A 56,005-nucleotide genomic window follows, 5' to 3' on the forward strand; every position below is an offset into this window, starting at 1 on the left:
GGTGATGGCGAAGCGGCCGATCACGTCCTTGGCCAGGTCCACCTTCAGGTTGACGCTGGGCAGCACGTCCTTGTGGGTGTTCTCCACGTTCTTGCGGTAGAACGAACCGAAGGCCGAGGTGGTGATGGCACCGGGCACGGCGCAGGGTGCCAGCGGGGCGCAGACCGAGCCGGCGATGGCGACGTTGGTCAGCACGTTGACCTTGGTCTCCACCAGGCGCAGGCCGGCGTTGCCGCTCCAGCCGCTGCCGGTCAGGTTGGCCATGGCGTAGGCGGCCGTGGTCTTCTCGTCCATCTCGAACTCGCCCGGGAAGTACTGGCGCTGCAGCGGGTCGCGGTTCGAGAACTTGTCGCCCCAGGCCTTCAAAACGGCCGGGTCGATCTGCCAGGGGTTCTTGATGAAGTTGCCGCCCAGGCCGCCCCCGAAGTCGCTCGGGTAGGTCTGGCCGTTCCAGGCCGGCAGGTTGGCGGCGTTGAAGGGGTCGGCCGACCACTTCGGACCTTGGGCCACGAAGCGGCTGTCGCGGCTGTGCTTGGCGCTGCGGGCGCCGAACTTGATGGAGCTGACCACGCCGCCGTCGAGCTGGTACTCGCCGTCGAGCTGGGCCCAGTCTTCCTTGTCCTTGGTGCTGGCGGGGCTGGCGCCGAAGATCCAGTCCAGGGTCGTGCCGGTGAACACGGCGGCGTTGCCGGCGCGCAGGGCCGAGTCGGGCGCGTTGCCGATGCCGTTCAGGCGGTAGCTGGCGCCGGTGTTGAGCACGTCGCCTTCGAACACGGCTTGCGTGGGCGTGTCGCCCTTGCCGGTGCTGGAGCCGGCCTTGCCGCTGATCGTCAGGTCGCCGCTCTTCCACTCGCCTTGCAGGTTCAGGAAACCGGTTTCCGAACGGGCGTCCGGACGCAGGATCTGGTCGACGATGACGTACTGGCGCCCGGCGATGGGCGTGAAATTGGCCTGCACCAGGGTGCCGTTGCGCACCACGTAGCCGGCGTCGGGGGCCTGGCCGGCGCCGCCGTTCAGGATGCGGCTGGTCCACACCAGGTAGTTGCGGTTGTAGTTGCTGGCTTCCATCTCCGACTTGAAGCCGGTCAGGTCGAAGCTCAGCGCGTTGGTGGGCTTGAACTGGATGGTGATCAGGCCGCCGGTGCGCTTGCGCTCTTGCTCGAACAGGGCCGAGCCGATGGCGTTGGGGTAGGCCACGCCGGCGAGGTCGGGGTTGCTCAGGGCGATGGCGCTGCCCGGGGCGATCTTGCTGTAGCCCAGGGTTTCGATGCCGTCGCGGCGCAGGTGGCGCTCTTGCGAGAAGAACTGCGCCATCACGCCGAAGGTCTTGCTGGCGTCGCGCCAGTTCACCAGGGCGCTCAGCTGCGGGTCGGTCTTCTTGGGCAGGTCGGAGTACACCGCGCCCAGCGAGGCCTCCAGCGTCAGGGCCTTGGTGAACTCCAGCGGCTTGCGGGTGATGATGTCCACGGTGCCGGCCACGCCGCCTTCGACCAAGTCGGCCTGCGAGCTCTTGCGCACCACGACCTTGCTGACCAGTTCAGAAGGCAGCAAGGAGTAGCTGACCGAGCGGCCCACGGTGCCGACCTGGTTCAGCACGAACCAGTCGCCGCTGCCGATCATGTGGCCGTTGATCATGGTCTGCGTCAGGCTGGGGTTGGTGCCCCGCAGGCTCACGCGGTCGTTCTCGTCGAAGCCGCCTTCGCCGGCACCGGCCGAGCTGATGGTGACGCCCGGCACGCGCTGCAGGCTGTCGGCCACGTTCTTGTCGGGCATCTTGCCGATGTCTTCGGCCGTGATCACTTCGACCAGGGCGTCGCTGCGCTTCTTCTGGTTGATCGACTGTTCGAGCGAGGCGCGGATGCCGGTGACGACCACCGTTTCGAGCTTCTGCGCGTCGGCCGGCTTGGCCGGCGCTTGTTGGGCCTGGGCGCTCAGGGCCATGCCGAACAGCAGGGCACCAATGGCGCTGGAAACGGGGGTCAGGTGGGTCTTCATGGAGCGTCCTCGGTGGGCAAGGCGGGGGTCGGCAGAGAACCGGTTGCATGGACGCGGCCATGCACCGTCGGGAGGTCGGAGGCGCTGGCACCAAGTGGTATCAATACCCCAACCAATGAGAGGCCACTGTAGCCGTGTCGCGGCCCACTTGCATACCACTTGAAACATGGTGTTTTCCCTTGGCTTGCACCATCTCTCCCTATGAAAGCCCACCGATCTAGGGGTTTGCCTGTGAACACCACGCCACATCCTCTGTCATTTGGTATTGCATTGGTATTGTCGTATCGGGGCTTGCCCGGGGAGGGCCCCGGCGCGGGAGGCCGGGGTCTATGCTGCCCGCCGCCTTCACGTCCCCAGGAGCTTTGCCCATGATCCGATACCGCCTGCCCGGCAGCCCGGAAACCCAAGCGGCCCTGTACCCCGACCCCGCCCGTTTGGACCCCGCCACGCGCGAGCAAGCCGGCTTGCACACGACGGAGGCGGTGATCGCGCACTTCACCGCCAGCTCGCTGCGCCAAGACGGCATCGGCATCGTGGCCGGCTCGCTGCACGTCGAGCGCGACGCCCAGGGCTACACGGTGAGCTTTTCGCCGCTGGAGGACTCGCGCGAGGCCGGCGCGCAGTTCGCCCAGATGCACGTGGCCCTGCTCGACGAGCAGCACGGCGCCTTGGCCCTGCGCGGCTGCGCCGCCGCGCAAAAGACCCCCGCCTGGAACCCCATGGCCGGCTACCCGGTGAACCGCTCGGACGGCCCCTCGGAATGGCTGCCCTGCCTGCCGCTGGGCATGCCCATCGTGAACCACGCGGCCGTGACGCTGCTGCACTACCCGCCCATCGTGGCCTACCGCCACTGCGACTACCTGAACAACGCCACGCTGCGGCGGTGGGCGCAGTTGCTGACCTGCGCCGGCGTGCCCCAGCCCGAGCGCTACCACGCCATCGTGGACGTGAACCCCATCGCCGCCCCGGGCTCGGGCGAGAGCGAGTACCCGAACGACTTCTTCCCCATCAACCTGACCTCGCTGTTCTTCGACAACGAGGCCGAGGGCCTGAACTACCTGCGCAACGTGCTGGCGCTGATGCTGGACCCGCCGGCCAACGCCGCCAACCCCTACACGCTGCCGCTGCTGGTGGGCGGCTCGCCGCTGTACGACCCGCAAGCCCCGGGCTGGTTCCGCACGCGCTTCAAGGACCAGCTGCCGCGCGACAAGAACGGCTCGCCGCGGGCCGACGTCTTGCAGTCGGGCTTGGTGCGCCTGCACCCCGACAGCCCCAAGATGACGCCCTACTTGGTCGTGAACCACATGATCGCGGCGGGCGTCACCGGCAAGTGCGGCGGCGACCCGCGGTTCATCCCCAACATCAGCAAGTACGAAGCCCAAGACCTGGTAGCCGCCACCTTCTTGGCGCTGATGGACGCGGCCCGCCAGAAGGGCCAGCACCTGGACCCCCAAGAGGCGACCCGCCAGGCTTGCCAGCGCTGGTTCGGGGCCGACGATGGCAGCGGCGCCCCGGTGCCGCCCGCCGCCGACGACCGGCTGACCCTGTGCGCGCTGGCGCAGATGGACATCTGCTTCGACCCGAAGGTGGTGGGGCCGAAGTGGACGTTTGCGCAGGCGCAGGAGCGGTGTCGGAAGGCCGGAGGGACGGACTTGTCGCCTTGCTTTGGGTGTGATGAGTTGAAGGCTTGAGCGCTTGGTGAGAGCCCGCAGGGGCTTCACCCCTGCACCCGACCCCATTTGGTCTTGGCCAAATGGGGGAAAGCCGCCTGCCCCGGCTCCAGCGCCCCAGCCTGCGGCTGGGGTTCCCTGCGCTGCTCAGGCCGCCAGGCCCGAACGGGGCAACAGCCAAGCAGCCAACAGCCGAATGCCGAACAGCCCGGACTTCAACCCTCTGCGCCGTTTCCCGGCTGTTGCCCCGTTCGGAAGCGCCGAGCAGCGCAGTAAAGGGGGGCGCGCGCGTCAGCGCGCTTCAAGCACTGACCCGGGATTGCTGTTTGACCGGAGCGAACGCAGTGAGCGCAGGGAGTTCAATCCCGCGGCCCCCCGGAACGAGCAGCACAGGGTACCCCTGGCGCAGCCAGGGGCGCTGGAGCCGGGGCAGGCGCTTTTGGTTCCTTTTGGCAAGACAAAAGGAACCCGGGGTGCAGGGGCGGAGCGCCCTGCGGGCTCTCACGCCCAAAGGCTCACCGCTTCTTGGCAACGCCCTTGGAAGCAACTGGCGCTGGCGCGGGAACCTTCCCCGCCTTCCGCGCCATCTCCACCTTCTGCGCCGCCAAATGCTCGGCAATCAACTGCGCCTGGAAGCGGTGGATCGTGTCCGGGTCGGTGAACACCGACTGCGTGTTGTTCTGCGCCTTGTAGCCCGCGCCGCCGGCCTGGCCCTTGACCACGAAGGTGCCTTCGCCCGAGGCCGACCAGTTGGTGGAGCCTTCGGCGCCCACCAGCCCGTCGGCCACGAAACCCTTGGTGTGGCTGATCTGGTGCGTGGCCGAGGAGCCGATGACGAAGTGGGTGTTGAAGTCTTCCAGGCTCTTGGCGCGGTCGACGTCGAGCAAGGCCTTCTCGTGCTTGCCGCCGGCCTGGCTCTTGTCCAGCGTGATGAGCACCGTGATGTGCGGGTCCATGACCTTCTCCATCACGATGTCGTTCAACTCGTCGTCGTCGTAGCCGAACATGTTCAGGTACAGCGACACCGACACCCGCGACAGGATGTGCTTGAGGATGTCGTGCACGTCGTCCCGCCCCACGTAGAAGAGGTGGAAGTCCTTGCTCGCGTTCTTGCTGTAGCTGCCCTCGCGGGTGTAGACCTGCAGGTCCAGCAGGTCGAAGGTTTGCAGGGTGGGGGCGCGGGGTTGCGAGGCGCTGCGGGGCGTGGGGGCCATGGTCGGTCGACTCCGGTTGAAGGGACGGGGTTCACTTGCGGGTCAGGCGCTCCACGCCGCACCACTCGGGCGGCGGGGGCTCGCGGCGCAGGCGCTCGCAGCGTTCGATGAAGAGGCGCGGCACGAGGTCGTCGGGGTCTTCGCTGGCGGCCGACAGGAAGGCCTGCAGCGCGCCGTCGAAGTCGCGCGCCGCGTAGCGCACCATGCCGGCCTCCAGCGTGCCGCGCGTGGCCAGCTTGGCGGCGCGGACGGCCGGTGGGTCGGCATCGAGCAACTCGTACAGGCCCAGCGGTTCCACGCGGCCCTTGACGGCCACGCGGTCCACGAGGCGGAAGGCGTGGGCCTCGCGGTTCTGCAGCGCCGCCCAGGCGGCCTGGCCCACCAGCACGCGGGCGCCGTAGACCTTGGTCAGCTGCTCGATGCGCGAGGCCAGGTTCACCGTGTCGCCGATGACCGAGCACTGCAGGCGCCCTTGCCCGCCCACGGTGCCCAGCACCACCGGGCCGGTGTTCACGCCGATGCCCATGTTGAGCTGCGGCTGGCCCAGGCCCACGGCGCGTTCGTTGAAGTGCTCCAGCGCGCGCCACATCAGCACCGCGCCGCGCACCGCGTGGTCGGCGGAGCCGCCGCTGCCGGCGTCGAACAGGGCCTTGATCTCGTCGCCCGCGAACGAGTCGATGAAGCCCCCGGCCTCGCCGATGGCCGCGCCCATGCCGGCGAAGTAGGCGTTGAGGATGCCGATGACCTCGCGCGGCTGCAGGGTCTCGGCCAAGGGCGTGAAGCCGCGCAGGTCGGAGAACAGCACGCTCATGGTCTTCGCCACGGTCTCGCCGATGTCGACGCGCGCGATGTCCTGGTGGTTCAGGCTGTCAAGGAACTGCGCCGGCACGAACTGGCGCTGCGCGGCGATGAGCCGGGCTTGCTGGTCCACGAGGCGCGCGTTCTCGATGGAGATGGCCACCTGCGCGGCCAGCATGCGCACCACGTCCAGGCGCTCGACGGTGAACACGCCGGGCACGAGGCGGTTCTCCAAGTACACGACGCCTTCGCACTGGCCCTGGCGCATCAGCGGCAAGGCCATGACCGAGCGCGGGCGCTGGGCGGCGACGTAGGGCTCGCGCACGAAGGCGCCCTCTTCGGCGGCGTTGCGCAGCAGCACGGGCGCTTGCGTGCGCAGCACCTCGTCCACCAGGGCGGCGGGCACGCAGCGCGCCCCTTCGGCGCTGCCCAGGCGCAGGGGCTGCGTGGGCGAGGGCGCCTCGCCGTCTTCGCCGCCCACCTGCACCAGCCCCAGCACCACCAGCTGCCCGTCGCGCGGCACGACGAAGGCGCCGCGCTGGCCGCCGGCGCTCTCCAACATGATGCGCATGGTGGTGGCCCAGAGCTGGTCGAGCACGATCTCGCCCGAGATGGTCTGGGCCGCTTTCATGACCGTGGCCATGTCGAGCTGGCTGGCGTCGATGAGCTTGCCGGCGGAGGTGGCGCGCACGCGCGTGTCGCCCAGCATGCCGACGAACTCTTCGTGCAGGTGCTGCACCTTGCGCACGGCGCCCCAGCGCTCGTACAGCTGCTCGGCGGCGCGCAGGTAGCCCTCGGCGGCCTTGCGCCGGCCTTGGGCCATCAGGTGCCGGGCCAGGCGTTCGTGGGCCATGGCCTCGTCGCGGCGCCAGCCGTGCTCGCGGGCGCGGTCGATGGCCGCCTCGTACCGGTGCCAGGCGGCCTCGGGGTGCCCGTCCAGGCGCGCCAGCTCGGCCTCCATCAGGGCCTGCAAGTGCGCGAAGTTCTCGGGGCAGTGCTTGGCCCAACGCGCCATGCGGCGCAGGTCGCTGCGCAGGCGCTCGCGGGTGGCGCTCGCCTCGGCCTCGCCCAGCTGGGGCAGCATGGCCACGCGCACCAGGAAGGACACGATCACGTAACGCACCAACTGCGGCAGCGACATGGCCGAGGCCATCAGCCGGTCTTGCTCGCGCACGTGCACCCAGGCCTGCTCCACCGCGCCGTAGAACCAGCAGATCTCGGTCTTGTAGATGTGGAAGTTGGCCACGCCGGTCATGAAGCGGCGTTCCAGCATGCCGGCCAGGCACTGGGCTTCGTCGAAGCCGGCGTCGTTCATCGACAGCAGCGACTCGGTGCGGCCGAGGAAGTTGCGCTGCATCTGCCGGAACAGGGTGCCCGAGTCGTACGAGTCTTGGTAGCCGGTCTGGCGCACGATCTTGAGCAGCTCGGCGTGCTCGCGCTCGGCCTCGTCCAGGTCCAGGGTCGGGTCCCAGATCAGGCAGTCCTGCGCGCTGTAGGCCAGGTAGAGCATGTCGCCCGAGGCGTAGCCCGACTCGATGCCGCGGCGGAACCAGGGCGTCATCGTGCGCCAGTGGCGGCTCCAGTGGTGCACGAACATCGTGTAGACGTAGCGCACCCGGGTCTTGAGCGCGATGTCGTCGAGCCGGTCGTTCATGGCCACGGCCAGCTCGCCGTACTCGAAGCCCAGGGCCGGGTCGTCCAGCGCGCCGCACAGCAGCATGCCGTAGGCCGCGTAGGCGAAGGCCGACTCGGGGCCCGTGCCGTGCCGCAGCGACAGGTTCACCGCCTTGAGCACGAGGTAAGGGAAGAGGTTGCCGCTGCCTGACAAAAACGCCGCCGGGAAGATCTCCATCAGCAGGCGCAGCGCCACCTTCTGGCGGGCGTCTTGCATCAGGGGCGCGTCGATCAGCTCGGCCACGCGACGGCCGGCCAGGTGCTTGCGCACGGCGGCCGCCTCGCGGCGGATGGCGTCGGGCGAGGGGTCGGCCTGGAAGCGCACGCCCAGCAGCGCCAAACCGGCGATGGCGGCGCGGATGGACTGGGGCATCTTGCCCGTGGTGGCGTACTGGCGCGTGCGCAGCGACAGCAGCTCGGCCTTGGCCAGGGCGTCGGGGGCGCGGGGCAGCAGGGCCTCGATGGCGGCCTCGGCCTCGTCCAGGCGACCGGTGAGGTAGGCGCACTGCTGCGCCTCCACGCCCAGGGCCATGGCCAGCGCGTGGTGCTCGTCCCAGGCGTCGGCCGGCAGCAGCTCTTGGCCCACGGCCAGGTAGCCGCGCGCGGTCTCGTAGGCGGCCGCGCGCTGCGCCTGCTGGGCGGCCTCGAGGTTGAGCTGCGCCAGCTGCAAGCGCTCGGCCTCGTCGCCGATCAGGCGGCGGCCGGCGTTGAGGTGGTTGACGATGTCGATCAGTTGCTCGCGCCGCTCGGTGGCCGTGGCATGGCGCAGCACCAGGCGGCCCACCGACAGGTGCACGGCCTGGCGGCGGTCGTCGTCGATCAGGGCGTAGGCCGCTTGCTGCACGCGGTCGTGCTGGAAGCGGTAGCTCGGGTTCAGCGTCTCGTCGACGTCGGCCGTCTCGCCATGACCGACGAAGCGGTAGTCCTGGTGCAGGGGCATCACCAGCTGCCGCGCCAGCGCCGGCTGCAGCGCGGCGGCCGTGGCCTGGGCCGATTGCTGGTGGATGACGGCCAGGGTGCGCAGGTCGAAGCGGCTGCCGATGCAGGCGGCCAGCTCGAGCACGCGCTGCGTGCCGGGCGTCAGGCGGCGCAGGCTGGCCAGCAGGAAGTCGACCACGTTGCCGCCCACGCCGGCCAGGCGCACGGCGTCGAGGTTCCAGCGCCAACGGCCCGATTCGCCGTCGAAGCTCAGGGCCCCGGCGCGCTCGGCGCCCTTGAGCATCTCGATCAAGAAGAAGGGGTTGCCCTCGGCCCGCTGGTGCAGGAGGCGGGCCAGCGGCCGCACGAGCTCTGGCGTGCTGTGCAGCGCCCCGGCCACGAGGCGCTCCACCGGCTCGGCGGCGAGGGGCCGCAGCACCAGCTCGTGCAAGGGCCGGCTGGCGCGGATTTCGTCCAGCGCCAGGCGCACCGGGTGGCCCACGTCCACCTCGTCGCTGCGGTAGGCGCCCACCAGCATCAGGTGCGGCAGTTCGTGGCTGGCGCCCAGCCAACGGATGAACTTGAGCGTGGCCGCGTCGCCGAACTGCAGGTCGTCGAGGAACAGCACCAGGGGCTGGTCGCGGGTGAGCGCGCGCAGCGCGTCCACCAGGGTGTTGTGCAGGCGGTTGCGGGCCTCGGTGGCCGGCAGTTCGGGCACGCCGGGCTGGGGCCCGATGAGGGCCTCGAAGTCGGGCGCCAGTTCCAGCAGCACGGCCCCGTTGGCGCCCAGGGCCGGGGCCAGGGCCTGGGCCACGGCGTCGCGGCGCGCGGCCGGCTCGGCCAGCAGCTGGCGGGTCAGCGCGCGCAGGGCCATGGCCAGGGCGGCGTAAGGCTGGCCGCGCTGGAACTGGTCGAACTTGCCGTGGGCCATCCAGCCCTGCAGGCCCACGAGCGGGCGCTCCAGCTCGTTCACCAGGGCCGACTTGCCCACGCCCGAGACGCCGGCGACGGTGCACAGCACCATGGCGCCTTCGGCCGCCTGCTGCAGCAGGGCCAGCAGCTCGGCGCGCTCGGTCTCGCGGCCCACCAGGCTTTGGCTGATCTGCAGGTGGCGGGAGACGTCGCGCCGGCCGATGGCGAAGCCCGACACCGTGCCCGTTTGCACCAGCTCGCGCTTGCAGCGGCCCAGGTCTTCGACGAGCCCGAAGCCGCTTTGGTAGCGCTCGTCGGCGTTCTTGGCCAGCAGCCGGGCCACGATGGCGCACACGGTGGCCGGCAAGGTCGGCACGAACTCGGCGGGCGAGGGCGGCACGCGGCTGAGGTGGCAGTGCACCCACTCCAGCGGCGTTTGCGCCTGGAAGGGCAGGCGGCCCGTGAGCAGCTGGAACAGGGTGACGCCCAGCGCGTAGAAGTCGGCGCGGTAGTCCAGCGCGCGGTTCATGCGCCCGGTCTGCTCGGGCGACAGGAAGGGCAAGGAGCCCTCCAAGCGGTTGGGCGCCAGGCCCTCGGCGCGCTCCTGCGACAGCTCGGACGCGATGCCGAAGTCGATCAGGCGGATGGCGCCGGCGTCGTCCAGCAGGATGTTGTGCGGCTCGATGCCTTTGTGCACCAAGTCCATCTCGTGCAACTGGGACAGCGTGCGGGTCACCGCGATGGCCACGTCGAGCACCTGCGCCAGCGGCAAGGGCGCCAGCCCCGGCGCCTCCCCGGGGCGCGCGCGGCCGGGCAGGGCCGCGCGGTCGTGCATGCGGTGCGCCAGCGAGCGGCCGAAGCGCTCGGTCACCAGCGCCAGGTTGCCCTGCCCGTGCGGCTCCAGGCCGAGCACGCGGATCACGCCCTCCACCGGCTGCAGGCGCTGCAAGATGGCGTGCTCGCGCCGCAGCTCGGCCAGCTGCTGGCGCGTGGGGTACTCGGCGTCGACGGTCTTGAGCACCACCTCTGCGCCGTCGGACAGGCGCTGCGCCGCCAGCACCACGCGCCAGCGCGAGCGGTGCATGACGCCGTCGATCCGGTAGCCCGGGATGCGCGGGCCGTCGCTGGCGGGGGGGAGGGCCGCGGCGGGGAGGCTCACGGCGGACTCTGGCGGGGCCTGCTCAGGCGAACACGCGCTGGAACCGCTCGCTGAAATCGCGGTGCGCCGTGTCGCGCAAGGGCGACCCGTGCCCGCACAGCGCATGCTGGAAGCCCAAGCCCTGCAGGCGCTGGAAATCGGCGGCCTTGGGCTCGTTCACCTGGTGCCACACGGGGCCGATGTTGGCCGGCTGGAAGAAGCCCATGCCGGTCATGCGCTCGCGCGAGGCCTCGTCGAAGAAGCGGTCGGGCGCCACCCAGTGCTGCAGCGCGTCGCAGGCGACGACGATGCCACCCTCGCGGTCGAGGTGCAGGATGCCTTCGGGCAGCTTGGTGTGCTCGAAGGCGAACAGGGTGGCCCCGGCCACCGGCATCGGGCCACCGGGCACCAGCTCGCGGTCGGCCACCAGGCCATGCTCGTGCTGCATGCCGGGCAGGGCCCAGAAGGTGGCGCCGTAGCGCTGCTTGTAGAAGGCGTCGTCCCGGCCGTGCAAGGAGCCGATCTTGACCACGTGCTTGACCGTGCCCAAGGCCTCGAGCTGGGCCAGGCCCTCGTCGCTGAGGCGGATGGCGTTGATGAGCGTGAGTTCGCCGCCCTCGCGCACGACCGTCATGTTCCGGCTGAAGTGCCAGTGCGCGCCCATCAGCTGGGTGAGCATGGTGCCGGTGACGAAGAAGACGTCGGGAAAAACCTCTTCGAGGTCGCCGTGCGGCAGGGCTTCAGGGAGGGCGCTCATGGTGTTGTTGGTGACTTCGGAAAGGCGCGCAGCGTACTGCGCCGGCCGGGGCGCGGCAATGCGATCAAACGCCTAGCCGCGCCCTCGGGCTCAGCCCGGAACGATCACCGCCACCGGCTCCGGCGCCCACAGGGTGCCGGCGCGGGCGGCCCGCACCGTGGCCAGCACCAGGCCAAACACCACAACCGAGGCCAAGGCCAGCAGGGCCACCGCCCCCGTGCCGGGCTGCAGGCGCAAGCTCAGCGCCGCGAAGGCCGCCAAAGGAAAGGACATCGCCCAAAACGGCAAGGCGAAGCCCGTGCGCTTCAAGCGCGGCAGCAGGGTCAGGGCCAGCAACAGGAAGCCCAGCGCCACGCCCCAGGCCATCCAGGCCAGCAGGGGCGGTGCCCCGAACTGCAGCGCCCCCAAGCCCACCACGGCAGGCGGGGCGACGGTGACGAAGCCGGTGGCCAGCAGGCGCTCGGGCCACAGGCCGTGGTTCACCAAGCGCTGAAACAGCAGGGCCAGCACCATCGGCCACAGGAACAGGCCCAGGCCGAACTGCGCGGCCGACCAGGCCTCAAAGCCCAGGCCCACGCCCGCCAGGGGCGCCAGCACGTTGCCCACCACCGGGAGGATCAGCACGGGCGTCAGGCCCGCGTGGCCCACGGCCGGGCCCCGCCACCAGCGGGACAGCACCCACAGGGTGACCGCGGCCTGCGCCGCGCAGCCCAGGCCCCAGGCCGCCGCCACCCAGGGGCTGGCGCCCCACAGGCCGAAGGCCAGGGTGGCCAGCAGGATGAGCGAGATGGGGAGGGCGGCCACAAAGGCGTGGCGCACCGGGTGCTTCAGGTCCTCGGCCCAGGCGTCCGGGTGGCGCAGGGCCCGCAGCAGGCTGGCCCCCCCCAGCGCCAGGAACAGCAGCGCGGCCAGCGCCGCCAAGGCGGTGCTCACGCTGGCGGCCACCGGCCCCATCAGGAGCTCGGCCCGGTGCCAGGCCAGGGCCAGGCCGGCCAAGCCCATCACCATGGCGAAGTGGCCGGGGCCGAGATGGCGCAGGGACTGCCCGGTGGCGCCGCTCATGCCGCCCTCCCGGCCAGCGAGGCCTGCAGCCAGCGCAGCAACTCGGCCTCGGGCAGGGCGCCGCTGCGGCGGGCGATCTCTTCACCGCGGTGGAACAGCACCACGGTGGGGATGGAGCGGATGCGGCTGCCCACCGAGGCCTTGGGGTTGGCATCGGTTTCGACCTTGGCAAAGCGCACGCCCGGCGCGCGCGCGGCCGCGGCCTTGAAGTGCGGGGCCATGGCCTGGCAAGGGCCGCACCATTCGGCCCAGAAGTCCACCAGCACCGGGGCGTCGCTCTTGGCGATGTAGTCGGCAAACACCGCGTCGCTCAGGTCGACCGGGTGCGGCGGGGCAAGTTCGGTTTGGCAGCGCCCGCACACGGGTGCGTCGCCCAGGCGCTCGTCGGGCACGCGGTTGGTGGCGCCGCATTTCGGGCAGACGAGGTGCATCAGCACCCTCCCTTCACGCCGAAGCGGCGCAGGATCGACTCCATCAGGCACCACTTCGTCAGGCCGCTTTGCAGCAGGTTGGCGCCCACGAAGGCGGTGAAGGCGAGAAACCAAGGGCTGACGAACACCGGGCTGCCGGGGATGCCCAAGGCCAGGGACAGCAGGATGAAGGTGCCGGCGACGACGCGGACGATTTGCCAAGAGCTCATGGGTTACTCCTTCAGAAACGAGAGGCGGTTGCGGTAGGCGACGTAGTACAGGATGGGGATGACCACCAGCGTGAGCACCGTGCTCACGGCGATGCCGAAGATCAGCGAGATGGCCAGGCCGTTGAAGATGGGGTCGTCCAGGATGAAGAAGGCCCCGGCCATGGCGGCCAAGCCGGTCAGCAAGATGGGCTGCGCGCGGGTGATGGCGCTGGTGACGATGGCGCGCTCGAAGGCCATGCCTTCGCGCACCTGCAGGTTGATGAAGTCCACCAGCAGGATGGAGTTGCGCACGATGATGCCGGCCAGGGCGATCATCCCGATCATGCTGGTGGCCGTGAATGGCGCGCCCAGCAAGGCGTGGCCCGGCATGACGCCAATGACCGTCAGCGGGATGGGCGCCATGATGACCAGCGGCGTCAGGTACGAGCCGAACTGCGCCACCACCAGCAGGTAGATCAGCACCAGGCCCACGGCGTAGGCCAGGCCCATGTCACGGAAGGTCTCGTAGGTGATCTGCCACTCGCCGTCCCACTTCAGGCTCACGCCGCGGTAGGGGTCGGCCGGCTGGCGGATGAAGTGCTCTTGCAGGCGGCCGCCGTCGGGCAGGGTCAGCTCGCCCAGGGCCGAGCGAACGCCGAACAGGCCGTACAGCGGGCTGTCCACCACGCCGGCCACGTCGGCCACCACGAAGTGCACGCCCAGGCCGTCTTTGCGGTAGCGGGGCGGTTCGCGCAGGGTGTCGGTCACGGTGACCAACTCGCGCAGCGGCACCAAACGCGCATCCGGCCCGCCGGCGGCACGCACCTTCAGGCCCAGCAGGCTGTCCATCGACCCCTGCTCGGCCACGGGCAGTTGCAGGCGCAGCGGCAGGGCCTGGCTGCTTTGACCGTCCATGATCGACAGCACCTCGTCGCCGGCTTGCGCGGCGCGCAGCGTGGCCACGATGCTGGGCACGGCCACGCCCAGCTGGGCGGCCTTGCGGCGGTCCACCAGCAGCAGCTGGCGCGGCGCATCGGCGATGCCGCTGTCGTCCACGTCCACGATGCCGCGGCCCTTTTCCAGCACGGCGCGCACCTGCAGCGCGGCGGCGCGGCGGATTTCGGGGTCGGGGCCGTAGACCTCGGCCACCAGCGGGGCCAGCACCGGCGGGCCGGGCGGCACTTCCACCACCTTCACGTTGGCGCCGTAGCGGCGGCCGATGGCCTGCAACGCGGGGCGCAGCTTGGTGGCCGTGACGTGGCTCTTTTCGTGGCGCTGGCCTTTGGGCACGAGGTTGACCTGCAAGTCGCCCTGGTGCGGGTCGGCGCGCAAGAAGTACTGGCGCACCAGGCCGTTGAAGTTGATGGGGGCGGCGGTGCCGGCATAAGCCTGCACATGGGCCACTTCGGGCACGGTGGCCAGGTGCTGCGCCATCTCGCCCAGCACGGCGGCGGTCTTTTCCAGCGGCGTGCCGGCGGGCAGGTCGACCACCACCTGGAACTCCGACTTGTTGTCGAAGGGCAGCATCTTCAGCACCACCAGGCCCACGGCCGGCAGCAGCAGCGACAGGGCGATGAGCCCGGCCACGCCCAAGCCCAGCAGCTTGCGCGAACGGGCGCCGCGCCGGGCGTCGAGCAGCGGCGCGAACACGCGCTCGGCCAGGGGCGCGAGCTTCTTCGACAGGCCATGCAGGGCATTGGGGTCGTGGGCCTCGCCCTCGGGGATGGCCTTCAACCAAAGGCGGGCCAACCACGGCGTGACAACGAAGGCGATGGCCAGCGACAAGACCATGCCCATGCTGGCGTTGATGGGGATGGGCGCCATGTAGGGGCCCATCAGGCCCGACACGAAGGCCATGGGCAGCAGCGCGGCGATGACGGTGAGCGTGGCCAGGATGGTGGGGCCCCCCACCTCGTCCACCGCGCCGGGGATCAGCTCGCGCAGGCTCTTGCCCGGGTGCAGCTGCTGGTGGCGGTGGATGTTCTCGACGACGACGATGGCGTCGTCCACCAGGATGCCGATGGAGAAGATCAGCGCGAACAGCGACACGCGGTTGAGCGTGAAGCCCCAGGCCCAAGAGGCGAACAGGGTGACGGTCAGCGTGAGCATCACCGCCGTGCCCACGATGGCGGCCTCGCGCTTGCCCAGGGCGATGAACACCAAGGCCACGACGGAGGCGGTGGCGAACAGCAGCTTGGTCATCAGCTGCTGGGCCTTGTCGTTGGCGGTGGCGCCGTAGTTGCGGGTCAGCGTCACGACCACGTCGTCGGGCACCACGGTGTTCTTGAGCGCGTCCATGCGCGCGGTCAGGGCGTTGGCCACGTCGATGGCGTTCTCGCCCGCCTTTTTGGTGATGGCCAGCGTGAGCGCCGGGTGCGTGGCGCCACCGGCCTCGGTGTGCCACACGCTGCGCGTGGGCGGCAGCGGACCGTCGGTGACGGTGGCCACCTCGCTCAGGGCGATGGGCTTGCCCTTGCTCACGCCCACGATCAAGGCCTCGACCTCGCGGGCGCTGCTCAGCCAGGGGCCGGCTTCCATGGAGATGGCCTGGTTGCCCTGCACGCGATCGCCCAAGGGCGCGCTGGCGTGCGCGCCTTGCAGGGCCTGGCGCAGCGACAGGGCGTCCAAGCCCGCGCTGGCCAAACGGGCGGGGTCCAAGGCCACGGTGATGCCGCGGCCAGGGGCGCCCAGGGTTTGCACGTCGCGCACGCCGGGCACGCGGGCCAGTTCGGCCTCGATGCTGCGGGCCACGCGCTCCAACGCGGCGGGGCCCTCACGGCCATCGCGGCTGTGAAGGCTGAAGGCCACGATGGGCACGTCGTCGATGCCCTTGGGCTGCACCAGCGGCGCCATCGCGCCCGGCGGCAGTTGCCCGGCGTGGCTGCTCACGGCATCTTGCAGGCGCACCAAGGCTTCGGTGCGCGGCACGCCCACCTTGAACTGCACGGTAAGCACGGCCAGGCCCGGGCGGCTGACGGCCATCACGTGCTCCACGCCCTGCATCCCCGAGAGCCAGCGTTCCACGGGGATGGCCACGCGCTGCTCCACGTCGGGCACGCCCGCGCCGGGGTAGGCCACCAGCACGTTGGCCATGGTGACGTTGATCTGCGGCTCTTCCTCACGCGGCGTGACCATCACCGCAAAAACGCCCAGCAGCAGGGCCACCAAGGCCAGCAGCGGCGTGATCTGCGCCGCCTGGAAGAAGGCGGCGATGCGGCCCGAGACGCCAATCGGGGTGGGGGGGCTCATTTCGTGGCTCCCACGGTGGCCGGCGCGGTCAGCACGCGGTCGCCCGCGCTCACACCGGCCAGGATCTCGACGTCAGCGCCCAGCACCGGCCCGAGCCGCACTTGGCGCAGCAGGGGCTTGCCTTGCGCGCTCAGCACGTAGACGGCGTCGAGCTCGCCGCGGCGGATCACGGCGCTGCGCGGCACACGCAGGGCATTGCTGCCCGCGGTTTGCGTCCCGGTTTTGGGCATCACGACGCGGGCGAACTGGCCGGGCGCGGCGGCGGTGCCGGCGGGCAGGTCCAGCCGCAGGGTGACGGTGTGCGAGGCGGCGTCCACCAAGGGCAGGCGCTCGATGCGCGTGGGGGCGAGGCCGGCGCCGCTGCCACTCAGTTCGACCTGCACGGCAGTGCGCTCGCGCAGCGCGGCCTCGGCCAGGGCCACGGGCACGGCGGCCGTGACGCGCAGCTGGCGCGGGTCCACCACCGTGGCCAGGGGGCGGCCGGGCTGGGCCAGGTCGCCCAGGGTCACGGGCAGCTCGGCCAGCACGCCGTCGAAGGGGGCACGCAGCTCGTGCAGGCCGGTTTGGGTTTGCGCGGCGCCCGCGGCGGCCAGCTGGGCCTTGGCCTGCGCCTGGGTGGCCTGGCTCTGGGCCTCGGCCTGGTCCAGCGCCGCGCGGCTGATGAAGCCTTGCTGGAAGAGCTGCTGCTGGCGCGCCAACTCGCGCTGCGCCAGGTTCAGCGTGGCGCGGGCGGCCTCGGCCTGGGCGCCAGCGGCCTGGGCCCCTTGCGCAGCGGCGCGGGCGTCGACCCGCAGGATGAGCTGCCCGGCCTTGACCGGGTCGCCCGCGCGGAGCTTGAGCTCGATGACGGCCCCTTGCACCGGCACCGACAGCACGGCCTGGCGCTCGGCCTCGACCACGCCTTCCACGCGCTGCACGCCCCCGGCGGCCTGGGCCTGCACGGTGTGGGTCGGGGGCGCGGCGGCCGGCGCCGCCTGGCCGGTGCCGAGGGCGGCGGCCAACAGGACGGAAAGCAGCGAGAGGGAAGCGGTGCGGTGCGTCATGGGGTGGACATCCGAGGTTGTTGCTTCTATTATTTGAGCAATCACGCAAATATGCAAGTGAGCCGACAATGCCCGCCATGAGTTCGCGCAAAAAGTCCCCCGCCCCCAGCATGGAGCACCTGCCCGAGGCGGTGCTGTCCGACGTGGCGGCCTTCTTCCAGGCCTTGTCCGAGCCGACGCGCCTGCGCGTGCTGAACCAGCTGCGGGAGGGCGAGCGCAAGGTGGGCGAGCTGGCCGAGCTGGCCTGCACGACCACGGCCAACGTCTCGCGCCACTTGAGCTTGCTGCAGCAGCGCGGCATCGTGCTGCGCGAGGGCCGGGGCACCAGCGTGTACTACCGCATCGCCGACCCGGCCATTTACGACCTGTGCGACCTGGTGTGCGGCGCCGTGGCCCGCCAGCACGTGGAACAGGCGCAAGCCCGGGGATTGGTCTGACCCTCAGCGCCCTCGGCGCGCTGCCGTGACAATCGCCGGCTTCCGCCTGACCCTGCTCCGGAGCCGCCCGATGAAGCCGACCTTCCCCCTGTCCGTGTTGCGCGCCAGCGCGCTGGCCTTGGCCCTGGCAGCTGCCCTGCCGGCGGCCCACGCCGCCATCGACATGCCCGCCGGCGTCGCCTGGCAAGCGGCCTCGGCCGACAGCGACATCGAGGCCGCCTTCGCCCGCGCCAAGGGCGAGAAGAAGCCGGTGCTGCTGTACTGGGGCGCCAAGTGGTGCCCGCCCTGCAACCAGCTCAAGGCCACGCTGTTCAACCGCACGGACTTCATCGCGCAGAGCCAGAACTTCGTGCCGGTGATGATCGACGGCGACCTGCCCGGGGCGCAGAAGCTGGGCGCCCGCTTCAAGGTGCGTGGCTACCCGACCCTGATCCTCTTCAGCGCCGACGGCCAGGAGATCACCCGCCTGCCCGGCGAGGCCGACGCGCCGCGCGTGCTCAAGCTGATGCAGCTCGGCCTGTCCGGCGGCCGCCCGATCAAGGCCGTGCTGAACGACGCCCGCGACGGCAAGGCCCTGAAGGCCGGCGAGTGGCAGCTGCTGGGCTACTACAGCTGGGACACCGACGAGCAGCAGCTGGTCAGCGAGCCCCTGCGCGCCGAGCTGCTGCGCCGCCTGGCCACGCGCAAGGGCGTGCCGGCCGAAACCCGCACCCGCTTGGTGCTCAAGGGCCTGGCCGCCAGCGGCGGCACGGGCGAGGCCGCCTCCCAAGTGGAGCGGGCCACCGTGGCCGCCGTGTTGCGCGACCCGAAGCAGGCCCGCGTGCACATGGACGTGCTGACCAACCAGGCCGTGGACATCGTGCACGCGCTCTACCGCCAAACCGGCACCGAGCGTGACGCCACCGTGGCCCAGCTGCAGCGCACCTTGGCCGCGCTGCAGGCCGACAAGACCCTGTCGCGCGCCGACCGCACCAGCGCCTTGATCGCCCGGGTCAACCTGGCCCGCATCGACGAGCCCAAGGGCAGCCTCAACCCCAAGCTCGACCCGGCCCTGCTGGCCGAGGTGCGCGGCCTGAGCACGCGCATGGACCGCGAGATCACCGACGGCTACGAGCGCCAGGCCGTGATCACCGCCGTGGGCCACTTGCTGGGTCAAGCGGGCTTGTGGACCGAGAGCGACGCGCTGCTCAAGAGCAACCTGGCCAAGAGCCACTCGCCCTACTACCTGATGAGCCAGCTGGGCAGCAACGCCCGCAAAACCGGCCGCGTGGAAGAGTCGCTGAGCTGGTACGAGCAGGCCTTTGCCAAGAGCGAGGGCCCGGCCACGCGCCTGCAGTGGGGCGGCACCTACTTCAAGAACCTGATCGAGCTCACGCCCAACGACAGCGCGCGCATCGAAAAGCTGGTGTCACAGCTGATCACCGAGGCCGCGGCCGACAAGGGCGCGTTCTACGAGCGCAGCGCCCGCTCGCTGCAGCGCGTGAGCGACCAGCTCGTGCCCTGGGGCACGGGCGCCAACGCGCCGGTGCTGGCCCGCCTGCAAGCCCAGCTCGGCGGCGTGTGCGCCAAGCTGGACAGCGGCGAGCGCAGCACCTGCGACGGGCTGCTGAAGGCGAAGAAGGGCTGAGGTGCCCGAGCGGGCGCCTCAGCGCGCCCGCTGCGCCGCGTCGATCAACTTCCCGGTTTCGTTGCCGCTGGCCTGGCCCCGGGCATCAAGGCGCCAGTAGTCGAACACGTCCTTCTGCGAAATGGTCACCTCTTGGCCCGCCTGCAAGCGGGCCACTTGCCGAGGCTCGTTCTTGAGCAGGCCGCGCACGCGATCGCCCTCCCACGCCAGCACCTCGACCCACATCCATTCGGTGCCGCCGTCGTCGGTGGCGAAAGGCGCCTTGAGCTGGATGAACTCGCCGGGCGCCAGGCCCTTGCGGAAGGCTTCGCGCAGCGCCGGCAATTGCGCACGGGCCCGCTCGCTGGCGGCCTTCAGCGCCGCGTCGTGCCGCACGAGCCGGACCTCTTTCTCGCCGCTGCCATACATGCGCGCCAGGGCACTGTGCTGCCGGGCTGCGTGGTCCGCGCCGGGATGGCCATCGAAGCTCAGCTCGGCCAAGGCGTTGTCCGGATCGCCCTCGTCGCGCCGTCCGCCGACCAGCCGAAGTTCGGTGCGGCCGCTGCCCTCGGCAATCAGGCTCTGACGGGCTTCGGCCCGCATGCCGGCGTGCCGAACCTCGTTCACGTCCAAACGCCACCGCCCCCCCGGTCCAATGGCCTGCCCCTCGACCAAGCGCTGCGCGCTCAGTTGGAGGAGATTGCCCATGGCGCGCTGGTCGGACCAGGCGAAGGCGTCGACCACCACGTCCGGCATGCCGAACTTGTTCATGCCCAAGGTGATGGCGCGCACACCGCGGTCGGCCTTGTAGGCGTGGATGACGGTGTGGGCCCGGACCAGGGGCACGGCCCCCTCCCAGGCCTGCAAGCGGGACTCACGCCAAGCCGGCAGTGAGAAGGCCTCGCGGGTGTTGCCGTCCCACAGCGTGCCGCCAGTTTGGGCGGCGGTCTCGGCCAACAAAGCCATGGCCGGGCGGTAGCGCGCCATCGCCTCGGTCCCTGGATGGAAGAACACCACGAGCAGGGCCTGCTTCGAGGCTTGCAGGGCGGCGGCCTGCTGGGCGTCAAGACCGCGCCCGAAGTACGCGATGTGCTGGGGGCTGGGGATGGGCAGTTGCCGGGGCAGGTCCGTCACCAGCTGCACCAGCATCGTGGGTTTCGACGGGGCCGAGGTCGGCACCTTGTCGACCCACTGCGGGGCGGCCGGCAGGCGCGCGTGCAAGGCCCGCAGGGTGGCCACCGGCGAGGCCTTGGGTTGGCCGTCGAAGTAGACGGCGAAGTCCATGACGACCATCGCCTGCCGGGGCGAGCCCTCGGTCCAAGCTTGCCCAGCCTTGGGCGACTGCGCTTGGACCGGCGCCAGCACCCCCATGGCCGCGACCAGCACCGCGACGCACAGCACGCGGCCGCGCCGGCGCTGGCGGTCGATCCCGGTCACAGAGCGGCCACGCGATGCGCGTCGGCCAGGGTCGGTTGGGGCGCGGCGTTCATTTCTTCTTGGGTCGGTACAGCGCTTCGTAGAGCGCGATCCAGTCGGCCGCGCTCATGCGCTGGACCAGGCGGTCGATGAGCTCGTAGGGCAGGTGCTCGGGCTTTTTGTAGCGCACGCAGCTCTTGCCAACGTCCAGCTTGTGGGGGCTGGCCTTGGCGTGCTCGGCCTGGAACCAGGCCATGAATTCGGGCTGCGCGTACAGGCCCATGTGGTACAGGTTGATCGAGGCCTTTTGCGAGGCGAAGCTGAGGAAGGGCAGGGGCAGCTTGGGGTCGCAGTGGTAGCCCGCCGGGTAGCGGCTGTGAGGCACGACGTAGCCCACCATGCCGTAGCTCATGGCCTCTTCAAAGCCCAGCGGCGTGAGGCGGTCGCGCAGCAGCGCGCGCAGCTGGCGCAGCGCTGCTTGCCGATCGGCGGGGGCTTCGTCGAGGTAGGCGTCGACGCTCGCCGCGGCGGACTGCATGGCCTTACTTCAGCAGGCCTTCGGCCTTGAGCGCGGCTTGCACCGAAGGGCGCGCGCCGATGCGGGCGTGGTACGCCGCCAGGTTCGGCCAGTCGGCCAGGTTCAGGCCCACGTAGCCGCCCCAGCCCAGCACGGTGAACAGGTAGGCGTCGGCCACGCTGAAGCCGCCGTCCAGCAGGAACTCCCGGTCGGCCAGGCGGGCGTCGGTCCAGCTCAGGCGCTTCTTGAGCGTGTCGGTGGCCACGGCCTTGGCCGCGGCGTCGAAGCCGGGGTGGAACAGCGGGCCAAAGCCCTTGTGCAGCTCGGTGCCGATGAAGTTCAACCACTCCTGCAGGCGGGCGCGGGCCAGGGTGCCATTGGCCGGGGCGAGGTGCTTGTCGGGCACTTGGTCGGCGATCCACTGCACGATGGCCGGGCCTTCGGTCAGGCGCTCGCCGTTGTCGAACTCGAGCACCGGCACGTAGCCCTTGTCGTTGATGGCGTAGAAGTCGCCGCCGTCGGCCGTCTTGTGGCTCTTGGTGCTGACGCGCACCGCCTCGAAAGGCAGGCCGGATTCCAGCAGCACGATGTGCGGGGACAGGGAGCAAGCGGCGGGGGCGTAGTAGAGCTTCATGGCGGTCAAAAGATGGAGGGTTGCTCGGGGTGCTGCCGCAGCAGCTCGGTCAGCTCGTCGGCGCTGAGGGGCTTGGCGAACAGGTAGCCCTGGGCGCTGGCGCAGCCGCAGCCGATCAGCAAGTCTCGCTGGGCTTCGGTTTCCACGCCCTCGGCCAGGGTGCTCAGGCCCAGGGCGTCGGCCATTTGCACCACGGCGCGCACGATGCCGGCGGCCCCGGCGCTGTCGGTGGCGTCGCGCACGAAGCTCTGGTCGATTTTGAGCTTGTCCACGCGCAGGCGCTTGAGGTAGCTGAGGCTGGAGTAGCCGGTGCCGAAGTCGTCGATGGCCAGGCCCACGCCCAGGGCCTCCAGGCGGTCAAGCGTGGCGGCCACCTTGTCCTGCTCTTGCATCAGCACCGACTCGGTCAGCTCCAGCTCCAGGTACTGCGCGGGCAGGCCGGTCAGGGCCAGGGCCTCGTTCACTTGCTCGTCGAGGTGGCCACGGCGGAACTGCAGCACCGAGATGTTGACCGCCATCTTGATCGGCGGCAGGCCCATGCCGATCCAGGTGGACGCCTGGCGGCAGGCCTCGAACAGGGCCCAAGCCCCCATGTCGACGATCAGACCGCTGTCTTCGGCCACGGGAATGAACTGCGCGGGCGACACCGGTCCGAGCTCGGCCGAGGTCCAGCGCATCAGCGCCTCCACGCCCTCGATGTGCCCCGTGGCCAGGTTCACCTGCGGCTGGTAGCGCAGCGACAGCTCGCCGCGCTCCAGCGCCTTGGCCAAACGCGAGCGCAGCTGCATGCGGGCCAGGGCTTCGGCATTCATGGCCGCGTCGTAAAAGCGGTAGCCCTTGCGGCCGGCCGACTTGGCGCGGTACATGGCCGTGTCGGCGGCCTGCATCAGGCTGTCGAAGTCGGCCGCGTCGTCGGGGAAGAGGGCGATGCCGACCGACAGGTGCAAGGGCAGGTCGTGCCCGTCGACCATGACGCTGCGCCGCGACAAGGCCATCACCTTCTCGGCCACGGCGGTGACCTCGGCGCCGTCCTTCACCCCGGGCAGCACGATGCAGAACTCGTCGCCGCCTTGGCGGGCCACGGTGTCGGCCTGCCGCAGCTGGCCCTGCAGCTCCTGCGCCAGGTGCTTGAGCAGGGCGTCGCCGGCGGCGTGGCCCAAGGTGTCGTTGACCTCCTTGAACTGGTCGAGGTCGATGAACATCAGGGCCACCTTGTGACGCGCGCGCGCGGCCCCGGCCATGGCCAGTTCGGCGCGGTCGCGCAGCAGGCTGAGGTTGGGCAGGCCGGTCAGGGCGTCGTGGAGGGCCTGGTGCGCCAGCTGCGCGCGGCCCTCGGCCACGGCCCGCTCGGCCTCCAACAGGCGGTCGCGCTCGCTCAGCTGCTGGGTTTGGCGCAGCACGGCCAGCAGCAGCATCAGCAGGCCCAGGCCCGCCAAGAGCCCGCGCGGCGCCGCCGCCATGCGCTCGCTCAAGACCAGGAGGCCGAGCGCGCCGGAGGCCAGGGCCACCATGGTCAGGGGCAGCATGCGCAAGATGCCCTCGCACAGGCGGTCGAAGGCCGGGTCGCGGTTGATGTCGGTGCGCAGGCGGGCGGCGCCCCAGGCCATGAGCAGCGTGGGCAAGGAGTACAGCAGGCCCAGCACCGAGCCATTGGCCACCGGGCCTTTCAACAGCGCCACGTTCCAGCTCATCCAGGCCACGGCATGGCCCAAGAGCCCCAGCGTGATGGCCGCCCCCGCGGCCGTGGGGCGCTGCCGCTGGTGGAGCAGGGCGAACACGGAGGTGAAGGCCGCGCTGATCAACAGCACCGGGTAGGCGATGGACACGACGACGGCGCCCATGGCATTGCTGTCGGCCAGGGGCAAGTACAGGGTCAGCGCGAAGGCCAGGGATGCCGTGGCGGCGCCCAAGACGTCCAGGCCCACGCGCCGCCACACGGGCGCCTGCCCGGGCAGGTGCAGCAGGCTCATGAAGCCCAGGGCCACGCCCGGGCCGAGCGTCAGAAACAGCAGGTCGGCCGGGGCGGGGAAGGGGTTCCAGCCGCTGGCCAGTTGCACCATGTAGACGAGCTGGCCCAGCAGGGTGAGGGCCAGGGTGGCGGCAAAGATGCGGCGCGCCCGGTTGTCGATGGCCTGCTCGGCGTGGCCCACCGAAGAGGCCACCACCCCCACGCTAGCGGCATAGGCCAGGGTCCAGTGGGCGTTGTCGGCCCAATCGGCCCACCCCGCTTGGGGCCGCCACGCGGCCAGGCCCCACAAAAGCAAGGTCAGGCCCGTGCTGGTGACCAACACGGCGTTTTGCAGCGCCTTCGGCTCCCTCGTCGTCAACCCATCCCCCTGAAGTGTTGCGGCGGGCCCAGTGTAGGAAGGGAATGCGCCGCGGCCACCTCATCCCCCCACTTGGGCGTCCCGCCACTCGTCCACGGCCCACCGCCATTCGCCACGGTCCGCCCGCCATTCGCCCTGCCGGCCCCAAAGCGCGCCGGGTGGGTCCCAATAATCGCGCCCACTTCGACGCCCCAACCAGGATCCACCGTCATGACCCCTTCTCGACTTCGCCCCCCGCGCCGCATGGCTCCCATGCTGGCGGTGCTGGTCGCCGTGCTGGCCAGCCTGCAGTCGGCCGACGCCGCCTCGCCCAGCCTGGAACTCAAGGCCTGCCGCCTGCCCGGCCACCCGACCGAGCTGCAGTGCGGCACCCTGAAGCGCCCGCTGGACCCCGCCCAGCCCCAGGGCACCCAGATCGACCTGCGCGTGGTGGTGCTGCCGGCCTTGGCGCGCAACAAGCTGCCCGACCCGGTCGTCATCCTGGCCGGCGGCCCGGGCCAAAGCGCCGTGGACTTGCTGCCGGTGGTGGCCCCGCGCTTCAGCCGGCTGAGCCAGCGCCGCGACCTGGTGTTCGTGGACCAACGCGGCACGGGCAAGAGCGCCCCGCTGGAGTGCGCCGACGAAGCGGGCCTGTCCATGGCCCAGGGCCTGGACATGGAGGCGCAGATGAAGCGCCTGGACGCCTGCCGTGGGCAACTGGGCCAGTTGCCGCACGGCGACCTGACCCAGTACACGACCACGATCGCCATGCAGGACCTGGACGCCGTGCGCCAAGCCCTGGGCGTGGCGCAATGGAACGTGCAAGGCGGCAGCTACGGCACCCGGGCCGCGCTGGAGTACCTGCGCCAGTTCCCGAAGGCCACGCGCCGCGTCATCTTGGACGGCGTGGCGCCGCCCGACATGGTGCTGCCCCGCAGCTTCAGCGCCGACAACCAGGCCGCCCTGGACGCCTTGCTGGCCCATTGCGCACAAGACGCCGGTTGCCAGAAGGCTTACCCCGACCTGGCCGGCCAGTGGAAGCGCCTTTTGGCCAGCCTGCCGCGCGAGGTCAGCGTCCCCCACCCGGTGACCGGCAAGCTGGAAACGGTGCGCCTCCAAGCCATGCACGTGCTGCGCGCCGTGCGCGGGCCGATGTACGTACCCTCGCTGACGGCCGTGGTGCCGGCGGCGATCGCCCAGGCCAGCGAAGGCGACTTCAACGCCCTCGTCGGGCTGAGCAGCGGCATGGGCGGCCGCGCCGGCCGCCTGGCCATGGGCATGCACTTCTCGGTCGTGTGTGCCGAAGACCTGCCGCGCATGCCCCTGTCCAAGGACCCCGTTGGCGCCGACTACGGCACGATGGAAGCGCAGCTGTACGGCCGCGTGTGCGCCGACTGGCCCAAGGGCAAGGTGCCGCCGGCGTTCTACGAGATCCCCAAGGCCCAGAGCGCCGTGCTGGTGCTCAGCGGGGGCGCCGACCCCGTGACCCCGCCGCGCCATGGCGAGCGCGCCACCGCCGCGCTGGGCAGCCTGGCCAAGCACGTCGTCGTGCCGGCCGCCGGCCACGGCGTGAGCGGCCTGCCCTGCATGCGCGACGTGATGGCCAAGTTCATCGAGGCCCCGACCGACGCCGAGGCCCTGGCGGTGAAAGCCGACTGCGCCGCCACCATGCCCCGCGCCACGGCCTTCGTGCCGCCCAACCCCTCCCTGCCCCCCGTGAAGAAGGAAGGCCAGAAATGATCACCATCGACCGCGTCACCAAGCGCTTCAAGGCCGCGCCCGCCAAGGCCTCCGGCTTGGGCGCCCTGTTCAAGCGGCCGGCGGCCGCCTACGTCGAGGCCGTCAAGGGCGTGTCCTTGAGCGCCACCAACGGCCGCATCACCGGGCTGCTGGGCCCCAACGGCGCCGGCAAAACCACGACCCTGCGCATGCTGGCCGGCCTGTTTGCGCCCGACAGCGGCGGCATCGACGTCGACGGGATCGACGTGACCCGCGCGCCGCAGCAGGCCCTGGCCCGCATGGGCATCCTGGGCGACGCGCACGGCCTGTACCCGCGCCTCACCGCCCGCGAGAACATCGTCTACTTCGGCCGCCTGCAAGGCATGAGCCGCGAGGCCGCGCTGGCCCGCAGCGAGGCCCTGAGCGATCTGCTGGACCTGAAGAAGGTCATCGACCGCCGCACCGAGGGCTTCAGCCAGGGCGAGCGCATGAAGACCGCGCTGGCCCGCGCGCTGGTGCACGACCCGGCCAACATCGTGCTGGACGAGCCCACCAACGGCCTGGACGTGCTGGCCACTCGCAGCTTGCGCGAGGCCCTGCGCCACCTGGCGCGCGACCAGGGCAAGTGCATCGTGTTCTCCACGCACATCATGCAAGAGGTGGAGTACCTGTGCGACGAGGTGGTGGTGGTCAGCCGCGGCAGCTCCGTGGCCCACGGCAGCATCCCCGCCCTCAAACAACAAGCCGGGCAAGAGCGTTTTGAAGACGCCTTCGTGGCCCTGGCCTTCCCCGACCTGAAGGAGACCGCATGAGCGCCGTCCCTGCCCGCCAAGCCCACCCCTCGGTGCTGAACCACGTTGCCATCGTCTTCCTCAAAGAGCTGGTGGACGCCCTGCGCGACCGCCGCACCCTGATGCGCCTGGCCCTGCCCGCGCTGCTGATGGGCCCGCTGATGCTGTTCCTGCTCAGCGGCCTGATCGCCCAGTTCGAAACCCGCGCGCAGCAGCGCGAGGTGGTGGCCCACGGCATGCAGCACGCGCCGACCTTGCGCAACTACATCGAACGCCAGAACTACAGCATCAAGGAGGCCCCGGCCGACTACGAGGCGCAGCTGCGCAGCGGCAAGCTGGGCGACGCCGTGCTCGTCGTGCCCGCCACCTTCGAGGCCGAGTTGGCGCGCGGCGACCAGCCGAGCATCGAGGTGGTGACCGACAGCGCCAACCAACGCGCCAGCGTCGGCGCCGGGGCCGTGGCCCGCTTGGTGACTGGTTTTGGCCAAGAACGCGCCGGCCAGCACCTGATGCTGCGCGGCGTCTCGGGCGAGGTGCTGCGCCCCGTGGACATGACCGAACGCGATCTGGCCTCGCCCGGGGCTCGGGCCTCGCGCATCACCAGCATGATCCCGATGTTCGTGATCATGGCCGTGCTGTACGGCTGCCTGACCGCGGCGCTGGACGCCACCTCGGGCGAGCGCGAGCGCGGCTCCCTGGAGCCCCTGCTGACCAACCCCGCCAAGCACCTCAGCTTGGTGGGCGGCAAGTTCGGCGCGGTGGCCCTGCTGGGCGTGGCCGTGGCCGCCTTGGCCAGCCTGAGCTTCGTGCCGGCGCAGTGGCTGCTCAAGAGCGACAGCCTGCAGGCCATGTTCCGCTTCGGCTGGCAGGACGCGCTGCTGTTCACCGCCCTGCTGGCGCCGCTGGCCGCGGCCCTGGGCGCCCTGCTGATGGCCGTGGCCATCCGCACCAAGACCTTCAAGGAAGCCCAGGCCAGCGCCACGCTGGTGATGACGATGGTGAGCCTGGCACCCATGGTGGCCCTGCTGAACCCCGGGGCCGACGCGCCTTGGTACTACTGGGTGCCCGGCCTGGGCCAGAACCAGCTGATGATGCTGGTCCTCAAGGGCGAGCCGGTGACGCTGGCGCAATGGGGCCCTTCGCTGGTCACCGCCGGCGTGCTCACGGTGGCCTGCTTGGTGTTCGTGGCGCAGCAGATGCGCGCCGCCGCCAGCCGCTGAGCCAGCGCGCCTACAGTGCAAGGGCCTCTTCGGAGGCCCTTTTTTCATGCCCAAGCCGCCCCTTCCGCCCCACCTGCAAGCCGCGCTGGACCGCAGCCGCCGGCTCGTGCGCAAGCGCGCCCTCGTTGCGGCCGGGGTGGCCGCCGTGCCCGTGCCGGGCTTGGACTGGGCCACCGACATGGCCGTCTTGCTGCGCCTGATCCCGCAGATCAACGCCGCCTTCGGGCTGAGCGCCGAACAGGTCGAGCGCCTGGCGCCCGAGCGGCGCGTGGCGGTCTACAAGGCCATCTCCGCGGGCGGCGGGGTGCTGATCGGGCGCCTGGTGACGCGCGAACTCGTGATGAAGGCGCTGAGCGTGGTGGGCGTGCGCCTGTCCACCCAGCAGGCCGCCAAGTTCGTGCCCTTGGCCGGGCAGGCGGTGTCGGCCGTGCTGACCTACACGGCGCTCAAGGCCGTGTGCGAGCTGCACATCCAGCAGTGCTTGGCGGTGGCGCAACAGCTGAATCTGCCGGCGCCGGGCTGAAGCGCGGCCCCAGGCTATGGCCGCGATCAAGCCTTTCGCTTGGACGCGCGCAGGCGGTCTCGCCACACTGGCGGCCTGTCTTCGTTGAGGGGTTCGCCATGGCCAAGTCGCTGTCGTTCGGGGTGCTGCATGTGGGCACCGCCTTTGGCATCAGCTACGCGCTGACGGGCGACCTGGCCATCGCCGTCGCCATCACCTTCGTCGAGCCCCTGGCCAACACGGTGGTGCACTACTTCCACGACAAGCACTGGCCGAGGCTGGCGGCCTGGGGGCAGGCGCTGTTCAGCGGGCGTTCGTCGGCCTGGGAGGCGGAGCCGGTTCGCTGACCGGGTCGGTCGGCGCGGCGCAGGGCTGCTGCGTGCGGCGGCAGGTGTCGCCGGTGGCGCCAATCCGCCCAAAGGGCAGGCAGGCGGTGTGGCACCACAGGGCATCGGTCTGGGCCCGGACCCAAACCGCGTGCCAAGGCGGCGGCGCGGGCGCCAGCCATGCCCGGCGGCTCACATCGCACATCGAACGGGCCCGAAGGCGAACGACCTCCGCCTGCAAGGCCAGGACTTCGGCCCGTTGCGCCTGGCACAGCGCGCTGACCCGGGCTTGCAGGGCGGCGTAGCGTCGCAGCAGCAGGCGGTGCTCGGCCTCGAGCTCGGCGCAGGGTGCCATCGTGCCCGTCGACGCCGTGGCTCGCATCGGCCTCAGGCGGGCACGGGGCGCAGCCCCCAGACCGGCGCCGCGCCCGCGCCGCGTTCGGCCTTGGGGCCCGGCGCGGTGGCGAAGCAAGCTTGGGCGCACTCGCGGCAGGCGCCGCAGGCCGTGGCCACGCGCAGCTCGTCTTGCAAGGCGTCGAAGTCCGGGCAGCCGGACGCCGCCGCGGCGCGGATGTCGCGGTCGGAGACGCGGTGGCAGACACAAACGATCATGGTGCACGCATCGTAATGCGAATGATTCGCATTGGCAAGCTTGGTGGGCACTCCTGGCGTCCCGACTGCCGCTACGCTTGCCGTCACCCCCTTCCCCCGCAGGAGCCCCCGATGCAAGGCGACGCCCAGGTGCTGGTCCACCTCAACCAGCAGCTCAAGTTGGAACTGACCGCCATCAACCAGTACTTCCTGCATGCGCGCATGCTGAAGAACTGGGGCCTGATGCGCATGGCCAAGCACGAGTACGACGAGTCCATCGAAGAGATGAAGCACGCCGACCGCCTGATCGAGCGCATCCTCACGCTGGACGGCCTGCCCAACCTGCAAGACCTGGGCAAGCTCTACATCGGCGAGGACGCCGTGGAGACCCTGCGCTGCGACCTGCTCATCGAACAGGCCTCGCACGGGCACCTCAAGGACGCCATCGCCCACTGCGAGGCGGTGCGCGACTACGTCAGCCGCGACCTCCTGGCCGCGATCTTGGACGACACCGAAGAGCACATCGACCACCTGGAAACCCAACTCGGGCTGGTGGCCCAGGTGGGCGCGCAGAACTACCTGCAAACGCAGATGGGCGGCGAGGCCAGCGGCAGCTGAACCACGCGCGCTCAGCGCGGCCGGGTTTGGTCTTCCATCCAGCCCAGCCAGCGCAGGGCCTGCTCGCGGCTGTGGCCGCACATCTCCTCGCTGGGCGCCAGCGAGCCGCACACCGCCGGTCGCTCGGGCCGGCCGAAAAGTCGGCATCGGTCGTCGTCGTCCAGTTGCGCGCAGCGCACCCCAGCCGGCTTGCCTTGCGGGTGGCCGGGAATGGGCGTGCTGATCGAGGGGGCGATGCAACAGGCGGCGCAGCGCGGGCGGCAGTCCATGGCGCCATGCTGCCATGCCCATGCCCTTCGCCAGGGCCGGCGGTGGGCGCCGACACTGGCCGGATGAGCGCCGCCATCCCCACCGCCACGCCGACTTGGTCGGTCCACCTGAAGCTCTTGGGCATGGCCGCGCTGTGGGGCGCCTCTTGGCCCACGGGCAAGGTGGTGGCCCAGGCCCTGCCGGCGATGACGGCCAGCACCTGGCGCTTTGCCCTGGCACTGGGCTTGATGCTGGCGTGGCTGGGCGCCACGGTGGGCGTCCGATCGCTCACCGCGCTGTCGGGCAGGCAGTGGGCGGGCCTGGCCCTGGGCGGTGCCTTGGGCGTGTTCGGCTACGCCGCTTTCTTCTTGCTGGGTTTGCAGCACGTGCCCGCCGGGCGCGCGGCCTTGGTGGTGACGACCAACCCGGTGCTGACCTCGCTGCTGGCCGCCTGGTGGTTTGGCGAGCGCCTGAACGCGCGCATCGGCTTGGGCATGGCCTTGGCCGTGGCGGGCGCGGCGGTGGTGCTGACGCACGGCGCCCCTTGGACCCTGCTGAGCGGCGGGGTGGGCTGGGGCGAGGCCCTGCTGCTGGGCTGCGTGCTGTGCTGGAGCGGCTACACCCTGGTGGCCAAGCGCCTGCTGGGCGGCATCGACGCGCTGACCACCACCACGGTGACCGCCGGCTTCGGGCTGGCGCTGCTCGCCTTGAGCGCTTGGGGCTTCGAAGGCCGCGAGGCCCTGGCCCAACCGTTGCAGGCCAGCGCCGGCGTGTGGGCCGCCTTGGTCTTCTTGGCCGCAGGCGCCACCGTGCTGGCTTACGCCTGGTACTTCGAAGGGGTCAAGGCCCTGGGGGCGGGATCGGCCTCGGCTTACATCAGCCTGGTGCCGGTCTTCGGCGTGCTGTTCGCGACGCTCGGCCTGGGCGAGGCGGTGGACGCCTCCCTGCTGGTCGGGGGCGCCCTGGTGCTGGCGGGTATGGTGGTGATGAACCGCGCGCGCCGTTGACGCCGCCTTGACGCAGGGCAAGGGCCCGGCGCCTACGGCCGGGCAGGATGGGGCCCCCGCTGGAGACGCCCCATGACCACCGTTTTGAACCACCTCGACGCCGCCGTGGACGCGGTGCTGGCCCGCGTGCAAGGCCCCATCGTGCTGGGCCTGCCCCTGGGCATCGGCAAGCCCAACCCCTTCGTGAACCGCCTGTACGCGCGCATGAAGGCCGACCCCAGCCGCCCCTTGACCATCATCACGGCGCTGAGCCTGGAGGTGCCCACGGGCAAGAGCGAGCTGGAACAGCACTTCCTGGCGCCGCTGGTCGAGCGGGTGTTCAAGGACTACCCCGACCTGGCTTACGTGAAGGACCTGCGCGGTGGCACGCTGCCGCCGCACATCCAGGTGCGCGAGTTCTTCTTCAAGACGGGCGACTACCTCAGCAACGAGCTGGCGCAGCAGCAGTACATCAGCACCAACTACACCTTCGTGGCGCGCGACATGCTGGGCCAGGGCCTGAACGTCATCGCCCAGGCGGTGGCCACGCAGGGCCAAGGCGAGGACTGGCGCCTGAGCCTGTCCAGCAACCCCGACGTGATCCTGGAGTTGGTGGAGCGCTTCGCCGAGACGGGGCAGCCGCTGCTGAAGGTTGGCGTGGTCAACCGCGAGATGCCCTTCATGCCCAACGGGGCCGAGGTGTCCCCCGACTTCTTCGACCTCGTGGTGACCGACCCCGCGGCCACGCACACCCTGTTCGCACCGCCCAACGCCAAGGTGAGCACGGCCGACCACGCCATCGGCCTGCACGCCAGCAGCCTGGTCAAGGACGGCGGCACGCTGCAGATCGGCATCGGCTCCTTGGGCGACGCCATCGCGCAGGCGCTGATCGTGCGCGAGCGCCACGGCGCCGAGTACCGCCGCATCCTGGAAGGCCTGTGCCCCGAGGGCCTGGCGGGCCGGGAACTGGGGCGCTTCGAGCAAGGCCTGTACGGCTGCTCGGAGATGTTCGTCAATGGCTTCCTGCAGCTGATCGAGGCCGGCCTGATCCGGCGCGAGGTCTACGGCGACGCGGTGCTGCAGGCCCTGGTGAACGAAGGGCGCATCGACCCCGCCGCCCCCGGCGAGGCGGCGCTGCAGGCGCTGCGCGAGGAAGGCCGCATCAGCGAGCCGCCCACGGCCGAGGACCTCGCCTTCCTGAAACGCTTCGGCCTGCTGGTGGTGGGGCCCGACGGTGCGCTCGAGCCCGGGGCGCGCCTGCGCAGCGGCCACTGCATGACGGGCGGCTTCTTCCTCGGCCCCGGCGACTTTTACGAGCGCCTGCGCACCATGCCGGCCGAGAGAAAAGCGCGCATCGACATGACGCGCATCGACTTCATCAACCAGCTTTACGGCCACAGCGCCGAAGAGACGCAGCTCAAGCGCGTACAGCGGCGCCACGCGCGCTTCATGAACACCACGATGAAGGTGACCCTGCTGGGCGCCGCGGCCTCGGACGCGCTCGAATCGGGCCAGGTGGTGAGCGGCGTGGGCGGGCAGTACAACTTCGTGGCCATGGCCCACGCGCTGCCCGACGCGCGCTCCATCCTGATGCTGCGCGCCACGCACGACACGAAGGACGGCCCGGTCAGCAACCTCGTCTTCAGCTACGGGCACACCACCATCCCGCGGCACCTGCGCGACATCGTCATCACCGAGTACGGCGTGGCCGACCTGCGCGCGCAACCCGACCACGAGGTGGTGCAGCGCTTGATCCGCATCGCCGACTCCCGCTTCCAACCCGAGCTGGTGAGCGCCGCGCAAGCCCATGGCAAGCTGCCGCGCGACTGGCAACTGCCCGAGGCCTGGACGCACAACACCCCCCAGGCGCTGGACGACCGCTTGCACCCCTGGACGGTGGCCGGTCTGCTGCCCGGCTTCCCCTTTGGCACCGACCTCACGGCCGACGAGTTGAAGATGGTGGCCGCGCTGCGCCGCTTGAAGAAGGCCACGCAACACCCGGTGGAGCTGGTCACGATGGCGCTCAAGAGCCTGTGGGAAGGCAAAGAAGCGCCCCCGGCCTACCTGGAACGCCTGGGCCTGGACGAGGCCCAAGGCTTCAAGGGCCTGTTGCTCAAGCGCCTGTTCGCCGGGAATTTGTAACGGCCGGCGGGCCGCGCCGTGGCGCCGCCGGCACGGGCCACTGAGGGTTAAGTCACGGCGGCGACGCCGCCGTGCGGGCCCGGGTGTCAGACTCTCGTCAGGAACGGGGGCAGCCCCTATGCTGCGCCGCTTTCCCTGGCCCCGGAGCAAGCCCTGGACACGGCCCCCAACCCCCTGTCGACCCTGGCCGCGCAGCGGCACGACAAACGCGCCCGGCGCGTTCGCACGCTGTGCCTGCTCAGCGCGGTGGCGCTGTGCGCCAGTTTGTTGACGGGCCTGGGGTTCGCGAAGCCCGTGGTGAGCGCGGTGCTGAGCCTCAGCGCTGTGGGCTGCATGGCGGCGTACCTCTTTGCGCGGCAAGGGCGCGACCGACTGGCGGTCAACCTGATGCTCAGCACGCTGTTCATCGGCCTGTCCACCCTCATGTGGTCGAACATGGGCCTGCGGGACCCGGCGATGGCGGCCTACCCGGGCGTACTGCTGTTCACCGCCCTCTTGGGCGAGCGCCTGCTGTTCCGCGTGCTGCTGACGGCGATGGTGCTCAACGTGCTGGCCGTGGGCCTGGCCGACTTGAACGGCTGGGTGCGCTTCGTGGTCAAGCCCATGAACTGGTCGATCATCACCGACCACGCCACGCTCTTGCTCATCACCGGCTTGGCGGCGCGCTGGTTGGCGCGCGACCTGATGCTGGCGGTGACGCAGGTGGAGGCCGAGGCGCGCAGCGCCCAAGACCACGCCGACCAGGTGCGCTACCTGAGCCACCACGACAGCCTCACCGGCCTGCCCAACCGCGCCTTGGCGCAAGAGCGCTTCGAGCGCGCTGCCGCCCACGCCAAGCGCAGCGGCGAGCAGGTGGCCTTGCTGTACTTCGACCTCGACCACTTCAAGCTCGTCAACGACAGCATGGGCCACCCGGCCGGCGACGCGCTGCTGCAGGCGGTGGCACAACGCCTGCAGCCGCTGATCCGCGACACCGACACCCTGGCCCGCTTCGGCGGCGACGAGTTCCTCATCCTGCTCACCGGGCTGGACCGCGGCGAGCGCGCCAGCCGCGTGGCCGAGCAGGTGGTGGCGGCACTGGCCGAGCCCTTCAGCGTGCAGGAGCGCAGCGTGAACTGCGGGGGCTCCATGGGCGTGGTGCTGTACCCGGCCGACGCCCAGGCGTTCGACGACCTGGTCAAGCGGGCCGACCTGGCCATGTACCGCGCCAAGGAAATGGGCCGCGGTCAGTTCCACTTCTTCGACGAGCGCTTGCAGGCCACGGTGGAGGAGCAACTCGTGCTGGACGCCGCGCTGCGCGAGGCTCTGCTGCGGGGCGATCAATTCCGCCTGGCCTACCAGCCGCAGTACGACCTCGCCACCGGCGACCTGTCCGGGTTCGAGGCTTTGCTGCGCTGGAAGCACCCCGAACTGGGCGAGGTGTCGCCCGCGCGCTTCATCCCGCAGGCCGAACGCAATGGCTTCATCGTGCCCTTGGGCCTGTGGGTGGTGCGCACCGCCTGCCAGCAGGTGCAGACCTGGCGCGAGGCCGGCATGCCCGCACACCTGCGCGTGTCGGTCAACGTGAGCCCGGTGCAATTGCGCCGCACGGGCTTTGCCGAGCAGGTGCGGCAGGCCTTGGCCGAGACGGCCCTGCAACCGGGCGCGCTGGAGCTGGAGCTGACCGAGTCCATGCTGATGGACGAGGTGGGCGATGGCCCGCGCACCTTGAACACCCTGGTGGACATGGGCGTGGAGCTGGCCATCGACGACTTCGGCACGGGCTACTCCAACCTTGGCTACCTGCGCCGCTTCCAAATCGGCCGGCTCAAGATCGATCGCTCCTTCGTCGCCCGCCTGGGCGGCACGGCGCACGACGAAGCCATCGTGCGCGCCGTGGTGCACATGGCCCAGAACCTGGGCCTGCGCACCGTGGCCGAGGGCGTGGAAACCGAGGCCCAGCGCGAGCTCCTGCAGCGCCTGGGCTGCAACCAGGGCCAGGGCTTCTTGTGGCACCCGGCCCTGGCGCCGGCCGCCTGCGAGGCGCTCTGGCGCCAGGCCTAGGCCCGGCCCAGCGCCCCGCAGCGCATCACTTCGCCGGGGCCGCCGCGCCCAGGGTGCGCAGCCAGAAGGCCTCGTACTTGCGGTGCCAGGCCGCGGTCTTCACCGCCCCGCCCATGGCGTGCTCGCCATCGGGGTCGAGGAACAGGTCGACCAGCGCTTCCTTGCCGCTCTCCAGCAGCGCGCGGTAGATGTTGACCGTGTCTTGGTACAGCACGTTCGGGTCCTGCATGCCGTGCACCAGCAGCAGCGGCTTTTTCAGGCCCGGGGCCAGGGGCAGCAGGCTGAACTTGCGCAGGTTGGGCTTGCTGCGGTCCACCTTGCCGATGGTGCGGCCGCTGTACCAGCTGTTGTAGTTCTCCCATTCGGTGGGCCCGGCGCCGGCGATGCCGGCCGCGAACAACTCGGGCTGCGTGAACATCGTGTACTGGGTCTGGAAGCCGCCAAAGCTCCAGCCGTTCAGGCCCACGCGCGCGGCGTCCACGCCCATCGTCTTGACCATGTGGGCCTTCAGGTCCTCCAGGTCTTCGGTTTGCGGCTGGCCGGGCTGCTCCCAGTTGGCACCGCTGAACCGGCGGCCGTAGTTGCTGTGGCCGCGCGTGTCGATGCTGACGGTGACGAAGCCGTGCCGCGCCGTCATGTACTGGTTGAACAGGTAACCGGTGGGTTGGAAGCTGTCGGTCTCGACGGTGTGGCGGTCGTTCAGCGGGCCGCCGTACACGTAGACGATGGCCGAACGGCGGTCGCTGGCCTGCCAGCCGGCGGGCTTGAAGGCGTAGGCGTGCAGGGTGTCGCCGTGGCGGTTCTGGAAGCTGAAGCGCTCGGGCTTCAAGAGGCCCAGCCGGTCCCAAGCAGGGTCGTGGCTTTGCGTCAGCACCTTGGGCGCTTGGCCGGCTTGCAGCAGCTTGAGCTCGGGGCGCTCGGCCCAGTTCCCGGCCACGGCGGCGGCCCAGCGGCCGTCGAAAGACACCGCGGCGTTGCGGTGGTAGTCGGGCGCGGCGCCCAGGGGCGTCATGGCGCCCGTGGCCAGGTCGACGCGGTGGACGTTCATGGCGGCCCAGTCGTCGCGGTTGGCCAGCACGAACATGGCGCGGCTGTCGGGGGTGAAGCCGAGCACGGTGTGCGCTTCGAAGTGGCCCTTCACCAGGGGGCGCAGCGCCTTGGTGGCCACGTCCAGGCCGTAGGGCTGGCGGTAGCCCGCCTCGTCCAGGCTCAGCACCAGGGTCTTGCCGTCGGGCGTGAACTGCGGGCGCAGCACGCTCACCACCTCGTGGCCCACGTCGCCGCGGCGCTCCAGCACCAGCTCGGGCTTGGCGGTCTCGCTCGCGCTGCCCAGGTAAACGCGCAGCAGTTCCTTCTCGCGCTCCCAGGTGCTGAAGGCGTAACGGCTGCCGTCCTTCGTCCAGGCGATGGGGCTCAGTTCGAACCAGACGTCGCCGCCCTTGTGGGTGTAGACGGGATCGGGCTGCTTGGCCGGCGCTTCAGGCCCCGTGGGCACTTGGCGGATGTAGATCGCCAGCGGCGCTTGCAGGCGCTTGTCGTCGGAGACCTCGCGGTCCACCTTCTTGGCGGTGGCGAAACGCTCGGCGTAGCTCATGATTTCCACCTGGCGGCCGGGCTTGGGCGGCGGCTTGCCCTCTTCGCCCAGCGGCGCGCGGGCGACCAGCGCCATCCAGCGGCCGTCGTCACTCAGCGTGGTGGCCTCGATCTTGTACTTGCGCTCGGCGTCGTCGGGGTGCACCAGCTCGCGGTTGAGCACGTGCACGCCGGCAGCGGCGAAACGGCTGCGCAGCAGCTTGCCGTCGTCCAGGTAGATGAAGCCCTGGTCGTCGCGCGTGTAGGCCACGATGCGCAGGTTGCGCTGCGTCACCACGAGGGGCTGCATCTGCTCGGGCGCGCTGGCCTGCCAGCGGTACAGGCCGCCGCGGTACTGGAACACCAACTCGTCGCGCTCGTGCGCCCATTCGATCTGGGCGACGCCGGGGTAAAGGTCGGTGGGCTTGAGCTTGTGCTTGGCGCGGTGCTTCTTGAGCTCGTCGCGCCACTCCCAGTCTTCCTTCTCCACCCCAGAGGCGGCCGCCGCGGGCGCGGGTGCTGCGGATGCCGCAGCAGCAGGCGGCACCGGCTTGCCAGCCCTGCGGGCGGCCAGCTCGGCCATGGCGCGCTTCTCCGCTTCGGCCTCGGCCTTGTCGGCCGCCTTTTGGGCGTCGTCCCGGGCCTTCTTGGCGGCCGCTTCTTTCTTCACCAGCTCCAGCGCGGCGCGGTCCCACTGGGCCAGGTCCACGGCCTCGCCGCGCAGGTAGGCCTGTTGGGCCTCGACCTTGGCCTGGGCCTCGGACCACTCGCGGTCGCGCTGCTGGCGCTTGGTGTCGAAGCGCGCCAGGTCTTCGGGCGTGTCGAACGCGGCCATGCGCTGGCGCGAGGTCACGCGGATCGTCTTGCCGGTGCGCGTGTCGTGCACGTGCAGGTCCCCGCCGGGCTCGCCGAAGGGGTTCCACAGGTAGGCCAGGTACCGACCGCTGTGGCTGAAGCTGGCCTCGCGGGCCGGCTCGCCCCGGTAGGGCTGGGCGCGGAAGACCTGCTCCAGCACTTGGGGGCTGGCGGTGGCGGTGCCCGCGCCGTCGGCCTGGCCGGCGGTGAGCAGCAGCACCGCCAGGGCGGCGGCGCTTGTGAGGGTGCGGATGGGGAGCATGGTGCGGGGGACAGCAAGGGCGCTGCCCGGTCGTCGGCGAAGCCGGCGATCGTAGGAAGGCCAGGGCGCACCAGCCGATGGTCACGGCAAAGCCCGGACAATCTCGCCTTTGTTCTTCCCTCGCTTCGCACGACCATGACCGACACCGCCCCCACCGATCGCCCGCCCTTGCCCGACCACCTGTCGGTGGACCCCCGCAGCCCGCACCACGTGGCCGCGGTGTTCGAGCACGACATCGGCATCCGGTTCAACGGAAAGGACCGCTTCGACGTTGAGGAGTACTGCCTCAGCGAAGGCTGGATCAAGGTGCCCGCCGGCCGCGCGGTGGACCGCAAGGGCCGCCCGCTGCTGATCAAGCTCAAGGGCACGGTCGAAGCCTTCTACCGCTGAGGCCGGCCCTTTCGACATGGAGACTGCTGCATGAAGCGTTCGGATGTGTTGGCCCTGCTGGGCCTGGGACTGTTGACCTTGGGCGGCCGCGCGGCCGGGGCCCGGCCGCGCCACGACGACGAGGGCGAGTACCGCATCCAGCGCGCGGTCTACGGCACGCCCCAGCGCTTCGTGGACGTGACCGACCGCCTGCGCGAGCTGGCGCGGCAGGACCTGCGCTTCCGCCTGGGCAACGACACCTTCGGCGTGGACCCGGCCCGGGGCGAGGTCAAGGCCCTGCGCATCCAAGCCGTGGGCCGCAGCGGCCGCAGCCGCACCTTCGAGTACGTGGAGGGCAGCGTGGTGGACGGCGCCCTGTTCGAAGGCTGGCGCGGCGGTGGCTGGGGCCAAGGCGGGGGCGAAGGCGGCTGGGGCGAACGGCCCGGCTACGACGACGGCCGCGACGGCGAGTACCTGATCGTGCGGGCGCTGTACGGCACCGCGCAGCGCCACGCGGACGTGACCGAACGCCTGCGCCAGCTGGCCCAGCGCGACGAGCGCTTCCGGCTGAGCAACCGCACCTTCGGCATCGATCCGCACGAGGGCCAGGTCAAGGTTTTGCGCATCCACGCCCGCGGCCCGCGCGGCCCGCGCACTTTCGAGTACGTCGAAGGCAGCTTGGTCGACGGGGCGCAGTTCAGCGGCTGGGGCGGCGGCGGCTGGGGCCAAGACGATTGGGACGGCGGCTGGGGCGGCACGACCGGCCCGCAGCGCCGGCTGCAGATCTTGCGGGCCGAGTACGGCGCGCGAGGCCGGTGGATGGACGTCACCGACCGCTTGCAAGCACGGGTGGCGACCGACCGCCTGAACGTCCGGGTCAACAACGAGATGGCCGGTGGCGACCCCGCCCCGAACGAGCCGAAGGTCTTGCGCGTTCGCTACCGCCTGAACGGCCGAGAGGACGAGCGCACGGTGCCCGAAGGGCAGCGCTTGCAGCTGCGCTAAGGCGCGGGCGGCGCGCGGCGCAGGCGGTGCTTGCCCGCCGCCTTGGCCGCGTACAGGGCCTCGTCGGCCCGGGCCATCAAGGCCTCGAGGTGCTCGCCGTGCTCGGGGAACAGGGCCAGGCCCACGCTGGCCGAGACCGCCTGATCCGTGCCGGCGTAGGGCTGGGCCAGCGCGTCGATGAGGCGCTGGCCGGTGCGCTCGGCGTTGGCCGCGTCGGTGCTGCCCAGCAGCACCATGAACTCGTCGCCCCCCAGGCGCGCGGCCACGTCGGCCTCGCGGCAGGCGGCCTCCAGGCGCGCGGCGGCCTGCTTGAGCACGCTGTCGCCGGCCGCATGGCCGTCGGTGTCGTTCACCGCCTTGAAGCCGTCCAGGTCGATGGCCAGCAGCGCCAAGGTTTGGTTTTGGCGGCGGGCCAGCGCCAGGCGGTGGCGGGCCAATTCCACGAACAGCATGCGATTGGCGAGCCCGGTGAGGCTGTCGTGCTGGGCCAGGTACTTCACCTGCTCCATGGCCACTGCCGCGCGCTGCATGGCTTGCGCCACGGCTTCGGCCTCGCGCAGCTGCACGCGGGGCAGTTGCAAGGGTTCGCCGCGGTGCAAGGCGCGGGCGGCGGCGTTCAGCCCTTGCACCGTGGCCAGCACTCGACGTGCCAAGCGCCAGGCCACGGTCAGCCCCAGGCCGATGGCCGCCAGGGTGCCCGCGGCCACGGTGGCCGTCATGGCCGTGCGCTGGTCCCGCAACAAGTGTTCGGGAGCGCCCACGGCCACGCTCCAGCCCCAGCGCTCGGAGCGCGCAACACTGGTGGACACCGGAACGCCCTCACGGGTAAGGATGTGCAGCCGTTCTTCACGCTGCGCCTTGACGGTGGCCACGAGTTCGGCCACCGCCGGGGTGCCGACGAACCGTGGCGCATCCCGCGAGCGGGCGACGATGACGCCATGGCGGTCGAGCACGGCCACCAACCATTCCGCTGGCAACGGTTGGCGCTCGAGCATCTTGTTCAGCGTGTCTGCCGGCAGCCCCATGTTGAGGCTGTAGCGCACTTCGCCATCCACCACGACCGGCACGCCCATGGCGGTGGTGGGCTTGCGGGTGACGGGGCCAATGAACAGGTCGGTCAGCACCGGTGTCCGTTGGTGGAACACGTCCATCAATTGTTCGGGCGTGCCGCCGGTGGGCAGTGCCTGCCCGAATGGCACCAGGGTGTTGACCCTCTGGCGACCTTGCGCATCGGTCAGCACGTAGTTGCGCACGATGCCGCTGCGCAACGCGCGCGAGGCTTCTTCGTGGAAGGCGCGCAAGTTGCCGGTTTGCAGCGATTGCGAGGTGCTCAGCACCTTCAAGGCGGCTTCAATGCCCGCCATTTCGCGGTCGAGGTCGGCAACGACCTTGCGCGCCAGCAGTTCAGTGCTGGCCTCCACTTGCTCGCGCTGTTGGAGGTCTTGGCGCACCAGCAGCACGGCGCTCAGCGCGGCCAAGGGCCCCACGCATGCCAGCACCAGGATGAACAGGCTGGTTCTCAGCGAGAAACGCTCTTGAATGGCCACGCGCGGTGCCTCGTCCTTCCCTGGAACCTTGTCGATGGGCGTCTTGCCAGCGAGGATAGTCAGCCCCGGCGTGGCCGGCAAGCCGTCGGATGAGGGGCCCGGTGGCACCTGCCAGGCTGCAGACTGTCGTCCGCCGCTGGCCGCAGTGACCAGTCCTGGCGAGAGTGCGCGTCTTTTCAACTTGAGATGGAGTCGACATGCGAACGAACCTGACGTGGCGGGCGGTGGCCCTGTCCTGTGCCGTGGCGATGGGGAGCTTCGGCGCGCCTGCGCTGCTGCAGGCTCAGACCCCGACCGCCAAAGCCGCGCCGGCCAAGGCCGCCAAGCGCTACACGATCGAGCAGTTCATGGCCACGACGCGCATTGGCGGCGCCTCGTTCAACGCCGACGAGAGTCGCGTGCTCTTCCACAGCGACGTCAGCGGCATCTTCAACCTGTACAGCGTGCCTGTGGGAGGCGGCACCCCGGTGGCGCTGACCCACAGCAAGACCGACAGCCACTACGCGGTGAGCTACTTTCCCAAGGACGACCGCGTGCTCTACACGCGCGACCAAGGTGGCAACGAACTGAACCACCTGTACGTGCGCGAGTTGGATGGCAGCGAGAAGGACCTGACACCGGGCGACAAGCTCAAAGCCGACTTCGAGGGTTGGACGGTCGACGGCACAGGCTTCTACGTCAGCACCAACGAGCGCGACCCACGCTTCTTCGACCTGTACCGCTATGACGCCAAGTCTTACGTGCGGACGCTGGTCTTCAAGAACGATCAGGGCTTTGGCTTGGGCGCCATCAGCCGCGACGGCCGCTACATCGCGCTGTCCAAGGCCAACACGCAGGCCGACAACGACACCTACCTGCACGACACGCAAACCGGCCAAACGAAGCACATCAGCCAGCACCAAGGCGTGGCCAGCATCACCCCCAGCGACTTCACGCCCGATGGCCAGCGCCTGCTGCTGTTGAGCAACGAGGGCAGCGAGTTCACCCGCGTGGTGGCGCACGACATCGCCACCGGCCAAAAGCAGGACGTTGAGAAAGCCGACTGGGACGTGATGTACAGCATGTACTCGCACGACGGCCGCATCCGCGTCACGGGCATCAACGCCGACGCGAGCACCACGCTGCGGCTGGAGAAGGACGGCAAGCCCATGGCCCTGCCCAAGCTGCCGGGTGGCGAGGTGCGCAACGTGCGCGTGGCCAACAGCGGCGGCAAGATGGCTTTCTACTTGAACGGCGACCGCTCGCCCAGCAACCTGTACGTGCTGGACTTCAAAACCGGCAAGACCACGCAATTGACGCAGTCGCTGTCCAAAGACATCGATCCCAAGGACCTGGTCGACTCGAAGGTGGTGCGCTTCAAGAGCTTCGACGGCATGGTCATCCCCAGCGTGTACTGGGAGCCCAAAGGCGCCAGCCCGAACGCCAAGGTACCGGCGGTTCTGCTGGTGCACGGCGGCCCCGGCGGGCAAACCACGCGCAACTACAACGCGCTGGCCCAGTACCTGGCCAACCACGGTTACGCGGTTTTGGGCATCAACAACCGCGGCAGCTCGGGCTACGGCAAGACCTTCTTCACCGCCGACGACGGCAAGCACGGCCGCGAGCCGCTGTGGGACTGCATCGAGGCGAAGACCTACCTCGCCAGCACCGGTGTCATCGACCCCGAGCGCATCGGCATCATGGGCGGCAGCTACGGCGGCTACATGACGCTGGCGGCCATGGCCTTCCGTCCCGAGGCCTTCAAGGTGGGCGTGAACATCTTTGGCGTGAGCAACTGGCTGCGCACGCTGGAGAGCATCCCGCCGTACTGGGAGAGCTTCCGCCTGGCCCTGTACCAAGAGGTGGGCGACCCGGTGAAGGACAAGGACTTCCTCATCGCCACCAGCCCGCTGTTCCACGCCAAAGAGATCCGCAAGCCGCTGCTGGTCATTCAGGGCGCCAACGACCCTCGCGTGATCAAGCCCGAGAGCGACGACATCGTGGCCGCCGTGAAGAAAAACGGCGTGCCCGTGGAGTACCTTGTGTTTGACGACGAAGGGCACGGCTTCAGCAAAAAGGCCAACCAGGCCAAGGCGAACGCGGCCATCAAAGACTTCTTGGACAAGCACCTCAAGCCCTGACGGCCCGCCGCCCGGCCGCCAACACCGGGTCCCGCCCCGCCGCCCAGTCGGCGGCGGTGGCGGCCACCGGCACGTCGGGTCGCAGTCCCGCGTCAGGCGTGCCCTCGGGGGCGAAGGTGCCGATGAGCGGCAGGTCGACCTCGATGCCGCTGCCCGGCAGGCGCAGGAAGAAGAAGGCCCCGCCGTTGATACCGCGCTGGTTGCCGCCGGTGGGGCTGCCCACCAGCGTGCCCAGGCGGTGGCGTTGCACCAGCTGCACGAAGCGGAAGGTGGCCGAGTGGTTGCTGCCGTCCACGAGCACGGCCACGCGCCCGCGAAAGCGCGGGCCGGCCGGCGCGATGCGGTCGATGGGCTGGTCGCGAAAGTGGAACCAGCCCGGGCTGTGCGGCTGGATGCGGTCGCCCCAGTCGCGGAAGCCGTCGTCCCAGGTGTCGAGGTGCGGGTTCAGCTCGGCCGGCACTTGGCGGTAGCGCACGCGGCGCTGCGTAAGCCCGGCGTCCAGGGGCGCGTCGATGAGCCGCGCCAGCAGCGCATCGCCGCAGTCCAGCCCGCCTTCGTTGCCGCGCAGGTCGATCACCAGGCCGCGCACCCGCTCGGCCTGCAGGCGTTCGAAGCAACGGCCCAGGTAGGCCTGCCAGTCCCAGCGCGTGCGGTACATGGCCCAGCCGGGCATGCGCAGCACGGCACAGCCGTCGTCGTGCAAGGTCAGGGGCCAGGGCGGGGTGGCGTCGCTCGGCTCGGTCTCGGGCTCGGGCCGCATGGCCCGTCGCTCGGCGTGGGACAGCCCGCGCAGGGCCACGCGCCGCGGCTGCCCGGCCGGGGTGAGGAGGTCGACGGCGAAGGCCTCGCGCGCGCCGAAAACCAAGGGGTGCAGCACGTCGAAGGTTTCCAGCTCGTCGGCCCCCGTGGGCGCGAGCAAGGCGTCTTGCGCCGCGAGGTTGTGCCCGTCGGCCCGCACCAAGGGGCGCAGGGCCTCGCGCAACGCGGCCATGGAGCGGCCGTCGATGGCCTGCAGGCGGCTGCCCACGGGCACTTGGGCGGCCGCGCTGGCGTGCACGCGGGTCACCACCGCCGCGTCGCCGGCCCACACGAAGTGCAGGGGCAGGCGGGGCGCGCCCAGCACCAAGGACTGCTTCACGTCCCCGCGCTGGTTGTAGAAGTTGGTGTACGTGTGCCCACAGCGCAGGGTGCCGAGAAAGGCGTTGAGGGCCAAGAAGCGGTCCCGGGGGCCGTCCGCCGCGTCCCAGGCGCGGCGCAGTCGGTGGAAACCGGTGGCCAAGGCCGCCTCGCTTTGGTACCGGTGCAGGCCCGGGTGCAGGGCGCGCAGGGCCTGTTCCAGCAAGTCCAGGTCGGACGCAGGCGCCTGGGCCACGGCCCAGCAGGGGAGGGCGCTGGGCAGAATCCCGGCGGCGAGGGCGGTTCGGCGTTGCATGGCGAAGCTCCTTGGAAGCCGCCATTGCACGTCACCCCGGGGCCGCGCACCGGCCGGTGGCGACGGATTGAGGAATGGGGGGCGCGGATTGAGGACGCGAGGCGACCGCGAGCCGTCATCGCTAAGTGCTTGTCGCATTTGGTGTTTTTCAATGCATGCGCTACCATGCGCGCCTTGCGCCGGGGGCGTGTCGGTGTGACACCCCAGTTCGTTCCCCCGGTTCGCGAGAGCGTTCGAAGCCTGCCTGCCAGGCCGAACGCGCGGGAACAGGGCCCACGGCCCCTTGCCCGCACCCCGTGGCTGGACCGGTCCCACCGGTCGCCCTTCACCCTCCGTCGCCCCCGGGCCCCGCGCCCACCGCGACTCCGGTGCCGCCCCCGCCCTGTGTCAGGCGGACCGGCCGGTGCCTTGAAAGTCTTCCATTTCCAGTTCGTTCCACCTGGGCAAGTACCGCATCTCGCCCTTCGTTCGCCCGGCCCACGACGGCCGCTTCATCGGTGCCGTGTCCATCCAAAGTGGGCGGGGCCAGGCCTCGCACGATCGCGTGATGCGCTTCGCGCCGACCTTCGACACCGCGCAGCAGGCGCTGCGCTTTGCCACCCAGCAAGGGCAATTGCAGGCCCAGCACTGGCTGGCCGCCTGAGCGCCGGCCGCGCGCGACTTTGACCTCGCGCAGGGCGAGGCAGCGCGGCAGGGTCTAGTCTGGGCCCATGCCCACCGACCTGCCGTCCTCGCTTCGCCCGCTGTTGCCCCACCCACTGCCGCGCTTCTTGTTCTTCACGGGCAAGGGCGGCGTGGGCAAAACCTCCGTCGCCTGCGCCACGGCCCTGGCCCTGGCCGACGCGGGGCGCCGGGTGCTGCTCGTGAGCACCGACCCCGCGTCCAACCTCGACGAAATGCTCGGCCTGCGCCTGGGCGCTCGCGCCGTGGCCGTGGCGGGCGCGCCGGGTTTGCAGGCGATGAACATCGACCCCGACGCTTCGGCCGAGGCCTACCGGCACCGCGTCGTGGCCCAACTGCCTGCCGACGACCTGGCGCAGCAAGCCCAGGTGCGCGAGCAGCTGTCGGGCGCGTGCACGACAGAGATCGCGGCCTTCGACGACTTCGTCGGTCTGCTGGCGGGCGATGCCGAGGGCTTCGACCACGTGGTGTTCGACACCGCCCCGACCGGCCACACCCTGCGCCTGCTGAGCCTGCCCAAGGCCTGGGCCGGCTTCTTGTCGGGCAACGACCGGGGGGCGTCGTGCCTGGGGCCTCACTCGGGGCTGAAGATGCAGGAGTCGCGCTTTCGCCAGGGCCTGCAAGCCTTGGCCGACCCGGCGCAAACCTTGATCGTGCTCGTCACCCGGCCCGACGCCGCCGCGCTGCGCGAGGCTGCGCGCACGCACGACGAGCTGCTGCAACTGGGCCTGACGCGCCAGCACCTGGTGGTGAACGCGGTGTTCCGCGCCACGGTGGCCGACGACCCGGTGGCCCAGGCCTGGCAGGCCTTGGGCGAGCGCGCCCTGGCGCAACTGCCCGAGGGCCTGCGGGGCTTGAGCCAAGCGCAGCTGCCGCTGCGCGCCTTTGACATGGTGGGCCTGCCCGCGCTGCGCGCCCTGCTGCAGCCGCCCGACGACGCGCCGCTGCTGGGCGAGCCGCCGCCCCTGCCGCCCGAGGTGCAGAACCTCGCGGCCCTGGCCGACGCTTTGGCCGAACAAGACCACGGCCTGGTGATGGTGATGGGCAAGGGCGGCGTGGGCAAGACCACCGTGGCCGCCGCGTTGGCCCTGGCCCTGGTGGCGCGGGGCAAGACGGTGCACCTGTCGACCACCGACCCGGCCGCGCACCTGACGGCCACCCTGGCCGGCGACGCGCCCGAGGGCTTGACCGTGAGCCGCATCGACCCCGCGGCCGAGACCGAGCGCTACATCGCCCGGGCGATGGCCGCGCGCGGGGCCGAGCTGGACGAGGCCGGCCGCGCCTTGCTGCTGGAGGACCTGCGCTCGCCCTGCACCGAGGAGGTGGCCGTGTTCCACGCCTTCTCGCGCACAGTGAACAGCGCCCGGCGCGGCTTCGTGGTGCTGGACACCGCCCCCACCGGCCACACCCTGCTGCTGATGGACGCCACGGGGGCGTACCACCGGCAGATGGCGCAGTCCCTGGCCGGCGCGGGCACGCACTTCGTGACGCCCCTGATGCACCTGCAAGACCCGGCCTACACGCGCATCCTGCTGGTCACCCTGCCCGAAACGACGCCGGTGAGCGAGGCCGCGGCCCTGCAAGACGACCTGCGCCGCGCACGCATCGAGCCCTTTGCCTGGGTGGTGAACCGCAGCCTGGCGGCCGCCGGCCCGCGCGATCCGCTGCTGCGCGCCCGCGTGCGCGGCGAGCAGGCGCAGTTCGCGCGCGTGCTGGGCGGGCTGGCCCAACGCTGCCACGTGCTGCCTTGGCAGGCCGAGCCGCCCGTGGGCGTGGCGGCGCTTCAGGCGCTGACCGCGTGATGTAGTTCGCTACATTGCGGGGGTGACCGAGCTGCTCACGGCCGCCGCCGCCGACCCCCTGCTGCTGACCCTGCGCGTGGCCGCGCTGGCCACGGCCTTTGCCTTGCTGCTGGGCGTGGGCTTGGGCTGGGTGGTGGCGCGCACGACCCTGCCGGGGCGCACGGTGCTGGAGGCCCTGTGCATGCTGCCCCTGGTGCTGCCGCCCACGGTGCTGGGCTACGGCCTCTTGCTGCTGATGGGACGCCAAGGCCCGGTGGGCGCGTGGTTGCGCGAGCACTTCGACTACTCGTTGATCTTCCACTGGCACGGCGCGGTGCTGGCCTCCACCCTGGTGGCGCTGCCCCTGGTGCTGAAGGCCGCCAGCACGGCGCTGGCGCAGGTGGATCCCGAGCTGGAAGCCGCGGCGCGCACCTTGCGGCAGTCGCGCTGGGGCGTGTTCCTGCGGGTGACGCTGCCCCTGGCCTGGCCCGGCATCCTGGCCGGCACGCTGCTGGCGTTCGCGCGGGCGATGGGCGAGTTCGGCGCTTCGCTGATGGTGGCCGGCTCCATCCCAGGCCAAACGCAAACCGCGGCCATGGCGATCTACGACGCCGTGCAGGCCGGGCGCGACGAGCTGGCCTTGGCCTTGTCGCTGGCGGTGTCGGCGCTGTCGGTGGCGGTGCTGCTGCTGTCCAACCGCCTGTTGAACAACCACCCCGTGAGGCAATGAGCATGGGCTTGCGAAGCCGTCGATGGGCGCTGTCGGCGCTGCTGCTGGGCGCCAGTGCCTGGGCGCAGGCGCAAACGCTGACCGTCTCGGCCGCCGCCAGCCTGGGCGATGCGATGAAGGCCTTGGTCCCGCGCTTCGAAGCGCAGCACCCGGGCGTGAGCGTGCGGCTCAACCTCGCGGCCTCGGGCGTGCTGCTGCAGCAGCTGGCCGCTGGCGCGCCGGTGGACGTGCTGGCGACGGCCGACGAAGAGACCCTGGACCGCGCCACCGCGCAACGCTTGATCGACCCCGCCACGCGCCGCGTGCTGGCCACGAACACGCTGGTGCTGGTGGCCCCGGCGGGGAGCCACCTGACGGGCCTGGACGCCTTGACGGGGCCGGGCGTGAAGCGCATTGCGCTGGGCAAGCCGGGCTCGGTGCCCGCCGGCCGCTACGCGCAACAAGCCCTGGAAGCGCGCGGGCAGTGGGCGGCCTTGCAGCCCAAGCTCGTGCCCGCCGACCACGTGCGCCAGGTCTTGGACTACGTGGCGCGCGGCGAGGTGGAGGCCGGCTTCGTGTACGCCACCGACGCCGCCAGCACCGCGGGCAAGGTGCGCGTGGTCGCCACGGTGGGCGGGCACGCGCCCATTCGCCATCCGGTGGCCGTGGCAAGCGCCACGGGCCAGCACGCGCTGGCCCGCGCCTTCGTGCAGTTCTTGGCCAGCCCAGCGGCGCAGGCGCTGCTGCGGCAGCAAGGCTTCGGCGCGCCATGATCGACTTGGCCCTGCACACCACGCTGCGCGATGGCCCCCGGCGCTTCACGCTGGACCTGGCCCTGCGCAGCCAGGCGAAGGTGCTGGGCGTGTACGGCGCCTCGGGCGCGGGCAAGTCGCTGGCGCTGCAGGCCATCGCCGGCCTGGCCCCGGTGACGGAAGGCCGCGTGGTGGTCAACGGCCGCGTGTGGCTGGACACGGCGCAGCGCGTGAACCAGCCGGTGCCCGAGCGCCGCGTGGGCCTGCTGTTCCAGCACTACGCGCTGTTCCCGCACCTGAGCGTGCGCGCCAACGTGGCCTTCGGGCTGACGCGCTGGTGGCAGCGCCTGAAGCCCGCCGACGCGGCGCGCGTGGACGCGCTGCTGGCTCGCTTCGGCCTGAGTGCCATGGCCCACAGCCGGCCCGACCGCCTGTCGGGCGGCCAGCGCCAGCGCGTGGCCCTGGCCCGCGCCCTGGCCTGCGAGCCCGAGCTGCTGCTGCTGGACGAGCCCTTCGCCGCGTTGAACCCGCAGCTGCGCGTGCCCCTGCGCCGCGAGCTGGCGCAGACCTGTGCCGAGTGGGGCGTGCCGGTGGTGCTGGTGACGCACGACGTGGACGACCTCCTGGACCTGGCCGACGAGGCGGTGCTGATCGACGAGGGCCGCGTGCTGAAGCACGTGAACTTGCGCGATGCCTCGCCCGACGCCCTGGCCGAGGCCGGCCTGCAGCCCGAGCCCGACACGCCCGAGCGCGCGCGCCGCCGCGCCCTGCTGGCATGAATGGCGGGTCGAACGGTTTGTTGAGCGGCGAGCTGCGCCTGGCCGGCCGGCTGGACGCGCGCTTCTTCGCGCTGCTGCAGGCGCTGGCCGACACCGGCTCGCTGCAGCGCGCCGCACGCGCCGCCGGCTACAGCTACAAGGGCGCGTGGCTGGTGCTGGAGCAAGCTGGCAACCTGGCCCACGGCCCACTGGTGCAAGCGCGCCAGGGCGGACGCGGGGGCGGGGGCAGCGCGCTCACGCCCGCGGCGCACGCCCTGCTGCAGGGCTGGCACACGCTCACCCAACGCCACGCCGCCTTCCTGCGCGAGCAGGCCCAGTGGCTGGCCGACCAACCCGAACTCGCCGCGCTGCTGCGGCGCACCGCCATGAAGACCACCGCCCGCAACCAGTTCGCCGGCCGCATCGAGGCCCTCACCCGCGGCCCCGCCACCGTGCAGGTGCGCTTGAGCCTGCCCGGCGGCCTGCCGCTGCGCGCCGCCCTCAACGCCGAAGCCGCCGAGGCCCTGGGCCTGGCCGAGGGGCAAGAGGCGCTGGCCATGGTGAAGGCCAGCGAGGTGGTGCTGGTGCAGGACTTCGGCGGCTACCGCCTGTCGGCCAGCAACCAGCTGGCGGGCACGGTGTCGCGCGTCACCAAAGGCGCCACCGGCTCGCTGGTGGGCTTGACCCTGCCCGGCGGCCTGACCCTGACCGCCAGCGTGACCAACGACGCCGTGGACGCGCTGGACCTGCGCGTGGGCCAACCGGCCACGGCCTGCTTCAAGGCCTCGGTGGTGATGCTGGCGGTGGCGGCATGAGCGCGCCGGGCCGATCCCAAGCGCGAATCCCGAAGCACGCAGTGCGGAGGGTGGTCCTGTGAGCGCGCGGCGTTGGCTGCTGGCGCTGGCGTGCGTTGGGGCCTTGGCGGCCTGCGAGCGGGGGCCTGCGTCCGGCCCGGTGCCGGCGCCCGCTTCGGCGGCTTCGGCAGGGCCCGCGCGATGGGCCGACACCGACCAGGCCGAGGCCTTGATGAGGGCCGTGCCCGGCTGGGCCTCGGCGCAGCAGCCGGTGGCGGCCTGGGTGGACGGCGGGCCGGCGGTGTTGGCGCCGGGCCTGGTCGTGCCCTTGTCGGCCGACACGCGCTTGCTGCTGGTGCGCGTGGACGCGGTCGACGATCAAGGCCAATCGCTGGCCGGTCACGCCACGGCGGGCGTCTTCGAGCTGCACCGCTTCGAACGCGGGGCCTCGGGCTGGCGCTACGCGGGGCGGGCCGGGGCGCCGGTGGAGGCGGGCTTCAGCGGCCAAGTGGGCGAGTTGGCCTTGTCGCCGGCCGGCACGAGCCCGCCCGTGCTGCTGCAAGAAGCGGGCAGCTGCTGGCAGGGGTACTGCGGCAGTTGGCTGCAGCTGTACGCCCTGGGCGTGGACGGCGCCAAGCCCCAGTTGCCGCAGGCGGTGATGACCAGCTCGTCCAACGAAGGCGCGCAGCCCGGCTGCGAAGAGGCGGGCGCAGAGGCCGGCGAGAAGCCCGCTGCGGGCGACGGGCCGGCGCGCTGGTCGGTGCTGTCGCGCTGGCAGTGGGCGGTGGCGCCCGGCCAGACGGCCCCCGCGCTCGTGCTGCAGTACGAGGGCGAGGAGCGCGACACCGCCTGCGGCGCGCCCCGCCCGGTGCGGGCCGAGGTGCGCTTGCTGCCCGCGGGTGGTGCGTACACCGTGCAGGGCACGGTGCCGGCGCGGCCGTTTTAGCGGCCGTTCCAGCGGCCGCCTCGCCGGGTCAGGACGACTTCGTCGGGCAGGTGTTGAGCCCAACAATCGCGTACAGCGGGCAGCTGCGCATCAGGCCGGTGGCCAAGGGCACGATGCCGAGGTAGCCCCACACGCCGATGGTGCCGGTGGCGGCCAGGCCCAACAGCACGAGGCCGCCGGCGATGCGGGCGATGCGGTCGATGCCGCCGACGTTGGTCTTGAACATGGAAAGCTCCTGGTGGGTTGCGATGGCGCCATGTTGCGCCGCGCACCCCGCAGCGTCGGTGACCTGGGTCACACCCGGTTTGACGCGGCGCAAACCCCTTGCAGGCCCGCCGCGTCACGCACTTCCACGCGCTCGCGCGCCAGGCTCACCCAGCCCTCGCGCTCGAAGCGGCGCAGCAGGCGGCTGACGATCTCGCGCACGGTGCCCAGCTCGTCGGCCAGCTGCTGGTGCGTCCGCGCCAGCACCGGGCCTTGCGCCAGCAGCAGCGCCGCCAGGCGTTGGTCCAGGCGCTGGAAGGCCACGGCCTCCACCAGGGCCATCAGGTCGGCCATGCGCTCGGCCATCAGCCCCATCACGTAGCGGCGCAGCACGGGGTCTTGCTCGCACACGGCCTCGAAGTCGGCCGGCGTGACCAGGCGCAAGGCGGTGTCGGTGCGGGCCTCGCCCTGGGCGGTGGCCACCCGATGGGCGAACAAGCAGGTGGCCGAGACCACGCAGACCTCGCCCGGCTCCACCCGGTACAGCTCCAGGCTGCGGCCGTCGGGCGCGGTGAGCGACACGGCCACGCTGCCTTCGTCCACGATGGGGAAGCCCGGGCAGGCTTGGCCAGCGTGGAACAGCACCGTGCCCGCCGGCACGCGCATCGGGCGGGCGTGCTGCACCAAGGCCGCCAGCGCGGTGGGCAGGGCCTCGGTGCTCATGCGGCGCTCACACCTCGCCCAGGTAATCGCGCTTGCCCAGGGGCACGCCGTTGTGGCGCAGCAGCGCGTAGGCGGTGGTGCTGTGGAAGTGGAAGTTGGGCCAGGCCCAGCCCATCAGGTACTGGCTGCCCACGAAGTGGAGCTCGCGGCCGCCGGCCTTGAGGTGGATGGCGCGGGTTTCGCTGCCGTCCAGCTTGCTGGCGTCCACGTGCTCGATGAAGTCGATGGTCTTCTGGATGCGGGCCTGCAACTCGTCGAAGCTCGTCTCGGTGTCGGGGAAGCTGGGGATGTCGACGCCGGCCAGGCGCGCCACGGCGCCCTTGGCCGAGTCGCAGGCGATCTGCACCTGGCGCACCAGCGGGAACATGTCGGGGTAGAGGCGCGCTTGCAGCAGCACCTGCGCGTCCCAGCCCTGCGCGGCGGCGTGCTCGGCGCCTTTCTTCAAGATGGCGGCGAGGTTGCGCAGGCCGTTGACGAAGCGGGGGCTGGTGGCTTGCACCATGGAGATGGACATGACGGGGCCTTTCAGGAGAGGAACACCCCATTCCAGCATGGGCGACCCTGCCCCGGCCCTGGCGCTTTCTCGCAGACCGGGCGACAATGTACAAATTCATCGTTTTGTACAAAACACCATGCACGCCCTGCCCCTGAGTGAGTTCCGCGCCAACGTGGCGGCCGTGCTCGAGTTGGTCGAGCAAGGCCAGACCGTGCGCCTGCTGCGCCATGGCAAGCCCGTGGCCGAGTTGGTGCCCGTGCCGCCCGAGGGCCGCGACGCCGTGCCGGCCTGGAAGCAGGCCATCGAGCCGGCCACCTTGGCCCCGGCCGACGGCAAGACCGTCAGCCAGCACCTCATCGCCCAGCGAGAGGGAGAACGTCCGTGAAGGTGCTGCTGGACCCCTCGGCGTTGGTCAAGCGCTACCTGGCCGAGCCGGGCCGCGAGGCGGTGCAGGCCGCCCTGGCCCAGGCCCACCAGGTGGCCGTGGCGGCGCATTGCAAGGCCGAGCTGGTGTCGGCCCTGACCGCCCACCGCGACGCCCTGCCCGAGGCCGAGTTGCTGCGCCTGCTGGGCCTGCTGCAGGCCGACTTCGACGACTTCGAGCGCGTGGCCCTGGACCGCAAGGTCGAGGCCCTCAGCCAAGCCCTGCTTCTGCGCCACGCTCGCCTGCCGGCCAGCGACGCCCTGCACCTGGCGGCGGCCCAAGCCTGCGGCGCCGATCGCTTCGTCACCGCCGACCGCCGCCAAGCCCAGGCGGCCCAACAAGAGGGCCTGAAGACCCTGCTCATCGAAGAGGCCTGACCCCATGAACTACCCCACCGAATTCGACGTCATCGTGGTCGGCGGCGGCCACGCCGGCACCGAGGCCGCGCTGGCCGCGGCCCGCATGGGTGCCGCCACCCTGCTGCTGACGCACAACATCGAGACCCTGGGCCAGATGAGCTGCAACCCGTCCATCGGCGGCATCGGCAAAGGGCACCTGGTCAAAGAGGTCGACGCCCTGGGCGGCGCCATGGCCCTGGCCACCGACGAAGGCGGCATCCAGTTCCGCGTGCTGAACTCCAGCAAGGGCCCGGCCGTGCGCGCCACCCGCGCCCAGGCCGACCGCATCCTCTACAAGGCGGCCATCCGCCGCATGCTGGAGAACCAGCCCAACCTGACCCTGTTCCAGCAGGGCGTGGACGACCTGATGGTGGAGGGCGACCGCGTGGTGGGCGCCGTCACGCAAAGCGGCATTCGCTTTCGCGGCCGTGCCGTGGTGCTGACCGCCGGCACCTTCCTGGACGGACGCATCCACATCGGCCTGCAGAACCACAGCGCCGGCCGCGCCGGCGACCCACCGGCCGTGACCCTGTCGGCCCGGCTGAAGGAGCTGAAGCTGCCGCAAGGCCGCCTGAAGACCGGCACCCCGCCGCGCATCGACGGCAAGAGCATCGACTTCAGCCGCCTCGAAGCCCAGCCCGGCGACGGCATGCCCGCGGCCGACGGCTCGCCGCCCAGCACGCCGATGCCGGTGTTCAGCTTCATGGGCAGCGCGCTGATGCACCCGACGCAGATGCCCTGCTGGATCACGCACACCAACGCGCGCACGCACGAGATCATCCGCAGCGGCTTCGACCGCAGCCCCATGTTCACCGGCGTGATCGAGGGCGTGGGCCCGCGCTACTGCCCGAGCATCGAAGACAAGATCAACCGCTTCGCCGGCAAGGACTCGCACCAGATCTTCCTGGAGCCCGAAGGCCTGACCACGCACGAGTACTACCCCAACGGCATCAGCACCTCGCTGCCCTTCGACATCCAACTCGCCGCCGTGCGCTCCATGGTGGGTCTGGAGAACGCGCACATCCTGCGCCCGGGCTACGCCATCGAGTACGACTACTTCGACCCGCGCGAGCTCAAGTCCACCTTCGAGACCAAGTCCATCGCCGGCCTGTTCTTCGCCGGGCAGATCAACGGCACCACCGGCTACGAAGAGGCGGCGGCGCAGGGCCTGTTCGCGGGCGCCAACGCGGCGCTGCAGGTGCTGGGTCGCGAGGCCTGGGTGCCCGAGCGCCACCAGGCCTACCTGGGCGTGCTGGTGGACGACCTGATCACCAAGGGCGTGACCGAGCCCTACCGCATGTTCACCAGCCGCGCCGAGTTCCGGCTGCAGCTGCGCGAGGACAACGCCGACCTGCGCCTGACCGAAACCGGCCGCCGCTTGGGGCTGGTGGACGACGCCCGCTGGGACGCCTTCTGCCGCAAGCGCGACGCCCTGGCCCGAGAAGAAGAACGCTTCAAGGCCAGCTGGGTGAACCCCCGCAGCCTGCCGGCCGAGGAGGCCGAGCGCCTGATCGGCAAGGCCCTGGAGCGCGAGTACAACCTGGCCGACCTGCTGCGCCGCCCGGGCGTGAGCTTCGACGCGGTGGCCGAGGCCGGCCGCATCGGCAAGCCCGGCTTCGATGTTTCACGTGAAACCTTGCGCGCCGAGTTCGGTCCCGAGTTGGCCGACGCCGTGATCGAGCAGCTGGAAATCCAGACCAAGTACGCCGGCTACATCGGCAAGCAGCAAGACGACGTGGCCCGCGCCTCGGCCTTCGAGCACCTGAAGCTGCCGGCCGACCTGGACTACGCCCAGGTCACCGCCCTGTCCTTCGAAGCCCGGCAGAAGCTGGCCCAACACCGGCCCGAGACCCTGGGCCAGGCGTCGCGCATCTCCGGCATCACGCCCGCCGCCATTTCCCTGCTGCTCATCCACCTGCGCAAAGGCCGCTTCAAAGGCTTCGCCCCCGAAGAGGCCGAGGTGAGCGCGTGAGCGGCGAGGTTCTGCTCGTCGTCGACACCCAGCGCGGCGCCTTCGAGGGCGAGTGGGCCATGCCCCAGGGCGACGCCCTGGTCACCGCCTGCCAGCGCGCCATCGCCTGGGCCCGCGGCCAGGGCAACCGCATCGTCTGGGTCCAGCACCACGAGGTGGACGGCCCCATGAGCGGCGCCGGCTTCGAGATCGACCCCCGCCTGGCCCCCCGGCCCGACGAGCCCCGCATCCTCAAGACCGAACCCAACGCCTTGAGCAACACCGCGCTGGCCCCGCTGCTGCAGGGTGCCGCGCGCGTGTGGGTGGTGGGCCTGCAAAGCGACTGCTGCGTGCAAGCCACCGCCTTGGCCGCCCACCAAGCCGGCTGGCCGGTGACCGTGGTGGCCGACGCCCACCACACCTGGCCCAACGCCGGCCGCAGCGCCGAGGCGGTGCGCGACGCCGTCAACGCCGACCTGGCCGCCGCCGGCGTGCCGCTGACCACCCTGGCCGAACTCGACCCCGCATGACCCTGCCCACCCAACTCCAACAAGGCCTCGACGCCCTGGGCCTGCCCCTGTCGGCCGCCCAGCAGGTGCTGCTGCTGGACTACCTCGCCCTGCTGGCCAAGTGGACCAAGGTCTACAACCTGACCGCCGTGCGCGAGCCCGACAGCATGCTCAAGCTGCACCTGCTGGACAGCCTGGCCGCCCTGCCGCCCCTGCTGCGCCACATTCAGAGCCAGCAAGGCCAGCCCACGCGCGTGCTGGACGTCGGGTCCGGCGGCGGCCTGCCCGGTGCGGCCTTTGCCATCGCCGCGCCCGAGCAGCTCAAGATCACCTGCGTCGACACCGTCGAGAAGAAGGCCCGCTTCATCGGCCAGGTCGCGGCCGAGCTGGGCCTGAAGAACCTGCGCGGCGAGCACGCCCGGGTCGAGGCCCTGCAGGCCGAGCCCTTCCCCGTCATCACCAGCCGGGCCTTTGCTTCGCTGGCCGACTTCGTGAGCCTCACCCGCCAGCTCTTGGCGCCGGGTGGCGTGTGGATGGCGCTCAAGGGCCAGCACCCGGCGGACGA

General features: G+C 71.0%; 48 protein-coding genes (2 of these 48 cut by a window edge). 26 read left to right on the top strand and 22 right to left on the bottom strand.

What is annotated here, in order from left to right; translation table 11 throughout:
• Positions 1 to 1,995: the 5' portion of a TonB-dependent receptor gene (locus tag EOD73_RS14210; protein WP_127683687.1), read on the bottom strand. The gene continues 708 nt to the left of window position 1, outside the view; only the first 1,995 of its 2,703 coding nucleotides appear in the window; the start codon lies at positions 1,993 to 1,995; the stop codon falls past the left edge of the window.
• 368 nt (positions 1,996 to 2,363) lie between these two features.
• On the opposite strand from EOD73_RS14210, the gene EOD73_RS14215 reads away from it, so the two are divergent.
• Positions 2,364 to 3,686, top strand: a complete 1,323-nt coding sequence (locus tag EOD73_RS14215) for a hypothetical protein (protein WP_127683688.1) — start codon at positions 2,364 to 2,366, stop codon at positions 3,684 to 3,686.
• 494 nt (positions 3,687 to 4,180) lie between these two features.
• Here EOD73_RS14215 and EOD73_RS14220 read toward each other — a convergent pair whose 3' ends face one another.
• The 8 genes from EOD73_RS14220 to EOD73_RS14255 all read right to left on the bottom strand — a co-directional run bounded on the left by EOD73_RS14220 (position 4,181) and on the right by EOD73_RS14255 (position 17,049).
• Complete coding sequence (locus tag EOD73_RS14220; protein ID WP_205702476.1) at positions 4,181 to 4,879, bottom strand: phospholipase D-like domain-containing protein; 699 nt, start codon at positions 4,877 to 4,879, stop codon at positions 4,181 to 4,183.
• Between the two features lie 31 nt (positions 4,880 to 4,910).
• Positions 4,911 to 10,340 carry an AAA family ATPase gene (locus EOD73_RS14225; protein ID WP_164846086.1) on the bottom strand — a complete coding sequence of 1,810 codons (5,430 nt, stop codon included), beginning with the start codon at positions 10,338 to 10,340 and terminating at the stop codon, positions 4,911 to 4,913.
• Between the two features lie 22 nt (positions 10,341 to 10,362).
• Positions 10,363 to 11,076, bottom strand: a complete 714-nt coding sequence (locus tag EOD73_RS14230) for a hypothetical protein (protein ID WP_127683690.1) — start codon at positions 11,074 to 11,076, stop codon at positions 10,363 to 10,365.
• 90 nt (positions 11,077 to 11,166) lie between these two features.
• Positions 11,167 to 12,138 (bottom strand): SLAC1 family transporter, encoded by a 972-nt coding sequence (locus EOD73_RS14235; RefSeq protein WP_127683691.1) that lies wholly within the window; start codon positions 12,136 to 12,138, stop codon positions 11,167 to 11,169.
• Positions 12,135 to 12,569, bottom strand: a complete 435-nt coding sequence (trxC, locus tag EOD73_RS14240; protein ID WP_127683692.1) for a thioredoxin TrxC — start codon at positions 12,567 to 12,569, stop codon at positions 12,135 to 12,137. The genes EOD73_RS14235 and trxC overlap by 4 nt, the downstream gene beginning before the upstream one ends.
• Positions 12,569 to 12,778, bottom strand: a complete 210-nt coding sequence (locus tag EOD73_RS14245; protein WP_127683693.1) for a YgaP family membrane protein — start codon at positions 12,776 to 12,778, stop codon at positions 12,569 to 12,571. The genes trxC and EOD73_RS14245 overlap by 1 nt, the downstream gene beginning before the upstream one ends.
• Positions 12,779 to 12,781: 3 nt before the next feature.
• On the bottom strand, positions 12,782 to 16,006 hold the full coding sequence (locus EOD73_RS14250; protein WP_127683694.1) for an efflux RND transporter permease subunit: 3,225 nt from the start codon (positions 16,004 to 16,006) through the stop codon (positions 12,782 to 12,784).
• Positions 16,003 to 17,049 carry an efflux RND transporter periplasmic adaptor subunit gene (locus tag EOD73_RS14255; RefSeq protein ID WP_127683695.1) on the bottom strand — a complete coding sequence of 349 codons (1,047 nt, stop codon included), beginning with the start codon at positions 17,047 to 17,049 and terminating at the stop codon, positions 16,003 to 16,005. The genes EOD73_RS14250 and EOD73_RS14255 overlap by 4 nt, the downstream gene beginning before the upstream one ends.
• Positions 17,050 to 17,159: 110 nt before the next feature.
• Between EOD73_RS14255 and EOD73_RS14260 the strand changes: the two genes are divergently transcribed.
• A complete protein-coding gene (locus EOD73_RS14260) occupies positions 17,160 to 17,486 on the top strand; it encodes an ArsR/SmtB family transcription factor (protein ID WP_127683844.1) in 327 nt (108 codons plus the stop codon).
• Between the two features lie 70 nt (positions 17,487 to 17,556).
• Entirely contained in the window at positions 17,557 to 19,113 is a 1,557-nt protein-coding gene (locus EOD73_RS14265) for a thioredoxin family protein (protein ID WP_127683696.1), read from the top strand.
• Positions 19,114 to 19,131: 18 nt separating this feature from the next.
• Here the strand turns inward: EOD73_RS14265 and EOD73_RS14270 are convergent, their stop codons facing one another.
• The 4 genes from EOD73_RS14270 to EOD73_RS14285 are packed head-to-tail and all read right to left on the bottom strand — an operon-like array spanning position 19,132 to position 23,950.
• The gene (locus EOD73_RS14270; protein ID WP_127683697.1) at positions 19,132 to 20,529 is read right to left on the bottom strand and encodes a DUF2314 domain-containing protein; all 1,398 of its coding nucleotides are present in this window, start codon (positions 20,527 to 20,529) and stop codon (positions 19,132 to 19,134) included.
• A 49-nt stretch (positions 20,530 to 20,578) separates the two neighbouring features.
• A complete protein-coding gene (locus tag EOD73_RS14275) occupies positions 20,579 to 21,046 on the bottom strand; it encodes a DUF1801 domain-containing protein (RefSeq protein WP_127683698.1) in 468 nt (155 codons plus the stop codon).
• A 4-nt stretch (positions 21,047 to 21,050) separates the two neighbouring features.
• Positions 21,051 to 21,659 carry a glutathione transferase GstA gene (gene gstA / locus EOD73_RS14280; protein ID WP_127683699.1) on the bottom strand — a complete coding sequence of 203 codons (609 nt, stop codon included), beginning with the start codon at positions 21,657 to 21,659 and terminating at the stop codon, positions 21,051 to 21,053.
• A gap of 5 nt (positions 21,660 to 21,664) precedes the next feature.
• Entirely contained in the window at positions 21,665 to 23,950 is a 2,286-nt protein-coding gene (locus EOD73_RS14285) for a putative bifunctional diguanylate cyclase/phosphodiesterase (protein WP_127683700.1), read from the bottom strand.
• 279 nt (positions 23,951 to 24,229) lie between these two features.
• Between EOD73_RS14285 and EOD73_RS14290 the strand changes: the two genes are divergently transcribed.
• The 5 genes from EOD73_RS14290 (at position 24,230) to EOD73_RS14310 (ending at position 28,544) form a co-directional block, all read left to right on the top strand.
• Complete coding sequence (locus EOD73_RS14290; RefSeq protein ID WP_240660724.1) at positions 24,230 to 25,705, top strand: alpha/beta fold hydrolase; 1,476 nt, start codon at positions 24,230 to 24,232, stop codon at positions 25,703 to 25,705.
• Positions 25,702 to 26,496 (top strand): ABC transporter ATP-binding protein, encoded by a 795-nt coding sequence (locus EOD73_RS14295; RefSeq protein ID WP_127683701.1) that lies wholly within the window; start codon positions 25,702 to 25,704, stop codon positions 26,494 to 26,496. Before EOD73_RS14290 ends, EOD73_RS14295 begins: the two co-directional genes overlap by 4 nt.
• Positions 26,493 to 27,695 (top strand): ABC transporter permease, encoded by a 1,203-nt coding sequence (locus EOD73_RS14300; protein WP_127683702.1) that lies wholly within the window; start codon positions 26,493 to 26,495, stop codon positions 27,693 to 27,695. The genes EOD73_RS14295 and EOD73_RS14300 overlap by 4 nt, the downstream gene beginning before the upstream one ends.
• A 46-nt stretch (positions 27,696 to 27,741) precedes the next feature.
• Positions 27,742 to 28,218, top strand: a complete 477-nt coding sequence (locus EOD73_RS14305; RefSeq protein WP_127683703.1) for a hypothetical protein — start codon at positions 27,742 to 27,744, stop codon at positions 28,216 to 28,218.
• Between the two features lie 98 nt (positions 28,219 to 28,316).
• Positions 28,317 to 28,544: a DUF2061 domain-containing protein gene (locus EOD73_RS14310; RefSeq protein WP_127683704.1), complete on the top strand. Its 228-nt coding sequence runs from the start codon at positions 28,317 to 28,319 to the stop codon at positions 28,542 to 28,544.
• On the opposite strand, the gene EOD73_RS14315 is transcribed toward EOD73_RS14310, so the two are convergent.
• Both EOD73_RS14315 and EOD73_RS14320 read right to left on the bottom strand, forming a co-directional pair.
• Positions 28,501 to 28,878, bottom strand: coding sequence for a hypothetical protein (locus EOD73_RS14315; RefSeq protein ID WP_127683705.1), 378 nt, complete (start codon positions 28,876 to 28,878; stop codon positions 28,501 to 28,503). The genes EOD73_RS14310 and EOD73_RS14315 overlap by 44 nt on opposite strands.
• Positions 28,879 to 28,910: 32 nt before the next feature.
• The gene (locus EOD73_RS14320; protein ID WP_127683706.1) at positions 28,911 to 29,135 is read right to left on the bottom strand and encodes a (2Fe-2S)-binding protein; all 225 of its coding nucleotides are present in this window, start codon (positions 29,133 to 29,135) and stop codon (positions 28,911 to 28,913) included.
• Between the two features lie 111 nt (positions 29,136 to 29,246).
• On the opposite strand from EOD73_RS14320, the gene bfr reads away from it, so the two are divergent.
• Positions 29,247 to 29,732: a bacterioferritin gene (bfr, locus tag EOD73_RS14325; RefSeq protein WP_127683707.1), complete on the top strand. Its 486-nt coding sequence runs from the start codon at positions 29,247 to 29,249 to the stop codon at positions 29,730 to 29,732.
• A gap of 11 nt (positions 29,733 to 29,743) precedes the next feature.
• Here bfr and EOD73_RS14330 read toward each other — a convergent pair whose 3' ends face one another.
• Complete coding sequence (locus EOD73_RS14330; protein ID WP_127683708.1) at positions 29,744 to 30,001, bottom strand: YkgJ family cysteine cluster protein; 258 nt, start codon at positions 29,999 to 30,001, stop codon at positions 29,744 to 29,746.
• A gap of 63 nt (positions 30,002 to 30,064) precedes the next feature.
• Here EOD73_RS14330 and EOD73_RS14335 point away from each other — a divergent pair, with 63 nt between their 5' ends.
• From EOD73_RS14335 to EOD73_RS14345, 3 genes are all read left to right on the top strand, one after another.
• Complete coding sequence (locus EOD73_RS14335; RefSeq protein ID WP_127683709.1) at positions 30,065 to 30,988, top strand: DMT family transporter; 924 nt, start codon at positions 30,065 to 30,067, stop codon at positions 30,986 to 30,988.
• A gap of 72 nt (positions 30,989 to 31,060) precedes the next feature.
• Positions 31,061 to 33,109: an acetyl-CoA hydrolase/transferase C-terminal domain-containing protein gene (locus EOD73_RS14340; RefSeq protein WP_127683710.1), complete on the top strand. Its 2,049-nt coding sequence runs from the start codon at positions 31,061 to 31,063 to the stop codon at positions 33,107 to 33,109.
• Positions 33,110 to 33,406: 297 nt separating this feature from the next.
• A complete protein-coding gene (locus EOD73_RS14345) occupies positions 33,407 to 35,152 on the top strand; it encodes a putative bifunctional diguanylate cyclase/phosphodiesterase (RefSeq protein ID WP_127683711.1) in 1,746 nt (581 codons plus the stop codon).
• 25 nt (positions 35,153 to 35,177) lie between these two features.
• Here EOD73_RS14345 and EOD73_RS14350 read toward each other — a convergent pair whose 3' ends face one another.
• Complete coding sequence (locus EOD73_RS14350; protein WP_127683712.1) at positions 35,178 to 37,841, bottom strand: prolyl oligopeptidase family serine peptidase; 2,664 nt, start codon at positions 37,839 to 37,841, stop codon at positions 35,178 to 35,180.
• Between the two features lie 135 nt (positions 37,842 to 37,976).
• On the opposite strand from EOD73_RS14350, the gene EOD73_RS14355 reads away from it, so the two are divergent.
• A complete protein-coding gene (locus EOD73_RS14355) occupies positions 37,977 to 38,231 on the top strand; it encodes a DUF3297 family protein (RefSeq protein ID WP_127683713.1) in 255 nt (84 codons plus the stop codon).
• Positions 38,232 to 38,261: 30 nt separating this feature from the next.
• Positions 38,262 to 39,215, top strand: coding sequence for a DNAJC11 domain-containing protein (locus EOD73_RS14360; RefSeq protein WP_127683714.1), 954 nt, complete (start codon positions 38,262 to 38,264; stop codon positions 39,213 to 39,215).
• Here the strand turns inward: EOD73_RS14360 and EOD73_RS14365 are convergent.
• Positions 39,212 to 40,870, bottom strand: a complete 1,659-nt coding sequence (locus tag EOD73_RS14365; RefSeq protein ID WP_127683715.1) for a sensor domain-containing diguanylate cyclase — start codon at positions 40,868 to 40,870, stop codon at positions 39,212 to 39,214. The genes EOD73_RS14360 and EOD73_RS14365 overlap by 4 nt on opposite strands.
• An 89-nt stretch (positions 40,871 to 40,959) precedes the next feature.
• Here EOD73_RS14365 and EOD73_RS14370 point away from each other — a divergent pair, with 89 nt between their 5' ends.
• On the top strand, positions 40,960 to 42,882 hold the full coding sequence (locus tag EOD73_RS14370) for a S9 family peptidase (protein WP_127683716.1): 1,923 nt from the start codon (positions 40,960 to 40,962) through the stop codon (positions 42,880 to 42,882).
• On the opposite strand, the gene EOD73_RS14375 is transcribed toward EOD73_RS14370, so the two are convergent.
• Positions 42,872 to 44,314: a S41 family peptidase gene (locus tag EOD73_RS14375; protein WP_127683717.1), complete on the bottom strand. Its 1,443-nt coding sequence runs from the start codon at positions 44,312 to 44,314 to the stop codon at positions 42,872 to 42,874. The two genes, EOD73_RS14370 and EOD73_RS14375, sit on opposite strands and share 11 nt — an antisense overlap.
• Positions 44,315 to 45,024: 710 nt before the next feature.
• Between EOD73_RS14375 and arsA the strand changes: the two genes are divergently transcribed.
• The 6 genes from arsA to EOD73_RS14410 are packed head-to-tail and all read left to right on the top strand — an operon-like array spanning position 45,025 to position 50,735.
• Positions 45,025 to 46,797 (top strand): arsenical pump-driving ATPase, encoded by a 1,773-nt coding sequence (arsA, locus tag EOD73_RS14385; RefSeq protein WP_127683719.1) that lies wholly within the window; start codon positions 45,025 to 45,027, stop codon positions 46,795 to 46,797.
• Positions 46,798 to 46,819: 22 nt separating this feature from the next.
• Positions 46,820 to 47,506: a molybdate ABC transporter permease subunit gene (modB, locus tag EOD73_RS14390; protein ID WP_205702477.1), complete on the top strand. Its 687-nt coding sequence runs from the start codon at positions 46,820 to 46,822 to the stop codon at positions 47,504 to 47,506.
• A gap of 2 nt (positions 47,507 to 47,508) precedes the next feature.
• Entirely contained in the window at positions 47,509 to 48,258 is a 750-nt protein-coding gene (gene modA / locus EOD73_RS14395; protein WP_240660725.1) for a molybdate ABC transporter substrate-binding protein, read from the top strand.
• Positions 48,255 to 49,016 carry an ATP-binding cassette domain-containing protein gene (locus tag EOD73_RS14400; RefSeq protein WP_127683721.1) on the top strand — a complete coding sequence of 254 codons (762 nt, stop codon included), beginning with the start codon at positions 48,255 to 48,257 and terminating at the stop codon, positions 49,014 to 49,016. The genes modA and EOD73_RS14400 overlap by 4 nt, the downstream gene beginning before the upstream one ends.
• Positions 49,013 to 49,810, top strand: a complete 798-nt coding sequence (locus tag EOD73_RS14405) for a TOBE domain-containing protein (protein ID WP_127683722.1) — start codon at positions 49,013 to 49,015, stop codon at positions 49,808 to 49,810. Before EOD73_RS14400 ends, EOD73_RS14405 begins: the two co-directional genes overlap by 4 nt.
• Before the next feature lie 58 nt (positions 49,811 to 49,868).
• Positions 49,869 to 50,735, top strand: a complete 867-nt coding sequence (locus tag EOD73_RS14410) for a hypothetical protein (RefSeq protein WP_127683723.1) — start codon at positions 49,869 to 49,871, stop codon at positions 50,733 to 50,735.
• 28 nt (positions 50,736 to 50,763) lie between these two features.
• Here the strand turns inward: EOD73_RS14410 and EOD73_RS14415 are convergent, their stop codons facing one another.
• The 3 genes from EOD73_RS14415 to EOD73_RS14425 form a co-directional block, all read right to left on the bottom strand.
• Complete coding sequence (locus EOD73_RS14415; protein WP_127683724.1) at positions 50,764 to 50,961, bottom strand: YgaP family membrane protein; 198 nt, start codon at positions 50,959 to 50,961, stop codon at positions 50,764 to 50,766.
• A gap of 68 nt (positions 50,962 to 51,029) precedes the next feature.
• On the bottom strand, positions 51,030 to 51,662 hold the full coding sequence (locus EOD73_RS14420; protein ID WP_127683725.1) for a Crp/Fnr family transcriptional regulator: 633 nt from the start codon (positions 51,660 to 51,662) through the stop codon (positions 51,030 to 51,032).
• A gap of 7 nt (positions 51,663 to 51,669) precedes the next feature.
• Entirely contained in the window at positions 51,670 to 52,176 is a 507-nt protein-coding gene (locus EOD73_RS14425; RefSeq protein ID WP_127683726.1) for a DUF1993 domain-containing protein, read from the bottom strand.
• Positions 52,177 to 52,294: 118 nt separating this feature from the next.
• On the opposite strand from EOD73_RS14425, the gene EOD73_RS14430 reads away from it, so the two are divergent.
• The 5 genes in view from EOD73_RS14430 to rsmG are tightly spaced (at most 4 nt apart) and all read left to right on the top strand, a layout consistent with a single transcriptional unit that may run on beyond the window.
• Positions 52,295 to 52,543, top strand: a complete 249-nt coding sequence (locus tag EOD73_RS14430; protein ID WP_127683727.1) for a type II toxin-antitoxin system Phd/YefM family antitoxin — start codon at positions 52,295 to 52,297, stop codon at positions 52,541 to 52,543.
• Positions 52,540 to 52,959, top strand: coding sequence for a type II toxin-antitoxin system VapC family toxin (locus tag EOD73_RS14435; protein WP_164846087.1), 420 nt, complete (start codon positions 52,540 to 52,542; stop codon positions 52,957 to 52,959). Before EOD73_RS14430 ends, EOD73_RS14435 begins: the two co-directional genes overlap by 4 nt.
• Before the next feature lie 4 nt (positions 52,960 to 52,963).
• Positions 52,964 to 54,952, top strand: a complete 1,989-nt coding sequence (mnmG, locus tag EOD73_RS14440) for a tRNA uridine-5-carboxymethylaminomethyl(34) synthesis enzyme MnmG (protein WP_127683729.1) — start codon at positions 52,964 to 52,966, stop codon at positions 54,950 to 54,952.
• Positions 54,949 to 55,461 carry an isochorismatase family protein gene (locus tag EOD73_RS14445; RefSeq protein WP_127683730.1) on the top strand — a complete coding sequence of 171 codons (513 nt, stop codon included), beginning with the start codon at positions 54,949 to 54,951 and terminating at the stop codon, positions 55,459 to 55,461. The genes mnmG and EOD73_RS14445 overlap by 4 nt, the downstream gene beginning before the upstream one ends.
• Positions 55,458 to 56,005 carry the 5' portion of a 16S rRNA (guanine(527)-N(7))-methyltransferase RsmG gene (gene rsmG / locus EOD73_RS14450; protein ID WP_127683731.1) on the top strand. 115 nt of this gene lie beyond the right edge of the window, so 548 of the gene's 663 nt are visible here — the first part of the coding sequence; its start codon is at positions 55,458 to 55,460; its stop codon lies off the right edge, out of view. The genes EOD73_RS14445 and rsmG overlap by 4 nt, the downstream gene beginning before the upstream one ends.

Source organism: Inhella crocodyli (assembly GCF_004004565.1).
Lineage (GTDB): Bacteria > Pseudomonadota > Gammaproteobacteria > Burkholderiales > Burkholderiaceae_C > Inhella > Inhella crocodyli.

What these genes read in the sequence shown, in the direction of transcription:
- EOD73_RS14215 (WP_127683688.1), top strand. Translation starts at nt 2,364, where the DNA reads ATGATCCGATACCGCCTGCCCGGCAGCCCGGAAACCCAAGCGGCCCTG.
- EOD73_RS14220 (WP_205702476.1), bottom strand. Translation starts at nt 4,879, where the DNA reads ATGGCCCCCACGCCCCGCAGCGCCTCGCAACCCCGCGCCCCCACCCTG.
- EOD73_RS14230 (WP_127683690.1), bottom strand. Translation starts at nt 11,076, where the DNA reads ATGAGCGCCCTCCCTGAAGCCCTGCCGCACGGCGACCTCGAAGAGGTT.
- EOD73_RS14235 (WP_127683691.1), bottom strand. Translation starts at nt 12,138, where the DNA reads ATGAGCGGCGCCACCGGGCAGTCCCTGCGCCATCTCGGCCCCGGCCAC.
- trxC (WP_127683692.1), bottom strand. Translation starts at nt 12,569, where the DNA reads ATGCACCTCGTCTGCCCGAAATGCGGCGCCACCAACCGCGTGCCCGAC.
- EOD73_RS14245 (WP_127683693.1), bottom strand. Translation starts at nt 12,778, where the DNA reads ATGAGCTCTTGGCAAATCGTCCGCGTCGTCGCCGGCACCTTCATCCTG.
- EOD73_RS14250 (WP_127683694.1), bottom strand. Translation starts at nt 16,006, where the DNA reads ATGAGCCCCCCCACCCCGATTGGCGTCTCGGGCCGCATCGCCGCCTTC.
- EOD73_RS14255 (WP_127683695.1), bottom strand. Translation starts at nt 17,049, where the DNA reads ATGACGCACCGCACCGCTTCCCTCTCGCTGCTTTCCGTCCTGTTGGCC.
- EOD73_RS14260 (WP_127683844.1), top strand. Translation starts at nt 17,160, where the DNA reads ATGGAGCACCTGCCCGAGGCGGTGCTGTCCGACGTGGCGGCCTTCTTC.
- EOD73_RS14265 (WP_127683696.1), top strand. Translation starts at nt 17,557, where the DNA reads ATGAAGCCGACCTTCCCCCTGTCCGTGTTGCGCGCCAGCGCGCTGGCC.
- EOD73_RS14275 (WP_127683698.1), bottom strand. Translation starts at nt 21,046, where the DNA reads ATGCAGTCCGCCGCGGCGAGCGTCGACGCCTACCTCGACGAAGCCCCC.
- gstA (WP_127683699.1), bottom strand. Translation starts at nt 21,659, where the DNA reads ATGAAGCTCTACTACGCCCCCGCCGCTTGCTCCCTGTCCCCGCACATC.
- EOD73_RS14290 (WP_240660724.1), top strand. Translation starts at nt 24,230, where the DNA reads ATGGCTCCCATGCTGGCGGTGCTGGTCGCCGTGCTGGCCAGCCTGCAG.
- EOD73_RS14295 (WP_127683701.1), top strand. Translation starts at nt 25,702, where the DNA reads ATGATCACCATCGACCGCGTCACCAAGCGCTTCAAGGCCGCGCCCGCC.
- EOD73_RS14300 (WP_127683702.1), top strand. Translation starts at nt 26,493, where the DNA reads ATGAGCGCCGTCCCTGCCCGCCAAGCCCACCCCTCGGTGCTGAACCAC.
- EOD73_RS14305 (WP_127683703.1), top strand. Translation starts at nt 27,742, where the DNA reads ATGCCCAAGCCGCCCCTTCCGCCCCACCTGCAAGCCGCGCTGGACCGC.
- EOD73_RS14310 (WP_127683704.1), top strand. Translation starts at nt 28,317, where the DNA reads ATGGCCAAGTCGCTGTCGTTCGGGGTGCTGCATGTGGGCACCGCCTTT.
- EOD73_RS14315 (WP_127683705.1), bottom strand. Translation starts at nt 28,878, where the DNA reads ATGGCACCCTGCGCCGAGCTCGAGGCCGAGCACCGCCTGCTGCTGCGA.
- EOD73_RS14320 (WP_127683706.1), bottom strand. Translation starts at nt 29,135, where the DNA reads ATGATCGTTTGTGTCTGCCACCGCGTCTCCGACCGCGACATCCGCGCC.
- bfr (WP_127683707.1), top strand. Translation starts at nt 29,247, where the DNA reads ATGCAAGGCGACGCCCAGGTGCTGGTCCACCTCAACCAGCAGCTCAAG.
- EOD73_RS14330 (WP_127683708.1), bottom strand. Translation starts at nt 30,001, where the DNA reads ATGGACTGCCGCCCGCGCTGCGCCGCCTGTTGCATCGCCCCCTCGATC.
- EOD73_RS14335 (WP_127683709.1), top strand. Translation starts at nt 30,065, where the DNA reads ATGAGCGCCGCCATCCCCACCGCCACGCCGACTTGGTCGGTCCACCTG.
- EOD73_RS14340 (WP_127683710.1), top strand. Translation starts at nt 31,061, where the DNA reads ATGACCACCGTTTTGAACCACCTCGACGCCGCCGTGGACGCGGTGCTG.
- EOD73_RS14350 (WP_127683712.1), bottom strand. Translation starts at nt 37,841, where the DNA reads ATGCTCCCCATCCGCACCCTCACAAGCGCCGCCGCCCTGGCGGTGCTG.
- EOD73_RS14355 (WP_127683713.1), top strand. Translation starts at nt 37,977, where the DNA reads ATGACCGACACCGCCCCCACCGATCGCCCGCCCTTGCCCGACCACCTG.
- EOD73_RS14360 (WP_127683714.1), top strand. Translation starts at nt 38,262, where the DNA reads ATGAAGCGTTCGGATGTGTTGGCCCTGCTGGGCCTGGGACTGTTGACC.
- EOD73_RS14370 (WP_127683716.1), top strand. Translation starts at nt 40,960, where the DNA reads ATGCGAACGAACCTGACGTGGCGGGCGGTGGCCCTGTCCTGTGCCGTG.
- EOD73_RS14375 (WP_127683717.1), bottom strand. Translation starts at nt 44,314, where the DNA reads ATGCAACGCCGAACCGCCCTCGCCGCCGGGATTCTGCCCAGCGCCCTC.
- arsA (WP_127683719.1), top strand. Translation starts at nt 45,025, where the DNA reads ATGCCCACCGACCTGCCGTCCTCGCTTCGCCCGCTGTTGCCCCACCCA.
- modA (WP_240660725.1), top strand. Translation starts at nt 47,509, where the DNA reads ATGGGCTTGCGAAGCCGTCGATGGGCGCTGTCGGCGCTGCTGCTGGGC.
- EOD73_RS14400 (WP_127683721.1), top strand. Translation starts at nt 48,255, where the DNA reads ATGATCGACTTGGCCCTGCACACCACGCTGCGCGATGGCCCCCGGCGC.
- EOD73_RS14405 (WP_127683722.1), top strand. Translation starts at nt 49,013, where the DNA reads ATGAATGGCGGGTCGAACGGTTTGTTGAGCGGCGAGCTGCGCCTGGCC.
- EOD73_RS14415 (WP_127683724.1), bottom strand. Translation starts at nt 50,961, where the DNA reads ATGTTCAAGACCAACGTCGGCGGCATCGACCGCATCGCCCGCATCGCC.
- EOD73_RS14420 (WP_127683725.1), bottom strand. Translation starts at nt 51,662, where the DNA reads ATGAGCACCGAGGCCCTGCCCACCGCGCTGGCGGCCTTGGTGCAGCAC.
- EOD73_RS14425 (WP_127683726.1), bottom strand. Translation starts at nt 52,176, where the DNA reads ATGTCCATCTCCATGGTGCAAGCCACCAGCCCCCGCTTCGTCAACGGC.
- EOD73_RS14430 (WP_127683727.1), top strand. Translation starts at nt 52,295, where the DNA reads ATGCACGCCCTGCCCCTGAGTGAGTTCCGCGCCAACGTGGCGGCCGTG.
- mnmG (WP_127683729.1), top strand. Translation starts at nt 52,964, where the DNA reads ATGAACTACCCCACCGAATTCGACGTCATCGTGGTCGGCGGCGGCCAC.